This is a genomic window from Yokenella regensburgei (assembly GCF_051486985.1).
Classification (GTDB): Bacteria; Pseudomonadota; Gammaproteobacteria; order Enterobacterales; family Enterobacteriaceae; genus CBFFRJ01.
Genome location: NZ_JAHVDV010000001.1, coordinates 225,836 through 282,480 on the forward strand (window position 1 = coordinate 225,836; position 56,645 = coordinate 282,480).

57 protein-coding genes, 2 tRNA genes and 2 other RNA genes (2 of these 61 running past the window's edge) are annotated in these 56,645 nt (G+C 53.0%); 22 read left to right on the top strand and 39 right to left on the bottom strand.

Going from position 1 to position 56,645, the window contains the following annotated elements; all coding sequences use genetic code 11:
- A protein-coding gene (locus KXR87_RS01185; protein WP_437430437.1) for an MFS transporter crosses the window boundary here: on the top strand, window positions 1-975 show its 3' portion. 195 nt of this gene lie to the left of the window's left edge; the window shows 975 of its 1,170 coding nt (coding positions 196-1,170); its start codon lies beyond the left edge, outside the window; its stop codon occupies window positions 973-975.
- A 73-nt stretch (window positions 976-1,048) separates the two neighbouring features.
- Here the strand turns inward: KXR87_RS01185 and KXR87_RS01190 are convergent, their stop codons facing one another.
- Window positions 1,049-1,894 (bottom strand): NlpC/P60 family protein, encoded by an 846-nt coding sequence (locus KXR87_RS01190; protein WP_437430438.1) that lies wholly within the window; start codon window positions 1,892-1,894, stop codon window positions 1,049-1,051.
- Between the two features lie 335 nt (window positions 1,895-2,229).
- Here KXR87_RS01190 and grxD point away from each other — a divergent pair, with 335 nt between their 5' ends.
- Window positions 2,230-2,577: a monothiol glutaredoxin 4 gene (gene grxD, locus KXR87_RS01195; protein ID WP_437430439.1), complete on the top strand. Its 348-nt coding sequence runs from the start codon at window positions 2,230-2,232 to the stop codon at window positions 2,575-2,577.
- Window positions 2,578-2,618: 41 nt separating this feature from the next.
- On the opposite strand, the gene rnt is transcribed toward grxD, so the two are convergent.
- The 4 genes from rnt to KXR87_RS01215 all read right to left on the bottom strand — a co-directional run bounded on the left by rnt (window position 2,619) and on the right by KXR87_RS01215 (window position 5,596).
- On the bottom strand, window positions 2,619-3,269 hold the full coding sequence (gene rnt, locus KXR87_RS01200; RefSeq protein WP_437430440.1) for a ribonuclease T: 651 nt from the start codon (window positions 3,267-3,269) through the stop codon (window positions 2,619-2,621).
- 90 nt (window positions 3,270-3,359) lie between these two features.
- The gene (gene gloA / locus KXR87_RS01205) at window positions 3,360-3,767 is read right to left on the bottom strand and encodes a lactoylglutathione lyase (protein ID WP_437430441.1); all 408 of its coding nucleotides are present in this window, start codon (window positions 3,765-3,767) and stop codon (window positions 3,360-3,362) included.
- An 84-nt stretch (window positions 3,768-3,851) separates the two neighbouring features.
- Window positions 3,852-4,946 carry an alkene reductase gene (locus KXR87_RS01210; RefSeq protein ID WP_437430442.1) on the bottom strand — a complete coding sequence of 365 codons (1,095 nt, stop codon included), beginning with the start codon at window positions 4,944-4,946 and terminating at the stop codon, window positions 3,852-3,854.
- 53 nt (window positions 4,947-4,999) lie between these two features.
- On the bottom strand, window positions 5,000-5,596 hold the full coding sequence (locus KXR87_RS01215; protein ID WP_437430443.1) for a TetR/AcrR family transcriptional regulator: 597 nt from the start codon (window positions 5,594-5,596) through the stop codon (window positions 5,000-5,002).
- A gap of 118 nt (window positions 5,597-5,714) precedes the next feature.
- Here KXR87_RS01215 and KXR87_RS01220 point away from each other — a divergent pair, with 118 nt between their 5' ends.
- The 3 genes from KXR87_RS01220 (at window position 5,715) to sodC (ending at window position 7,503) form a co-directional block, all read left to right on the top strand.
- Window positions 5,715-5,957, top strand: a complete 243-nt coding sequence (locus tag KXR87_RS01220) for a DUF1289 domain-containing protein (protein WP_437430444.1) — start codon at window positions 5,715-5,717, stop codon at window positions 5,955-5,957.
- A gap of 48 nt (window positions 5,958-6,005) precedes the next feature.
- Complete coding sequence (locus KXR87_RS01225) at window positions 6,006-6,902, top strand: aldo/keto reductase (protein ID WP_437430445.1); 897 nt, start codon at window positions 6,006-6,008, stop codon at window positions 6,900-6,902.
- A gap of 79 nt (window positions 6,903-6,981) precedes the next feature.
- Entirely contained in the window at window positions 6,982-7,503 is a 522-nt protein-coding gene (sodC, locus tag KXR87_RS01230; RefSeq protein WP_437430446.1) for a superoxide dismutase [Cu-Zn] SodC, read from the top strand.
- Here the strand turns inward: sodC and KXR87_RS01235 are convergent.
- Genes KXR87_RS01235 through KXR87_RS01245 form a run of 3 tightly spaced genes read right to left on the bottom strand, consistent with a single transcriptional unit; the run spans window position 7,496 to window position 10,607 of the window.
- On the bottom strand, window positions 7,496-9,508 hold the full coding sequence (locus KXR87_RS01235; RefSeq protein WP_437430447.1) for an FUSC family protein: 2,013 nt from the start codon (window positions 9,506-9,508) through the stop codon (window positions 7,496-7,498). The two genes, sodC and KXR87_RS01235, sit on opposite strands and share 8 nt — an antisense overlap.
- A gap of 2 nt (window positions 9,509-9,510) precedes the next feature.
- Entirely contained in the window at window positions 9,511-10,368 is an 858-nt protein-coding gene (locus KXR87_RS01240) for an efflux RND transporter periplasmic adaptor subunit (protein WP_437430448.1), read from the bottom strand.
- A gap of 2 nt (window positions 10,369-10,370) precedes the next feature.
- Window positions 10,371-10,607, bottom strand: a complete 237-nt coding sequence (locus KXR87_RS01245) for a DUF1656 domain-containing protein (protein ID WP_437430449.1) — start codon at window positions 10,605-10,607, stop codon at window positions 10,371-10,373.
- Between the two features lie 174 nt (window positions 10,608-10,781).
- Here KXR87_RS01245 and slyA point away from each other — a divergent pair, with 174 nt between their 5' ends.
- A complete protein-coding gene (gene slyA / locus KXR87_RS01250; protein ID WP_437430450.1) occupies window positions 10,782-11,222 on the top strand; it encodes a transcriptional regulator SlyA in 441 nt (146 codons plus the stop codon).
- A gap of 75 nt (window positions 11,223-11,297) precedes the next feature.
- On the opposite strand, the gene slyB is transcribed toward slyA, so the two are convergent.
- The gene (slyB, locus tag KXR87_RS01255) at window positions 11,298-11,765 is read right to left on the bottom strand and encodes an outer membrane lipoprotein SlyB (RefSeq protein ID WP_437430451.1); all 468 of its coding nucleotides are present in this window, start codon (window positions 11,763-11,765) and stop codon (window positions 11,298-11,300) included.
- Between the two features lie 282 nt (window positions 11,766-12,047).
- Between slyB and anmK the strand changes: the two genes are divergently transcribed.
- The 4 genes from anmK (at window position 12,048) to tyrS (ending at window position 15,702) form a co-directional block, all read left to right on the top strand.
- A complete protein-coding gene (anmK, locus tag KXR87_RS01260; RefSeq protein WP_437430452.1) occupies window positions 12,048-13,172 on the top strand; it encodes an anhydro-N-acetylmuramic acid kinase in 1,125 nt (374 codons plus the stop codon).
- A 93-nt stretch (window positions 13,173-13,265) separates the two neighbouring features.
- Complete coding sequence (gene mliC, locus KXR87_RS01265) at window positions 13,266-13,589, top strand: C-type lysozyme inhibitor (RefSeq protein WP_437430453.1); 324 nt, start codon at window positions 13,266-13,268, stop codon at window positions 13,587-13,589.
- Between the two features lie 57 nt (window positions 13,590-13,646).
- Window positions 13,647-14,303, top strand: a complete 657-nt coding sequence (gene pdxH, locus KXR87_RS01270) for a pyridoxamine 5'-phosphate oxidase (RefSeq protein ID WP_437430555.1) — start codon at window positions 13,647-13,649, stop codon at window positions 14,301-14,303.
- A gap of 124 nt (window positions 14,304-14,427) precedes the next feature.
- Complete coding sequence (gene tyrS / locus KXR87_RS01275) at window positions 14,428-15,702, top strand: tyrosine--tRNA ligase (RefSeq protein ID WP_437430454.1); 1,275 nt, start codon at window positions 14,428-14,430, stop codon at window positions 15,700-15,702.
- 57 nt (window positions 15,703-15,759) lie between these two features.
- Here the strand turns inward: tyrS and gstA are convergent, their stop codons facing one another.
- Window positions 15,760-16,362 carry a glutathione transferase GstA gene (gene gstA / locus KXR87_RS01280; RefSeq protein WP_437430455.1) on the bottom strand — a complete coding sequence of 201 codons (603 nt, stop codon included), beginning with the start codon at window positions 16,360-16,362 and terminating at the stop codon, window positions 15,760-15,762.
- Between the two features lie 108 nt (window positions 16,363-16,470).
- Window positions 16,471-17,976, bottom strand: coding sequence for a dipeptide/tripeptide permease DtpA (gene dtpA / locus KXR87_RS01285; protein ID WP_437430456.1), 1,506 nt, complete (start codon window positions 17,974-17,976; stop codon window positions 16,471-16,473).
- 736 nt (window positions 17,977-18,712) lie between these two features.
- On the opposite strand from dtpA, the gene KXR87_RS01290 reads away from it, so the two are divergent.
- Window positions 18,713-19,144 (top strand): CopD family protein, encoded by a 432-nt coding sequence (locus KXR87_RS01290; protein ID WP_437430457.1) that lies wholly within the window; start codon window positions 18,713-18,715, stop codon window positions 19,142-19,144.
- 11 nt (window positions 19,145-19,155) lie between these two features.
- Here KXR87_RS01290 and nth read toward each other — a convergent pair whose 3' ends face one another.
- From nth to blr, 10 genes are all read right to left on the bottom strand, one after another.
- Window positions 19,156-19,791 (bottom strand): endonuclease III, encoded by a 636-nt coding sequence (nth, locus tag KXR87_RS01295; RefSeq protein WP_437430458.1) that lies wholly within the window; start codon window positions 19,789-19,791, stop codon window positions 19,156-19,158.
- Entirely contained in the window at window positions 19,791-20,483 is a 693-nt protein-coding gene (locus KXR87_RS01300; protein ID WP_437430459.1) for an electron transport complex subunit E, read from the bottom strand. The genes nth and KXR87_RS01300 overlap by 1 nt, the downstream gene beginning before the upstream one ends.
- 2 nt (window positions 20,484-20,485) lie before the next feature.
- A complete protein-coding gene (gene rsxG, locus KXR87_RS01305; protein WP_437430460.1) occupies window positions 20,486-21,106 on the bottom strand; it encodes an electron transport complex subunit RsxG in 621 nt (206 codons plus the stop codon).
- A 9-nt stretch (window positions 21,107-21,115) separates the two neighbouring features.
- Complete coding sequence (gene rsxD, locus KXR87_RS01310; protein ID WP_437430461.1) at window positions 21,116-22,168, bottom strand: electron transport complex subunit RsxD; 1,053 nt, start codon at window positions 22,166-22,168, stop codon at window positions 21,116-21,118.
- Window positions 22,169-24,232, bottom strand: a complete 2,064-nt coding sequence (rsxC, locus tag KXR87_RS01315; RefSeq protein WP_437430462.1) for an electron transport complex subunit RsxC — start codon at window positions 24,230-24,232, stop codon at window positions 22,169-22,171. It lies immediately after the preceding gene.
- Window positions 24,225-24,803, bottom strand: coding sequence for an electron transport complex subunit RsxB (gene rsxB, locus KXR87_RS01320; protein ID WP_437430463.1), 579 nt, complete (start codon window positions 24,801-24,803; stop codon window positions 24,225-24,227). Before rsxB ends, rsxC begins: the two co-directional genes overlap by 8 nt.
- Entirely contained in the window at window positions 24,803-25,384 is a 582-nt protein-coding gene (gene rsxA, locus KXR87_RS01325; RefSeq protein WP_437430464.1) for an electron transport complex subunit RsxA, read from the bottom strand. The genes rsxB and rsxA overlap by 1 nt, the downstream gene beginning before the upstream one ends.
- 77 nt (window positions 25,385-25,461) lie before the next feature.
- On the bottom strand, window positions 25,462-25,899 hold the full coding sequence (locus KXR87_RS01330; protein WP_437430465.1) for a DUF2569 family protein: 438 nt from the start codon (window positions 25,897-25,899) through the stop codon (window positions 25,462-25,464).
- A gap of 71 nt (window positions 25,900-25,970) precedes the next feature.
- Window positions 25,971-26,186: a transcription modulator YdgT gene (ydgT, locus tag KXR87_RS01335; protein WP_041851533.1), complete on the bottom strand. Its 216-nt coding sequence runs from the start codon at window positions 26,184-26,186 to the stop codon at window positions 25,971-25,973.
- Between the two features lie 240 nt (window positions 26,187-26,426).
- On the bottom strand, window positions 26,427-26,564 hold the full coding sequence (blr, locus tag KXR87_RS01340; RefSeq protein WP_437430466.1) for a division septum protein Blr: 138 nt from the start codon (window positions 26,562-26,564) through the stop codon (window positions 26,427-26,429).
- Between the two features lie 222 nt (window positions 26,565-26,786).
- Between blr and KXR87_RS01345 the strand changes: the two genes are divergently transcribed.
- On the top strand, window positions 26,787-27,827 hold the full coding sequence (locus tag KXR87_RS01345) for an oxidoreductase (protein ID WP_437430467.1): 1,041 nt from the start codon (window positions 26,787-26,789) through the stop codon (window positions 27,825-27,827).
- Between the two features lie 39 nt (window positions 27,828-27,866).
- Here the strand turns inward: KXR87_RS01345 and add are convergent, their stop codons facing one another.
- The 3 genes from add to malX form a co-directional block, all read right to left on the bottom strand.
- The gene (add, locus tag KXR87_RS01350) at window positions 27,867-28,871 is read right to left on the bottom strand and encodes an adenosine deaminase (protein ID WP_437430468.1); all 1,005 of its coding nucleotides are present in this window, start codon (window positions 28,869-28,871) and stop codon (window positions 27,867-27,869) included.
- 99 nt (window positions 28,872-28,970) lie between these two features.
- On the bottom strand, window positions 28,971-30,143 hold the full coding sequence (locus KXR87_RS01355; RefSeq protein WP_437430469.1) for a MalY/PatB family protein: 1,173 nt from the start codon (window positions 30,141-30,143) through the stop codon (window positions 28,971-28,973).
- A 48-nt stretch (window positions 30,144-30,191) separates the two neighbouring features.
- Window positions 30,192-31,784: a maltose/glucose-specific PTS transporter subunit IIBC gene (gene malX, locus KXR87_RS01360; protein WP_437430470.1), complete on the bottom strand. Its 1,593-nt coding sequence runs from the start codon at window positions 31,782-31,784 to the stop codon at window positions 30,192-30,194.
- 154 nt (window positions 31,785-31,938) lie between these two features.
- Between malX and malI the strand changes: the two genes are divergently transcribed.
- Window positions 31,939-32,967, top strand: a complete 1,029-nt coding sequence (gene malI / locus KXR87_RS01365) for a Mal regulon transcriptional regulator MalI (protein ID WP_437430471.1) — start codon at window positions 31,939-31,941, stop codon at window positions 32,965-32,967.
- Between the two features lie 27 nt (window positions 32,968-32,994).
- Here the strand turns inward: malI and KXR87_RS01370 are convergent, their stop codons facing one another.
- On the bottom strand, window positions 32,995-34,542 hold the full coding sequence (locus tag KXR87_RS01370) for a YdgA family protein (protein ID WP_437430472.1): 1,548 nt from the start codon (window positions 34,540-34,542) through the stop codon (window positions 32,995-32,997).
- Between the two features lie 99 nt (window positions 34,543-34,641).
- Window positions 34,642-35,820, bottom strand: coding sequence for a mannose-6-phosphate isomerase (gene manA, locus KXR87_RS01375; RefSeq protein WP_437430473.1), 1,179 nt, complete (start codon window positions 35,818-35,820; stop codon window positions 34,642-34,644).
- Between the two features lie 197 nt (window positions 35,821-36,017).
- Here manA and fumA point away from each other — a divergent pair, with 197 nt between their 5' ends.
- Window positions 36,018-37,664: a class I fumarate hydratase FumA gene (gene fumA, locus KXR87_RS01380; protein WP_437430474.1), complete on the top strand. Its 1,647-nt coding sequence runs from the start codon at window positions 36,018-36,020 to the stop codon at window positions 37,662-37,664.
- 144 nt (window positions 37,665-37,808) lie between these two features.
- Window positions 37,809-39,209 carry a class II fumarate hydratase gene (fumC, locus tag KXR87_RS01385; RefSeq protein WP_437430475.1) on the top strand — a complete coding sequence of 467 codons (1,401 nt, stop codon included), beginning with the start codon at window positions 37,809-37,811 and terminating at the stop codon, window positions 39,207-39,209.
- Here the strand turns inward: fumC and tus are convergent.
- From tus to rstA, 3 genes are all read right to left on the bottom strand, one after another.
- A complete protein-coding gene (tus, locus tag KXR87_RS01390; RefSeq protein WP_437430476.1) occupies window positions 39,206-40,135 on the bottom strand; it encodes a DNA replication terminus site-binding protein in 930 nt (309 codons plus the stop codon). The genes fumC and tus overlap by 4 nt on opposite strands.
- A gap of 76 nt (window positions 40,136-40,211) precedes the next feature.
- Window positions 40,212-41,501 carry a two-component system sensor histidine kinase RstB gene (gene rstB, locus KXR87_RS01395; protein ID WP_437430477.1) on the bottom strand — a complete coding sequence of 430 codons (1,290 nt, stop codon included), beginning with the start codon at window positions 41,499-41,501 and terminating at the stop codon, window positions 40,212-40,214.
- A gap of 26 nt (window positions 41,502-41,527) precedes the next feature.
- On the bottom strand, window positions 41,528-42,244 hold the full coding sequence (gene rstA / locus KXR87_RS01400; RefSeq protein WP_437430478.1) for a two-component system response regulator RstA: 717 nt from the start codon (window positions 42,242-42,244) through the stop codon (window positions 41,528-41,530).
- Window positions 42,245-42,371: 127 nt separating this feature from the next.
- Here rstA and KXR87_RS01405 point away from each other — a divergent pair, with 127 nt between their 5' ends.
- Complete coding sequence (locus KXR87_RS01405) at window positions 42,372-42,707, top strand: GlpM family protein (protein WP_437430479.1); 336 nt, start codon at window positions 42,372-42,374, stop codon at window positions 42,705-42,707.
- Here KXR87_RS01405 and folM read toward each other — a convergent pair.
- The 3 genes from folM to ydgH form a co-directional block, all read right to left on the bottom strand.
- Window positions 42,704-43,426 (bottom strand): dihydromonapterin reductase, encoded by a 723-nt coding sequence (folM, locus tag KXR87_RS01410; protein ID WP_437430480.1) that lies wholly within the window; start codon window positions 43,424-43,426, stop codon window positions 42,704-42,706. The two genes, KXR87_RS01405 and folM, sit on opposite strands and share 4 nt — an antisense overlap.
- 33 nt (window positions 43,427-43,459) lie before the next feature.
- Entirely contained in the window at window positions 43,460-44,842 is a 1,383-nt protein-coding gene (locus KXR87_RS01415) for an amino acid permease (protein WP_437430481.1), read from the bottom strand.
- Between the two features lie 178 nt (window positions 44,843-45,020).
- Window positions 45,021-45,965 (bottom strand): DUF1471 family protein YdgH, encoded by a 945-nt coding sequence (ydgH, locus tag KXR87_RS01420; RefSeq protein WP_437430482.1) that lies wholly within the window; start codon window positions 45,963-45,965, stop codon window positions 45,021-45,023.
- A gap of 521 nt (window positions 45,966-46,486) precedes the next feature.
- On the opposite strand from ydgH, the gene pntA reads away from it, so the two are divergent.
- Both pntA and pntB read left to right on the top strand, forming a co-directional pair.
- Entirely contained in the window at window positions 46,487-48,016 is a 1,530-nt protein-coding gene (pntA, locus tag KXR87_RS01425; protein ID WP_437430483.1) for a Re/Si-specific NAD(P)(+) transhydrogenase subunit alpha, read from the top strand.
- Between the two features lie 10 nt (window positions 48,017-48,026).
- Entirely contained in the window at window positions 48,027-49,415 is a 1,389-nt protein-coding gene (gene pntB / locus KXR87_RS01430) for a Re/Si-specific NAD(P)(+) transhydrogenase subunit beta (RefSeq protein ID WP_437430484.1), read from the top strand.
- Between the two features lie 161 nt (window positions 49,416-49,576).
- On the opposite strand, the gene KXR87_RS01435 is transcribed toward pntB, so the two are convergent.
- From KXR87_RS01435 to KXR87_RS01460, 6 genes are all read right to left on the bottom strand, one after another.
- A non-coding RNA gene (locus KXR87_RS01435) (RtT sRNA) lies at window positions 49,577-49,707 on the bottom strand.
- Between the two features lie 47 nt (window positions 49,708-49,754).
- Window positions 49,755-49,885, bottom strand: a non-coding RNA gene (locus KXR87_RS01440) — RtT sRNA.
- Between the two features lie 47 nt (window positions 49,886-49,932).
- A tRNA-Tyr gene (locus tag KXR87_RS01445) sits at window positions 49,933-50,017 on the bottom strand.
- 29 nt (window positions 50,018-50,046) lie between these two features.
- A tRNA-Tyr gene (locus KXR87_RS01450) sits at window positions 50,047-50,131 on the bottom strand.
- 161 nt (window positions 50,132-50,292) lie between these two features.
- On the bottom strand, window positions 50,293-51,135 hold the full coding sequence (gene purU / locus KXR87_RS01455; RefSeq protein ID WP_437430485.1) for a formyltetrahydrofolate deformylase: 843 nt from the start codon (window positions 51,133-51,135) through the stop codon (window positions 50,293-50,295).
- Window positions 51,136-51,184: 49 nt separating this feature from the next.
- Window positions 51,185-51,643, bottom strand: a complete 459-nt coding sequence (locus KXR87_RS01460) for a YchJ family protein (protein ID WP_437430486.1) — start codon at window positions 51,641-51,643, stop codon at window positions 51,185-51,187.
- 112 nt (window positions 51,644-51,755) lie between these two features.
- On the opposite strand from KXR87_RS01460, the gene rssA reads away from it, so the two are divergent.
- The 3 genes from rssA to galU all read left to right on the top strand — a co-directional run bounded on the left by rssA (window position 51,756) and on the right by galU (window position 54,890).
- Window positions 51,756-52,676, top strand: a complete 921-nt coding sequence (rssA, locus tag KXR87_RS01465) for a patatin-like phospholipase RssA (protein WP_437430487.1) — start codon at window positions 51,756-51,758, stop codon at window positions 52,674-52,676.
- A gap of 92 nt (window positions 52,677-52,768) precedes the next feature.
- Window positions 52,769-53,782 (top strand): two-component system response regulator RssB, encoded by a 1,014-nt coding sequence (rssB, locus tag KXR87_RS01470; RefSeq protein WP_437430556.1) that lies wholly within the window; start codon window positions 52,769-52,771, stop codon window positions 53,780-53,782.
- A 196-nt stretch (window positions 53,783-53,978) separates the two neighbouring features.
- Window positions 53,979-54,890, top strand: coding sequence for a UTP--glucose-1-phosphate uridylyltransferase GalU (gene galU, locus KXR87_RS01475; RefSeq protein WP_437430488.1), 912 nt, complete (start codon window positions 53,979-53,981; stop codon window positions 54,888-54,890).
- A 200-nt stretch (window positions 54,891-55,090) separates the two neighbouring features.
- Here galU and hns read toward each other — a convergent pair whose 3' ends face one another.
- Complete coding sequence (gene hns / locus KXR87_RS01480; RefSeq protein WP_437430489.1) at window positions 55,091-55,504, bottom strand: histone-like nucleoid-structuring protein H-NS; 414 nt, start codon at window positions 55,502-55,504, stop codon at window positions 55,091-55,093.
- Window positions 55,505-56,055: 551 nt separating this feature from the next.
- Here hns and tdk point away from each other — a divergent pair.
- Window positions 56,056-56,645, top strand: the 5' portion of a protein-coding gene (gene tdk, locus KXR87_RS01485; RefSeq protein ID WP_437430490.1) for a thymidine kinase. 25 nt of this gene lie beyond the right edge of the window; the window shows 590 of its 615 coding nt (coding positions 1-590); the start codon lies at window positions 56,056-56,058; the stop codon falls past the right edge of the window.

The following is a 56,645-nucleotide window of genomic DNA, read 5'->3' on the forward strand; positions in this document are numbered from 1 at the left end:
CATCGCGCGCGTCGTAATGCGTTAATCTTTCTGATGGCAATCTTCACGCTGGGCAATGTGTTATCCGCCATTGCGCCCGATTACACCACGTTGATGCTCTCGCGAATTATTACCAGCCTCAACCACGGCGCCTTTTTCGGGCTTGGGTCGGTGGTGGCGGCGAGCGTGGTGGCAAAGGAGAAGCAGGCCAGCGCGGTTGCCACCATGTTTATGGGACTGACCATTGCCAATATTGGCGGTGTCCCTGCGGCCACCTGGCTTGGTGAAACCATTGGCTGGCGTATGTCATTCCTCGCCACGGCGGGACTTGGCATTGTTGCCATGGTCAGTTTGTATTTCTCTTTGCCAAAAGGCACTGCCGGTGAGCGACCTGACGTGCGCAAAGAGCTGGCGGTTCTGATGCGCCCGCAGGTGGTATCGGCACTGCTTACGACCGTGCTTGGTGCGGGAGCAATGTTCACCCTCTATACCTACATCTCCCCGGTGCTTCACAGTATTGCTGGCGCCGGGCCCGCCTTCATTACCGCGATGCTGGTGCTGATTGGTATTGGCTTTTCGCTGGGCAACTATCTCGGCGGCAGGCTGGCTGACCGGTCGGTAACCGGTACGCTGAAAGGCTTCCTGATGCTGCTTATCGCCATTATGGTTGCCATTCCGTGGCTGGCACGCAGCGAAGTTGGTGCCGCTATCAGTATGGTCGTGTGGGGAGCGGCGACCTTTGCGATTGTGCCGCCGCTGCAAATGCGGGTGATGCGTGTCGCCCATGAGGCGCCGGGCCTTTCATCCTCGGTGAATATTGGTGCCTTCAATTTAGGTAACGCACTCGGTGCGGCCGCTGGCGGTGGGGTTATTTCAGCGGGCGCAGGTTATGCGTTTGTACCAGTGGCCGGCGCGGTGATTGCGGGTCTGGCCTTATTACTGGTGTGGTTATCAGGCAGGAATTCGCCGCGTCGCACCTGCGTTGCTGTGGAGTAATAAAAAAGCAGGCGGAGTGTCCGCCTGCTTTTTTTGTCATGGATGGAAAGACCTTTACCGCGCAGATGATGCGCTAGCGAATAGTCTTGGGTGTGACAACGCGGCGTGCGCCAACGTAATGGCGTTGCCAGTAATCCTCGCTGAGCGAGGTTATCTGGATGTCCTGACCGCTGCGTGGAGACTGGATGAACTTGCCGTTACCTACGTAAACACCAACATGATCGGCCGTACCACGGCCCTGGGTGCGGAAAAATACGAGGTCGCCACTTTCGAGTTCTGCAACGTTAACCGGTGAAGCATCGCGCAGGTGATACATTTCATTGGCAGTGCGAGGGATGCGGAACTTAACCAGATCTTTATAGGCGTAATAAACCAACCCGCTGCAATCAAATCCGGTCATCGGGGAGGTGCCGCCCCAGTGATAAGGCTTGCCAATCTGATTCATCAGTTTTGACATTGCTGTTTTCTGAACTTTCTGGACACGGACTTTATGTGCTTCTGAAAGGGTGAGAGGTTTACTGCCTTTGACTTTTACGCACTGCGCTTTGTGTCCTTTACGCTTCGTGCATTTTTCCGTCATAGCGACAACGGTGGCTGGAGCCTTGCTGGATTTACTATGGCGGGAAGTATTCTTGCTGGTCTTAGTGCTGACGTTCTTTTTGCCGGACGACGGTGTTTTCCTGGCTGTTGCTGATTTTTTGTTTTCGGCTTTTGCCGTTACCCTGGAAGTCGTGCCACTGCTTTTCTTTGTCGTCTTTTCTTTCGGGCTATTTTTCTTACGTTCGGATGCTTTCACCACGTGTGTTTTGTGTACAGCCGAGCCTCGGGTCTGCTCGGAAGCAGTGGCAAGCGGTGTAAACGTGAGCGTGGCGAACAACAAAGCACAGAGCGTGATTGAAGCTGTGTTAATTCGCGCCACTGAGCAATCCCCTGAAAAGTGCAGGCATGCAATCATGCTTGCGTGTGATTTAGAACCGCGTCGATTCTAATCTATAAAAAGCACAAAAGTTAATAGGGTTTTTGCATCTAAACTCTGTTTCGTTAGCAAGCGCAAAAAAAATCACCAGTTATGCTGCTATGTCGCTCAATTGTTAAACTGATGCAGCGCTAAAACAGGCGATAAATGCTCTTAACCCTGCATCTTTTACCATCAGACGATAAAATAATGACTGGTGAACAAAATGTTATTTTCTGTTGCTTGTCCGAACCGTTACAATGACAGTTATCTGCCGAGAAGTTGAAGGAAGCAAGACAATGAGCACTACCCTTGAAAAAATCCAGACCCAAATTGGTGAGAATCCCATTCTGTTGTACATGAAAGGTTCTCCGAAGCTGCCTAGCTGCGGTTTCTCCGCACAGGCTGTTCAGGCGCTTTCCGCCTGTGGTGAACGCTTTGCTTACGTGGATATCCTGCAGAATCCGGATATTCGTGCTGAACTGCCGAAATACGCTAACTGGCCGACATTCCCTCAGCTGTGGGTTGACGGTGAGCTGGTTGGTGGTTGCGACATCATCATCGAAATGTATCAACGCGGCGAGCTGCAGCAGTTGATCAAAGAAACGGCTGCGAAGTACAAATCTGAAGAGCCGGGCGCAGAGTAATTTCCGCGCACAAAAAAAAAGCGACCCGAGGGTCGCTTTTTTTATGCCGGTACGTCGACGGACGGAAGTGGCCAGCCGCCGAGTCGCTTCCAGCGATTCACTATTTCGCAAAAAAGCAGCGCGGTCTGTTCAGTGTCGTAGCGTGCCGAGTGGGCCTGAGCCGTATCAAAATCAAGACCGGCAGCACCACATGCCTTAGACAGTACGGTCTGTCCCAGTGCCAGCCCGCTGAGAGAGGCGGTATCAAAAGTCACAAAGGGGTGAAACGGGTTACGTTTAAGCGAGGCGCGCTCAGCGGCAGCCATCATAAAGCTATGATCAAAGGTAGCATTGTGCGCCACCATAATGGCACGGTTGCAGTGAGTCTCTTTTATCCCCTTACGCACCATTTTGAAAATGGCATGCAGCGCGTCGTACTCGCTTATCGCACCCCGCAATGGGTTGGCCGGGTCAATACCGTTAAAGGCCAGCGCTTCAGGCTGCAGATTGGCCCCTTCAAAAGGCTCAACGTGAAAGTGCAGGGTCTCGTCAGGCAGTAACCAACCTTCTGCATCCATTTTCAGGGTAATCGCCGCGACTTCCAGCAACGCATCCGTTCTGGCGTTAAACCCGGCGGTTTCAACATCGATAACTACAGGGTAAAAACCGCGAAAACGGTCGCACAGACCGGTGAGTTGAGCATTGTCGGACATCTGAGTCTCTTGGTGTGGAAAAATGGCAGCGCATTATGGCAAATTTTAGGAAGGGATGTAAAACAACGGGCGCCGTTGCGCCCGTTAAGATCAATGACCCAGACCGCGTCCGGTATCTTTGGCTTCGATCAGCTCTACCTTGTAGCCATCAGGATCTTCGATAAAGGCGATAACCGTGGTGCCACCTTTTACCGGTCCGGCTTCGCGGGTCACATTGCCGCCATTCTGACGAATACGCTCGCAGGCCTCGGCCGCATTATCGACCTCCAGCGCGATGTGACCATAGGCGGTACCCAGCTCATAGCTGTCGACGCCCCAGTTATAAGTCAGTTCCAGCACTGCGGTTTCCGATTCCGGGCCGTAACCCACAAAGGCCAGCGAGTATTTGTATTCCGGATTTTCACTGGTGCGCAGCAGGGACATGCCCATCACTTTGGTATAAAAATCAATGGAACGCTGCAGGTCGCTGACGCGAAGCATGGTATGGAGAAAGCGCATAATATCCTCTTTTGTGTAGGTGAATTCTCATTCGAAACAGAGTTTTAGTATAGCGGCGGATCCTCGCCGCTATCAATCGAGGGATTATAAAGAGGGGTAATCGGTATAACCTTCCGCGCCACCGCCATAAAAGGTTTCCGGGCGCTGCGGGTTAAGTTCAGCTTTATGTTTCAGTCGTTCAACCAGATCGGGGTTAGCGATATAGTCGCGTCCGAATGCCACGGCATCGATCAATCCTTTGCTAATCAGGTCCTCGGCTTTTTCCAGCGTATAGGCACCGGCACCGATAATGGGGCCCTTAAAACGCGCACGAACTTTCTCGCGGAAGGCGTCGCTGTAAGGCTGACCGCCAGCCCAGTCTGGCTCGGACATATGCAGATAGGCAATGCCGCGCTTACCTAACTCTTCAATCAGATAGAGCGCATCGGCTTCTTCATCAGGACCATTGTCCGTGTTCTGGAAGGTACCAATCGGCGAGACACGAATCCCGATACGATCGGCACTCCACGCTTTACTCACCGCATCCACTACTTCCAGCACCAGACGGGCACGATTTTCAACGCTGCCGCCATACTGATCGGTACGCTGGTTGGCCGACGGGGAGAGGAACTGGTGAAGCAGGTAGCCATGAGCAGAGTGCAGTTCGACGAGGTCGAAACCGGCTTCACGTGCATTAACGACGGCCTGACGGAAATCATCAACAATGCCTGGGATCTCGCGGGTCTCCAGCGCGCGTGGTACTGACGTCTCTTCGCGGGTCGGGTTGCCATTAGCATCGCGCAGAGAGGTACGAGTCCCTGCCGCGATGGCAGAAGGCGCAACGGGTGCCTGGCCACCAGGCTGAAGCGTGTGGTGGGAAATACGGCCAGTGTGCCAGAGCTGCACCGCGATACGGCCATTCTCAGCATGGACGCCGGCGGTGATTTTTTTCCATGCGGCGATCTGCTCCGGACTATGCAGACCAGGCGCACCCGCATACCCTTTCGCCTGGGCTGAAATCTGGGTCGCTTCGCTGATGATTAAGCCGGAGCTGGCGCGTTGACGATAGTATTCCGCCATGAGAGGAGTAGGAATATCGCCCGGCTCAATGCTGCGCAAGCGCGTCAGGGGCGCCATAAACACGCGGTTTGGCGTGGTAATAGCGCCAACTTTTAACGGGGTAAACACGTTACTGGACATATGTTCTCCTGAATAGACCGGTCGACTAGTAAAAGTTTAAATAAAAACGCCTGTCACACAGGCGCTGCAATAATGGTCTGCGCATGGTCCAGCGCGCTTTCCAGCGGCACTGCACTGCGCGAAATCTTGGCCTGTAAATTTGCGCCAAGCCACAGCGAATAGAGCACCTGCCCCTGGGTTTGCGCGTCGCCTGAAAACGCCAGGCATTTTTCCTCGCGCCCTTTCTCCAGTGCGCTTGCCAGCAGAGCGATAATCTGGCTTGCCCCTTTATCCATCGCCGAGCGCATGGTTTCGGAGAGATCGCACACCTCGGCGGACAGTTTTACAGTCAGGCAACCGCTGATAATGCCCTGCGAGCAGAACTGCACCAGCGTGTGACGATAATAGGCCAGAAGACGATCGCGATAATTCCCCTCACCGTGGGCAAAATGGTCTGCCAGTCGTTGATGGTAAGCCGCATAGTGACGTTCAAGCAACGCCACGCCAAACGCCTCTTTTGAGCGAAAATAGTGGTAGAAAGAGCCCTTAGGCACCTCCGCCGTTTTCAGTAATTCGCTCAACCCCATCCCGGTAAATCCCCGGTGCATACAAAGTTGCTCGCCGGTGGCAAGGAGGTGTTCGCGGGTATCATGTTCGCTGTTTCTGCTCATAGGAAGGCACTCTACTAGACCGATCGGTCTGGTGCAAGTAGCAATAGTTGCCCTTATGGCCTTGCAGGTTAGCAGCAGGGGGTCTTCAATAAGGGTAAGCGAGCAAAATGAGAGGTGAGTGGTGGCAGAGCAACTGGAGTTTTTCCCCGTTCAAAGCCCGTGCCGGGGAATATGCCAGTCGGACGAACGGGGATTTTGCCGTGGCTGTATGCGCAGCCGCGATGAGCGCTTTAACTGGCAAAGCATGAGTGACGCCCAAAAGCAGGAGGTTCTGCGGCTGTGTCGCCAACGTCTGCTGCGCAAATTGCGTGCGAACAAAACCCCACCTCCTGAAGATCCTGAGCAGCCTTCACTGTTTTAACCTCAGAAATGCGTATACTCAGCTGAAATTATTGTTGAGGAAGTGGTTATGGTTCAGCGAATTACCCTTGCACCCCAAGGTCCTACCTTCTCCCGTTTCGTGATGGGCTACTGGCGGTTGATGGACTGGAATATGTCAGCACGCCAGCTGGTGAGTTTTATTGAAGCGCATCTGGACACAGGCGTCACGACCGTCGATCATGCCGACATTTATGGCGGCTATCAGTGCGAAGCGGCCTTTGGCGAGGCGCTGAAACTCGCGCCACACCTGCGCAGCCGCATGGAGATTGTCACCAAATGCGGCATAGCAACGACCGCCCGTAAAGAAAATACCATCGGTCATTACATCACCGATCGTGACCACATTATTGCCAGCGCCGAGCAGTCCCTCACGCATCTGGCAACCGATAATCTGGATTTACTGCTTATTCATCGCCCGGATCCCCTGATGGATGCTGACGAGGTGGCGGAAGCGTTCCTTCATCTCCATCAGAGCGGCAAAGTGAGTCACTTCGGGGTATCAAACTTTACCCCGGCTCAGTTCGCGCTGTTGCAGTCACGGCTGCCGTTTACCCTGACCACTAATCAGGTAGAGATCTCGCCGGTGCATCAGCCACTGTTACTGGACGGCACCCTCGACCAGCTTCAACAATTACGTATTCGCCCTATGGCCTGGTCCTGCCTTGGCGGGGGCCGTTTGTTCAATGATGCACAATTCCAGCCGCTTCGGGATGAGCTGGCGCAGGTGGCGCAGGAGCTCAATGCAGGAAGCATTGAGCAGGTGGTGTACGCCTGGGTGATGCGCCTGCCGTCACAACCGCTGCCCATTATCGGCTCCGGCAAAATTGAACGTGTGCACGCCGCGCTGGTGGCAGAGAGCCTCAACATGACACGTCAGCAGTGGTTCCGCATTCGCAAAGCCGCGCTGGGTTATGATGTGCCTTAACTGCCGAACAGGCTAACGCTCCGGTGAATATTTTCTCTTGCGTTAAACTTACAGGGGAAAAGTGAAAACCGGAGGTTTTATGAAGCGTTTTAGTCTGGCAATGCTCACGCTGGTCGTTTGCGCAGGGGCGCAGGCGGCCAGTGAAAAAGTTGACATGCACCTTGTGACCGATAAGGGAACCGGCCAGTCCATCGGGACCGTCTCCATCGCTGAAACAGACAAAGGGCTGGAGTTCACGCCCGATCTTAACGGGCTTCCGCCTGGGGAACATGGCTTTCATGTTCATGCAAAGGGAAGCTGCGAGCCGGCCCTGAAGAATGGAAAGCCCTCTGCAGCTGAGGCGGCAGGCGGTCATCTGGATCCGGACGCTACCGGCAAACATGAGGGCCCGGAAGGTATGGGGCATCTCGGCGACCTGCCGGTACTCGTGGTGAATAACGACGGTAAAGCGACCGACGCCGTTGTTGCTCCGCGACTGAAAACACTCACCGAAGTGAAAGATAAAGCGCTGATGATCCACGTTGGCGGCGATAACATGTCCGACTCGCCAGAACCGCTGGGGGGAGGCGGTGAGCGTTACGCCTGCGGCGTCATCAGGTAGCCATACTCTCGATAGAACCCGCTGCCGGTGCCAGCTCCAGTTGTGAGAGAGAGCAGTGCAGTCGCCAGACGATGGCAGCGAGTTCATGGGCGGCAGGCTGAGGGTGCCGGGCAAGCGTATCGCATATCCGCTGCAGTTCAGCCAGCATAACGGTGAGTGGACGTTGCCGAACGCCTCGTTCACTCATCACATCGCGCAGCAGCCCCAGACAGCGATCGCGCACCTGGCGCAATGGATCCGATCGGGTCTCCCATTCCCTCAATTGCCAGACCACATGAGAGCAGTTAAGTAGCACCACGCCCCAGCGCAGCAGCCAGCGTCGGGCCTGAGCATCCTGGCTGTTACTCAGCAGACTGATATGGTGGTACACCACCGATTCGAACTCATGTTCATTACGCGATGGCATACGGCCAAGCTGATCGACAAACTCCCGACGCAGGGCACGGATTTGCCGACGGCTTTTACGTGCGTCTGACCCCGGTCGCAGTACGGCAAATGCCAGCCAGGACAGGGCCACGCCGAGAATTTTCGCCAGGTCATCATTAAGGAAATCTGCAAGATCATAGACCGGCGGGTTGGTCACCGAGATAAAAGATCCCATGAACACGATCAGTTGTCCCCACAGGCCGGCCTGACCGGGCATCTGCAATTTTAAAAGTTGCATGGTTGCCAGCAGAGGAAACAGGAAAAGCAGAAAGACCGCCAGTTCACTGATTTGCACCATCAGACCAAACTTCACTATAAAGCTGAACAGCGTCAGTAACATCAGCGTTCGCAATAACAGCGTTAACGAGCGGAAGGGGGCCGGTGAGACAGAATAGAGTACGCAGCTGATGGCGGCTAAGGTTAGTGCAGCCGACCCGGACTCCCACTGGCTGGTAATGGTCCACGCCCCCACCAGGCTCAGGGCACAGAAGCTTCGTAGTCCGCTCCACAGCGCTTCGATGTCGTCGGTATAACGGGTGAGACTGGCGCGGTGAGGTAAAACGTATTCCGTCACCGGCGTGGCATTCTCCACGCGCGCCAGCCAGCGGCTACTGTTAAGGTAAAGGCGACAGAAATAGCGTAATCGCTGCCAGAATGCCTGGTGTCGGTAGTCGTTATCGTCCGTCGGGGCAAGCGGGGCAATAAGGCGTGCTACGGTATAGTAATCCGTGCGGGGCTTTGCCAGTTCGGCAACCAGCGACGCGATAACCGCACTGGTGTTTGACGGGGCATCAGGCCAGTTGACCCGCAGCCTTCGCAGGCTGGAGATGACGCTGGTCAGGCGTAACTGCTGATGGAGTAAATAGTTGAGTAAGGCATTCTGACGACGAAAACGGTAGTGGCTCCAGAAAGCCTGAATGCGCAGGAGGTTCATTGTCAGGATCTGACCAATAACGCTTTCATGTGCGCTCCGAATGGCATCCGAGGCGTCCGGTTGCCATAGCAAACTCGCATGTTCCAGCAGGCGCACATGCATTTTCTTCAACGCAGACAGCAGCGTGGTGCCATCGGACGTGCTGGGCAGGATCATCATCATCATGCCACCACATAAAATCCCCAGCATGACTTCACAGACGCGCGCCTGGGCGATATCCCAGAGTTCCGTTGGATCGATAATGTTGATGACCGGGAAAGCGATAATTGCGGCCGTGTAACCAGCAAGCTGAAAAGCATAGGCCACATTGTTACTGAACTGCGCACATGCCCAGGTACACAGACCAGTCCATCCGGCCATCGCAAAAAGGAACAGCCAGGGGTCGTTGAGCGTGTGCCCGGCAATGAGCAGCGCCGCACAGGCCCCCAGCAGGCTGCCCGCAACGCGTCCGAGACTTTTACTGATGACGCCGCCGACGGTTGGAAAACTTACCACTGCCGCAGAGGTCATTGCCCAGTAGGGTTCATCAAGGTTGAGGTAGTAAGCAATCGCCAGTGCAAGGCACATAGCCACACTGTTGCGTATGGCATACCGCCACTGACCAGCGCTGGCGGTGGCCCAGGGGAAGGGGACAGGCCCTTTCACAATTAATGGCCCACTGACACGGTGCAGGTGGTGCCGGATATTAACGTGACCCCCGACGGAACAGCATCAAAATGAATGCGCACCGGGACACGTTGTGCGAGGCGAACCCACGGTACATTAGGTTTGATATCCGGCAGCAGGCCACTGTCGGTCTCAACGCTCTGATCGTAGATGGCTCGGCCAATACTGGAAACGTGACCCTGTAACGTAACGTTGCCGCTGTATAATACAATGCTTGCCGCATCTCCTTCATGAATATGCCGAAGCTTCGTCTCTTCAAAATAGCCCACCACGTAAAAAGAATGGCTGTCCACCAGGGCAAATACGGGCTGGCCGGCAGTGGCATAATTACCAGTGCGGGTCGAGAGGTTGGCAACCCAGCCATCAACGGGGGCTTTCACCGTGGTTTGCTCCCGTTGCCACTGGGCCTGCTCCAGCTGCGCCTGGGCTACCGCAACGCTTGCCTGCATCGCTTTGACATTGATATTGGCGGTATCCAGATCTTCAGCAGAAATATAGCCTTGTGAGAGATGACGGCGGCGATTGGCTTCGTTACTGGCTTTAGAAAGGTCCGCCTGTGCGCGTGCAAGCTGAGCCCGTGCATTTAATATTGCAATGTCGTAAGGCGTCTCATCGATGCGGAATAAGACCTCACCCGCGCTGACAAACTGATTATCTTTGACATACAGCGCCTTGATACTCCCTGACACCTGGGGCGTGATACTGACCTGTTCAGCACGCACTTTTCCATCCCGCGTCCAGGGCGACTGCATATAAAAAGTCCATAACCACCACCCGGCAATAACAGCAACCGCCAGGACCAGCAACGTTGAGAAATACTTAAAAGATTTCAGATGCATAATCAAAACGCCATTAACAGAGCAAGCGACAGGCCGATGGCAATCACAAACAGGGAAAGGTCCATGAGAATGGGGTGCCAGATATCCCCTGCATACATCCAGTCACGCAGGAGTCGGTGAACGACCAGCCAGAGTAAAAAACCCAGCGCGACGGCTTTGAAGAGGGGAGGGAAGTAAAGCGATGCCCCAAAGATCACGTCTTGTAAAGGAAGCGCAGGGGTATGAAGGGGTAACGTCACGAGTTTCATCCTTATAACGCGCCGCAGAGTCGTTTTCAAAGCATAGATTCATTGCGCGAATGAGAAAAGGGAGCGGTACCGGTGCGGACGGCGCAATGCATTTGTTTTAGAAATATAAATGCTGCACACTAGTCTAAAATCAGTATAATAACTTAGCAAGCTAATTATAAGGAGATGAAATTGGAATCGCCATTAGGTTCTGATCTGGCACGCTTAGTGCGCATCTGGCGTGCATTAATTGACCATCGCCTGAAACCTCTGGAATTGACGCAAACGCATTGGGTAACGCTGCATAACATTCATCAGCTGCCTCCCGATCAGTCGCAAATTCAACTGGCAAAAGCGATCGGCATTGAGCAGCCTTCGCTGGTGCGCACTTTGGACCAACTGGAAGAGAAAGGTCTCATCTCTCGCCAGACGTGTGCCAACGATCGCCGTGCAAAACGGATCAAATTGACAGCAAAAGCCGATCCCATCATTGAAGAGATGGAAACGGTCATCAAGCAAACCCGTGGGGAGATTCTGTCAGGGATCTCTGCGCAGGAGCTGGAACTGTTGATTGCTCTGATTTCGCGGCTGGAACAAAATATCATTGAACTGCAGTCGAAAGACTAAATAACAAAAAGCCTTGTGGATACAAGGCTTTTTTTATGCATGAGGCAGTGTCCGTTAATGGTCGAAACGCGCCTGTTAACGCGGAGAGACGGTAACCTGACGGCCATTGGTTGCCAGTGCAACGCGCTGGCCAGCGGCGAAGCGAGAATTGCCCTGTTTCTGCACGACCATGATGCTGCTGCCATCATCTTTACGAATTTCGAGTTCTACACCCTGGGATTTATTCATCGCTCCCTGCACACCCTGACCAGCCACACCGCCTGCGACAGCGCCTGCTGCTGTGGCGAGTGAACGCCCGGTACCGCCACCCACGGTGTTACCCAGGAAACCACCCAGTACAGCACCACCCAACGCACCAATCACATTGCTATCATCGCCGCCCTGAATCTGTACCGGACGAACATTGACAATGGTACCGTAAGTGACATTTTGCACCTGTTTGGCTTCTGAGGCGGTGTAAACGTCACCGGAAAGGGAGTTGTCGTTAACACAGCCAGCCAGAGTAAAACCAACCAGCGTAACTGCCAGTGCACGTAACATCATTTATGAATCTCCTGTTCACCAAAACGCGCTCGGATGAGCATCCGTCATGAGTAAATTATATGGCATCTCGTCATTCATGGTCATGTCTTCTGCCAAAACATGGCAAAAATATTACCTGTAGCGGATTTAACCATCTTTAAACGAGCCGATTATAGGTCAGAGTGAGCCATTTGCATCGGGACAACCCCTAAGTCGATTGTTAAAAAGTATTTGTAATCGATAGTCATGCGCATCGTTTTATGTTGGAGTGATATCCCTCAGTTTCGCAACGAAGGAAAGCGTATGAAATCGGGTCGCTACATTGGCGTGATGTCGGGGACGAGTCTGGATGGCGTAGACGTCGTGTTAGCCGCCATTGATGACAGAATGGTTGCGCAGCAGGCCAGCTTAACGTGGCCAATGCCTGTTTCGCTAAAGGAGGCGATTCTGAGCGTATGTCAGGGGCAACCTGTCACGCTGTCGCAGCTTGGTCGTCTGGACAGCCAACTGGGCAAACTTTTTGCCGACGCGGTGCAGGCGTTACTCTCGCAGGAACGCCTCCTGGCCAAAGATATCGTGGCGATAGGCTGTCATGGGCAGACGGTCTGGCATGAACCTGTTGGCGACGAACCGCATACGCTGCAAATCGGTGACAATAACCAGATAGCTGCCCGCACCGGCATTACCGTCGTCGGGGATTTTCGCCGTCGGGACATCGCGCTCGGTGGGCAGGGCGCCCCCCTGGTTCCCGCGTTTCACCATGCGCTGCTCGCGCACCCAACCGAGCGCCGGATGGTGTTAAATATTGGCGGTATTGCCAATGTCTCGGTCCTTTTTCCCGACTCGCCGGTAAAAGGGCATGACACCGGGCCTGGCAATATGTTGATGGATGCCTGGATCTGGCGGCAGCTTGGTAAACCCTATGATAAAGACGGGCAGTGGGCGAGCGGGGGCAAAGTGATTCTTCCCCTCCTGCAGCGCATGCTGAGCGATCCCTATTTTGCTGCGGCCGCGCCGAAAAGCACGGGTCGGGAGTATTTCAACTACAGCTGGCTTGAGCGGCAGCTTGCGGGCTTCCCGGCGCAGGCACCACAGGATGTGGAAAGAACGCTGGTTGAGCTGACAGCGGTGACGATCTCCGAACAGGTGCTGCTCGCTGGTGGCTGCGATCGATTGTTGGTTTGCGGCGGCGGCAGTCGTAATCCGTTGGTCATGGCGCGGTTATCATCGCTCCTCCCAGGCACTGAAGTGACCACCACCGATGAGGCGGGGATCAGTGGGGATGATATGGAAGCACTGGCCTTTGCATGGCTTGCCTGGCGTACGCTGGCAGGTTTGCCGGGAAATCTTCCCTCCGTTACCGGTGCCGCTTACCCTACGGTTCTTGGGGCCATTTATCCGGCTAATCCACGCCAGAATCAGAGTTAACTGACTTTCTCGCCGCCAGCGTACCGTTAGACTCCGGGTTTTGGGAGCGTGCAGTCAGCACTCTCCAGGACCCGGACCGTCGTGGAAGCACTCATGAAAAAAATCCTCATCGTCTGCTTACCCGCCCTTCTGGCGGGATGTAGCTATTACAACCAGTTCGTTGAAAAGATGAATACCGATACGCTGGAGTACCAGTGCGAAGAGAAACCCCTTAGCGTAAAGTTAAATAAAACCCGTCAGGAGGCGCGTTTCGTCTATGACGACAAACACCTTAGCCTGGCACAGGGGCTGTCTGCCTCGGGTGCACGTTACACCGATGGCGTCTACGTCTTCTGGTCTAAAGGAGACACCGCAACTGTCTACAAGCGTGACCGCATCGTACTGAACAACTGCCAGCTACAGCATCCGCAGCGTTGAGATTTTTGCAGGGGGGGCGCACAATAGCCCCACCTAATGACTCATTTCGCTAACGCCATGTCTGATAACGATCAATTGCAGCAAATCGCGCATCTGCGCCGTGAATATACCAGGGGCGGGCTACGCCGCAACGACCTGCCCGCCGAACCTTTACCGCTGTTTGAACGCTGGTTGGGCCAGGCCTGCGATGCCAGGCTTGCCGATCCTACAGCGATGGTGGTCGCGACTGTAGATGAAAGCGGCCAGCCTTATCAGCGAATCGTGCTGCTTAAGCACTATGACGAGCGCGGACTGGTGTTTTACACCAACCTCGGCAGCCGCAAAGCGCAGCAAATTGAAAAGAACCCGGCCATTAGTTTGCTCTTTCCCTGGCACATGCTTGAACGTCAGGTCATGGTCATCGGTAAGGCGGAGCGCCTCTCTACACTGGATGTGGTGAAGTATTTTCATAGTCGGCCGCGCGACAGCCAGATTGGCGCCTGGGTTTCTCAGCAATCCAGCCGAATCTCCGCCCGCGGCATTCTGGAAAGTAAGTTCCTCGAACTCAAGCAAAAATTCCAGCAGGGCGAGGTACCCTTACCCAGTTTCTGGGGCGGATTCCGCGTCAGTATTGAGCAAATGGAATTCTGGCAGGGCGGTGCCAACCGTCTGCACGATCGTTTTTTGTATCAACGCGAAAACGACGCCTGGAAAATTGACCGCCTCGCACCCTAATCCCTAAAAAATGTTGTGCTAAGCGCTGGTGCTACTGCATCCGGCGCTTTATTCTATGTAGCTTTCGTAACTGGCGAAAAGTCGTGTACCGACAGAGGTGCAGTCGTTTTAAATGGAGAATTTGATGGCAAGCAGTAACTTGATTAAACAATTGCAAGAGCGCGGGCTGGTAGCCCAGGTGACGGACGAGGAAGCGTTAGCAGAGCGACTGGCGCAAGGCCCGATCGCGCTCTATTGCGGCTTCGATCCCACCGCCGACAGCTTGCATTTGGGGCATCTTGTTCCTTTGTTATGCCTGAAACGCTTCCAGCAGGCAGGTCATAAACCTGTTGCCCTGGTCGGCGGCGCAACGGGTCTGATTGGTGACCCGAGTTTTAAAGCCGCAGAGCGTAAACTTAACACCGAAGACACCGTGCAGGAGTGGGTAGACAAAATCCGTAAACAGGTGGCTCCGTTCCTCGACTTTGATTGTGGTGAAAACTCAGCGATTGCGGCCAATAACTATGACTGGTTTGGCGGCATGAATGTGCTTACCTTCCTGCGTGACATCGGTAAGCACTTCTCGGTTAACCAGATGATAAATAAAGAAGCGGTGAAACAGCGTCTGAACCGTGACGATCAAGGGATCTCGTTTACCGAGTTTTCCTACAACCTGCTGCAGGGCTATGACTTCGCCTGTCTGAATAATCTGCACGGCGTTTCACTGCAAATTGGTGGTTCCGATCAGTGGGGTAACATCACATCCGGTATCGATCTGACCCGTCGCCTGCATCAGAATCAGGTCTTCGGTCTGACCGTTCCGCTGATTACGAAAGCCGATGGCACCAAATTTGGTAAAACTGAGGGTGGCGCGGTCTGGCTGGATCCGAAGAAAACCAGTCCATACAAGTTCTACCAGTTCTGGATCAACACGGCCGATGCTGACGTTTACCGCTTCCTGAAATTCTTCACCTTTATGGACATTGAAGAGATCAATGCGCTGGAAGAAGAGGATAAAAACAGCGGTAAAGCGCCGCGTGCTCAGTACGTTCTGGCCGAGCTGGTAACGAAACTGGTGCATGGTGAAGAGGGGCTGGCGGCGGCAAAACGCATCACGGAAAGTCTCTTTAACGGTACCTTAAGCGATTTGAGCGAAGCGGATTTTGCACAGCTTGCCCAGGATGGCGTGCCGATGATCGAAATGGAGAAAGGGGCGGACCTGATGCAGGCGCTGGTGGATTCCGATCTGCAGCCCTCACGCGGTCAGGCACGTAAAACCATCGCCTCTAACGCTGTTACCATTAACGGCGCGAAACAGGCCGATCCGGAATACTTTTTCGCGGACAGCGACCGCCTGTTTGGCCGCTACACGCTGCTGCGTCGTGGTAAAAAGAACTACTGCCTGATCTGCTGGAAATAAGCGGGCGGGAGTGAAATAAAAGGGAGTGAGCTATCACTCCCTTTTTTTATGTGGTGGTTAAATCCCTTCTGCCGCCATCGCCGCGGCTACTGCCGGTCGTGCTGCCACGCGCTGCATGTAAGCCGCGATATTTCCCGCTGCTGGCATGGCAAGTTTCACCGCGACGGCCCAGCGCAGCACCGTGAACAGATAGCCATCGGCAATGGAGAAGTGCTGCCCATTGATCCACTCACGATCGGCCAGGGTGTCATCAACATACTGCAGTTTCTTCTCAAGCAGAGCACGGGCTGTAGGTTTGAAATCCTCCGGGGTATCCGGGCGGAAAAGGGGGGTAAAACCTTTATGCAGTTCAGTGGCGATGAAATTCAGCCATTCCAGCGTCTTATAACGCTCCAGGTCGCCGACGGGGGCCAGTAAATGATTTTGCGGAGCTGTATCAGCAACGTATTGCATGATGGCCACACCCTCAGTTAACAGGGTACCGGCATCTGTCTGAAGTGCGGGAACCTGTCCTTTCGGGTTAATAGCAAAAAAATCATCCCCATTTTCCAGGCGTTTTTTCATTAAATCCACACCTGCCAGTTCAACCTCTTTTCCCGCTTCACGCAGGGCGATATGGGAAGCCAGTGAGCAGGCACCTGGTTTGTAAAACAGTTTCATTCGTCACTCCTTTTAGCTGAATTCCGACTTAGATTATTCCCCTCAGGCATAAAAAAAAAGCCGTTAACGTAAAGTTAACGGCTCTGTTCACACTCGGTTACGCAAAAGTCATACTTTCGCCGTTTCCGCTTTCGCTATATCGTCGGCGTCATTGAGCGTCATACGATTGAGTTTCGGCGCGGCAATCACCATCAGGGCGGCGATCACTGCGGTTACAATACCGATTTGCAGGAAGACGTGACCGTAGACATTCAGCGACATCAGCGGGTCAGTTACGTTCTCAGGAATAGCCATCTGATTAGCAACATAACCGGCAATGATGTTTGCCCCAGCGGTGGTCAGGAACCAGCTGCCCATAATGAAGCCCATCAGGCGCTGAGGTACAAGCTGTGCGACCATCGCCAGACCCAGACCGGAGATCATCAGTTCACCGATGCTCTGCAGGCCATAGCTTGCAACCAGCCAGCTCACGGAGACGATACCGGCTTCAGAGGCAAATTTAGTGCCGAGCGGCAGCACCAGGAACGCGCCGGAGCACAGCACCATACCAATGGCGAATTTGTGCGGCATCGGCAGGGTATCGCCCATCTTATTGTAGATAGCGGCCAGGATCGGGCTGCCAACAATAATCCAGAACGGGTTCAATGCCTGGAACTGTTCCGGCTCGAAGGTCAGGCCCAGCAGGGTATGCTCTACGTTACGGATAGCAAAGAAGTTCAGGGAGGTCGGCATCTGGCTGTAGAGTACGAAGAAAACGATAGCCTGCAGCATCAGAATAAAGGCAACAATCATCTTACGACGTGCAGCACCCTGCAGAGCAAAGGTCTCTTTAGCAAAGATGCAAATGATACACAGCGCAACTACGCCCAGCACCATGCGCGCAATACCCTGATTGTGTAGCAGCCAGGTGGCAACAGTCACCAGTACCACAACCCCGACAATAGTCGCCAGCAGGTAGCCGACACGCAATGGCTCAAAGTCAGGACGGGAGCCATAGTCTTTGACCCAACGTTTGCAGAAAGCAAAGTTAACAATGGTGATCACCAGACCGACAACGCTCAGTGCGAAGGCAACGCTCCAGCCAAATTGCGCAGCCAGCCACGGCGTGGCGAGCATCGAGAAGAAGGAGCCAACGTTAACGGCCATGTAGTACATGGTAAATGCGCCGTCCAGACGAGGATCGTCCTTTGCATAGCAGGTAGACAGCAACGAAGAGGGGTTAGCCTTGAAGAGCCCGTTACCTACGGCAATGGCTGCCATTCCCATGTAGACGATACCGGCATCGTGACCCGACCACGCGACTAACGCGTAGCCAATCGCCAGCACAATAGCGCCAAGCATAATAACGCGTTTGGTTCCCAGGACTTTATCGCCCAGCCAGCCACCGATGGCGACTAACCCATACACCAGGGCGCTAAAAGAAGAGAACAGGGTGATTGAATCGGCTTCTGACATACCCAGCTGCTTAACCAGGTAGACTGCCATAATACCCTGCAGGCCATAAAAGCCGAACCGCTCCCATAACTCGATTGAGAAGATGAGATAAAACGCTTTCGGTTGATTGAAAGCGTTAAGACTTACGCTTTCGGTTGATTTGTTGTTTGCTGTTGACACAAAGACCTCTTTTTTTACATCCCATATTAACGGGGCGACTCGGCACACGATGCCCAGTTTTCATCGTGTTTATAATAATTGCGGGAAGGAAAACGGCGGGTAATGTTCCTTATCCTGGCACGAGAGGCAAGAGCTTTGTAATGAACTGTTACATTTAACCTGAGCGATATTATAAACCGCAGAGATAAATGTTATTTAGCGTTAAATTTTGCCGCCAGAATAATGGCAGTTTTTTCCACTACCAGAGAGGGGTGATAACCCGCGTGCGGGTATATCTTCTGCTATTTAGCGCGCCATGCAGTTAATCGGGCTGGAAGTGCGCATTTTACTGGTCTTATATGTTGATTATTGATTTTTTCGCAGGTTGTGCATAGCAAACGTTATCGTCAAAACGATCCAGGAATTAACCATCTCGTAGCAAAGTTGCAATAATCACCTCAGGGTAGAATTTTTTTGGCATAAAAAAACTTTTCATCAACAGAAAAGCTAATAAGCAATATATAAAAGGATGAAAATGGCTTGTTGCAGAACAATTGACGCAAAGCTAACAAGTTTGAACAGGGCACGCTGTTTACGACCGGTTCATCACAACCCTTGAAAACTCTCGCGTGGTGATATGGATATAGGCGCAGATCAATGTTTTCAGGTTTTTTTCAGGGAATTACGCCCCAGGGAATGACAGGGCGCTGACACACTGTCAGACTTAGCCCTTCGCATATAATTCGGAGTTTACCCCATGAATTTTCACCCATGGCTTAATGCTGTGCACATCATTGCGGCCATCATCTGGCTTGGCGGCATGCTGGTAATGGCGGTTGTGGTTGGCTGGTCAGGTTATCAGATAAGACAACAAGGGGCTGTGCCTGCCTCGCTGCTGGAATTCGTACGGACCTGGAGTCGTAAAATCACCTCGCCTGCGATGATATTGTTGTGGGTAGTGGGAATAGCGATGATTGTGCTGCACGGCAGGATGCCGCACCTTTGGTTAGTACTTAAGATAGTCATCATCATTGGGCTCTCCGGCATTCACGGCGTGCTCACCGGCACTTTACGCCGCCTGGCCGCAGGTAGCGCTACCCGTGTCCCTGGCATCGTTTTTCAGGCCACGCCGATTATCCTTGTGGCCGTTGCGCTGGTTATTCTGCTTGCCGTGTTCAGGCCGTTTTAACGCAAGCGGTTTCAGCTATCGGTTTTGTTCTCGAACTCACACAGGTCTTCGATGATACAAGAGCCGCAGCGGGGTTTACGGGCGATACAGGTATAGCGTCCATGCAGGATAAACCAGTGGTGGCAATCAACTTTAAATTCCGTCGGTACGACGCTTAGTAGTTTCTCTTCAACCTGTTCGACGTTCTTGCCCGGTGCGAAGTGGGTGCGATTGCAGACCCGGAATATATGGGTGTCCACCGCGATGGTAGGCCAGCCAAACGCGGTATTAAGCACCACATTCGCTGTTTTTCGGCCCACGCCGGGAAGCGCTTCCAGCGCGGCCCGGTCTTCCGGAACTTCCCCTGCATGACGTTCCAGCAGAATGCGACAGGTCTTAATCACGTTCTCAGCTTTGGTATTAAAGAGCCCGATGGTTTTAATATAGCTTTTCAGCCCTTCGACGCCGAGCTCGAGTATCGCCTGCGGGGTATTCGCAACAGGGTAGAGCAGGGCGGTGGCTTTGTTGACACTGACATCGGTAGCCTGTGCGGAGAGCAGAACGGCGATAAGCAGCTCAAAAGGAGAGGTAAAGTTCAGCTCCGTGGTCGGATGCGGATTGTTGTCGCGCAGGCGGGTGAGAATTTCCCGCCTTTTCAGTTTATTCATTACGCCTTCCCGGGCACTGAATGAGAGGGTTCACTCGCCGGCACAGCGGCACGACGCTTTTTCGAACGCTCATCGATGAGATATTTAATGGCCAGCAGCATTCCCAGGCCAATAAAGGCACCGGGCGGCAGCATAGCCAGCAGAAAAGAGGAGTCGGTATGGAACACCTCGATCCGCAGTACTTTCGCCCAACTGCCTAACAGACTGTCTGCACCGTCAAACAGCGTACCGTTACCGAGTATCTCGCGAAGAGAACCCAGCGTAAACATGGTACAGGTTGCCCCCATGCCAATGGAGAAGCCATCGAGAGCTGACAACCCGGGCCCCTTTTTAGCGGCGAAGGCCTCAGCACGGCCAACCACGATACAGTTAGTCACGATAAGCGGGATAAAAATCCCCAGCGACTGATACAGCCCGTAAGCATAGGCATTGATCAGCATCTGCACGATGCTCACCACGGAGGCGATAATCATCACGTAAATCGGAATGCGGATTTCGGATGGCGTCCAGCGGCGCACCAGCGAGATAGTAAAGTTTGTCAGGGTCAGCACCAGCGTCGTCGCCAGCCCAAGGCCGAGGGCATTGGTTGCAGTCGACGTGACGGCCAGAAGCGGACACATCCCCAACAGCTGCACTAATGCCGAGTTATTTTTCCACAATCCCTGGACAATAATTTCTTTAATTTCACTCATGATTACTCTCCACAGGTCTGTAAGCCAGAAAGTTGGCCGGGCAGCGTCTGCGCATAGAGTCCAGCCCGCCTGACGGCATTCACGACGGCACGCGGGGTGATGGTCGCACCGGTAAACTGATCAAAATCGCCGCCGTCTTTCTTCACGGCCCAGTGTGTGTCGTTCGCACCTTCGATTTTCTTACCGGCAAAACCGGTGATCCAGTCTGAAATACGCAGCTCTATTTTGTCGCCAAGGCCCGGCGTTTCATGATGTTCAGTGACGCGTGTGCCAAGCACGGTGCCGTTGAAATCCGTGCCCACAAGCAGTTGAATGGCGCCGGAATAGCCGTCAGGCGCGGTCGCTTCAATCACCGCCCCGACCGGAGTATTATCCTGGCGTGCGATATATACCTTATGTCTGCCTTTTCCAAGCTCAGGCGCATCCACCAGATAACAGCTGGACTGCAGCGCATTATTATAGCTGTCAGAGGGTAAAACCTGACTGAACAACGCTTTTTGCTGCATCACGGCCTGATCGGCAATGGTGGATTTTGTCAGTTGGTTAATCGCTGCGGTCATGCCGGTTGAAGCCGCCGCGAACAGCGTCAACGTCATGCCGTACTTACGCATGGTATCTAGCATGGCGACTCCTTAACGATGGCCGTAAACGCGCGGACGCGTGAAATAATCAATCAGCGGCACGGTGATGTTAGCCAGTAACACCGCAAAGGCCACCCCGTCCGGATAGCCACCAAAGCTTCGGATAAGCCAAACCAGCAACCCTGCCAGAGCACCAAAAATCAGGCGGCCCTTGTTGGTGGTTGAGGCAGTAACCGGATCGGTCAGAATGAAAAAGGCCCCAAGCATGGTGGCGCCGGATAACAGATGCACCTGCGGCGAGGCCAGACTTTGCGGTGAAAAAAGCCAGCCCAGCGTCGAACAGACCGTAAGAGAGAGCAGGAAACTAACGGGAATATGCCAACGGATGGTCTTTTTCCCTAACAGGAAAAGGCCGCCTGCCAGATAACCCGCGTTCACCCACTGCCAGCCGGCGCCCGCCAGCATGCCGCTAAAGAGAGGATAATTGAGAATTTCAGTGACGCTATGACCGGCGTGCAACGACGTTTTGAAGGTATCAAGGGGTGTTGCCTGACTGATACCATCTACGCCCATACGCAAACTCTCCATGCTGTGCCCGGTCGCGGCATGGCCGGTAAAGATAATCTGTAGCGCGTCCGTGAAGCCCGGGACGGTTTTCGCCATCTCATACGGGGGCAGCCAGCTGGTCATCTGCACCGGAAAAGAGATGAGCAGCACCACGTAACCAATCATCGCCGGATTAAAAGGATTGTGACCTAAGCCGCCGTAGAGCTGCTTGGCGATAATCACCGCGAAGAGAGTGCCTAAGACCACCATCCACCAGGGGGCAAAAGGGGGAATACTGATTGCCAGCAGCAGCCCGGTGAGCAGGGCCGCGTTATCGGCCAGTATCCCTTTCACATTTTGCTTACGCAACTGGAGAACCAGCGCCTCCGCAGCAAGGGCGGTCGCGACGGCAATAACGATTTGGATGAGGGTACCCCAGCCAAAGAACCACCATTGTGCCGCGATGCCTGGCAGCGTCGCGAGCACAACCAGCATCATAATGCGAGATGTCTGGCGCTGATTATGGGTATAAGGGGAACTTGCAATTCGGAATACCATTTAATCCTCGTTTACAGCATGCTGTGCGGCTTTTTTTGCCTGAACCCGGGCGATAGCAGCGGCAACGGCGGCTTTTCGGGGATCGTCATTGGCTGCCTCGGTCGTGGCCGTTTGTTGTTGTAATTTTTTCGCTTTGGCGCGTGCGATGGCGGCTTCCACCGCCGCTTTGCGCGGGTCAACCGGTTCGCTGACCGGCGCAGGCGGTTGCGCGCCAGCAGGTTCWGCRGCCTGTTTRCGGGCTTTGGCGCGCGCGATGGCGGCTTCGACCGCCGCTTTGCGCGGGTCAACCGGTTCGCTGACCGGCGCAGGCGGTTGCGCGCCAGCAGGTTCTGCGGCCTGTTTACGGGCTTTGGCGCGCGCGATGGCGGCTTCGACCGCCGCTTTGCGCGGATCTGTCTCTGCGTCTGGCGCTGGTGGAGATGCGTCGCGATGCAATGCTTTCTTAGCCTGACGCGCGCGCGCCTGCGCTTTTCTGGCCTCACGCGCGGCAATCACTTCGCTGTTATCCGGTGTGCTGCCCGCCTGAACAACAACAGGTTCGATGGCAGCGCTCTGTTTCTCACGAACCCTGGCCAGCGCGGCGTCAATAGCCTGCTGATCGTTAGCAGTCGGTTGCACGGCGGCCTGTTTATGACGCTGTGCACGCGCGGCTTTTTCACGCTCAAGGCGTGCCTGTCGAGCTTCAAAGCGCGCTTTAGCTTCGGCGTTGCGTTTTTCTTCCTGAGCGATGGCGTAAATTTCCGCTTTTTCCTGACGGAAATACTGCACCAGTGGGATGCTGCTTGGGCAGACCCAGGCACAGGCGCCACACTCAATGCAGTCCGAGAGATGATGGGCGGTGGCTTTATCGTGCTGCTGACCTTTACTGAACCAGTACAGCTGTTGGGGGAGTAAATCTGCCGGGCAGGCATCGGCGCAGGCGCTGCAGCGAATGCAACCTTGCTCTTCCGGCTGCTCACCCATTTCACTGGCGGAAGGGGCAAGCAGGCAGTTGGTAATTTTTACCACCGGTACGTCAAGCCAGGGCAGCGTGAAGCCCATCAGCGGCCCGCCCATGATAACCATCTGGTCACTGGAAGGGCAGAATCCGGCATGTTCAAGCAGATGGCGAACCGGGGTGCCCAGCCGCGCCCAGACGTTACCTGGTCGGGTGACGCTCTCGCCTGTCAGCGTTACCACGCGCTCGGTCAGGGGTTCGCCATCAACGATGGCGCGTTTCACCGCATACGCCGTCCCCACGTTTTGCATCAGAACGCCAATGTCAGAAGAGCGGCCGCCATGCGGAACCTGTTTACCTGTCAGGATCTGAGTGAGCTGTTTTGCGCCACCGGAGGGGTATTTGGTCGGCACGACACGCAACTGGATATCATGCGAACCGGCCAGTACCGCACGCAGCATCGAAATTGCCTGAGGTTTATTATCCTCAATGCCGATGAGAACCTTACGCGGCTGCAGGATGTGCATCAGAATGCGCACGCCTTCAATGATCTGTGCGGCGCAATCCTGCATCAGACGATCGTCGGCGGTGATGTAAGGTTCGCATTCGGCGGCATTGATAATCAGCGTATCAATAAGATCGCCGCCGCCCTTGAGTTTGGCTCCGGTCGGGAAACCTGCACCACCTAACCCTGCGACCCCAAACTGATGGATTCGCTCGATCAATGCTGCCCGCTCATGGGCGCGGTAGTCACTCCAGCCGTCACGCTCAATCCATTTGTCTTCGCCATCGGCATCAATAATGACGCTCAGTTCCGGCAGGGCGGAAGGGTGTGCAGTGGAGTGAGGCGCGATGGCGGTAATGGTGCCCGACGTTGGCGCATGTACCGGCAGCATTCGCCCGCGCCCACGGGTGAGTGGCTGACCGCGCAGAACATGATCGCCCACGCTGACACAGAGCTCACCTTCTGCGCCAATGTGCTGTTTCAGAGGCATCACAAACCGTGTCGCCAGCGGTAGCTGACGCAGAGGTGTGCCGGATGACTGGGTTTTCATTTCCGGTGGATGGATGCCACCGTGAAAATCCCAGAGTTTATCTTTACGAAAAGCAGAGAATAACTTAAGCATGTTGTTCCACGGGAATTGTACGCACGGGGATAGTGTGCAGGTCCCATTTCCAGCTGGCGGGGGTCGTTTCAACCGGACGCAGTTCAATACATTTCGTCGGGCACGGATCCACGCAGAGATTACAACCCGTACACAGATCGCTCATGACCGTGTGCATCGCGCGGGTTGCGCCAACAATGGCATCGACGGGACAAGCCTGAATACATTTGGTGCAGCCGATGCAGTTAGCCTCATCAATGATGGCAAGCATGCGCACGGGCTCAGACGGTATCTCATCACCGTCAATCGGCTGCGGCTCCACGTTCAACGTTTCGGCAATTTTTAACATTACCGCTTCGCCACCCGGCGCACAGCGGTTGATTTTTTCACCCTGCAGGCCCACCGCCTCGGCATAAGGTCGGCAACCAGGGTAACCGCACTGACCGCACTGGCTTTGTGGCAGCAGGTCATCAATTTTTTCGACGACCGGATCGTCCTCAACGGCGAAACGGCGCGAGGCATAGCCAAGAATGACGCCAAACAGCAGCCCGAGTACGCTCAGAACGACAATGGCAATCCAGATTGCATTCATTACAGCTTCACCAGACCACTAAAGCCCATAAAGGCCAGAGACATCAGACCCGCGGTAATAAGAGCAATAGCGTTACCGCGAAACGGTGCAGGCACATCAGCGACGACCAGGCGTTCGCGAATGGCGGCAAAGAGCACCATAACCAGAGAGAATCCGACGGCGGCTGAAAAGCCATATAACGCGGATTGCAGGAAATTGTGCCCAAGGTTGATATTAAGCAACGGCACGCCGAGCACGGCACAGTTGGTGGTGATAAGCGGCAGAAAAATCCCCAGTAAACGATAGAGCGCCGGGCTGGTCTTACGCACTACCATTTCGGTGAACTGCACCACCACGGCGATAACAAGGATAAACGCCAGCGTGCGCAGGTAGACCAAATCCAGCGGGATCAGTAACCAGGTGTCAATTATCCATGCGCAAATGGAAGCCAGCGTGATAACAAAGGTGGTGGCAAGCCCCATCCCCATAGCGGCTTCAAGCTTTTTGGACACACCCATAAACGGGCATAAGCCAAGAAACTTCACGAGCACGAAATTATTGACCAGAACGGTTCCGATAAAAAGCAGCAGATAGTCTGTCATTAGATGGCCTAGAATAAAAAAAGCCGCCTATTATCCGTCAAACGACAGCAGGCGACAACTGAATAACTGTAAGGTTATTACGGATTCACGAAAGTGTTTTTCACACGTTCAGCGCGCTTGAGATAAGGCACAATGAGTGCAGTGGCGGCCAGCGCAAAGAGCAGATCCCGTACGGCTATCTCATCGGATACGGGTAAAAAAGCAAAAGACTTCAGGGCCAATAGCAGGGTGATCAGCAGCCAGATAATCATCTGCTTTGGTACGCTGCGGCGGCGTTTAAAGAAAGCAATCACCAGCCACAACGTGTAAAACCAGATGCCAGAGGCAAAGGCGAATGAGAGAGACCAGATGACCAGATTCACCGCTGGCACATTTCCAACAGCAGCAATAACCTGAGGAAATTGCAATCGGATGGTATACGCCAGACTGAGTGTCTGGCCAGATATTGAGACCAGCAACCAGGCCAGAGGCGCGAGAAGCCAGCCGCCGATTCGCTCTGCATGTTGTGTTGTCATACTCTTTCCTCGTAGGCCATTCTCATTACCGGCCAGGAGTATAAAGCATTATTCACTGAATTCCACAAAGGCTACTGAACATAATGCCAGACAGACTTTGGCACGCGGCCAATGTCAAACAGCCGACCGCCAGAGACCAGTTCAGCACGGCGATGATCGGCGGCACGGTACATGTTAATGATTTCTTCGTTGTCGGTCAGGGTGTAGTTGAGGTGATCAAAAAGTTTTTCCAGACTTTCAAGAGAACTGATTTTGCGAAATTTTAATAAATAGTCCTGAACGGTCATGACAAGCGTTATCCCTATTTTAGAAAGACAATAAAACATTCGCGGATAATTCGGCCGAATAATAAACGGGCTTCTCAGGACGTCATTGTCACCGAGTGCACAGCCCGCACTAATTTAGACTTTTCTTTAAAGGTTAAAGCAGACACCAGAACAGTGTCTGGTGGTGAAGATTAGCGCTCTTCGTCACGCCTGGCAATATGCAACTGTATATCAGTATTAGGGGGACGTTTACGTTGTGCGTTATTTTTTCTGCGCGACAGCGCTCGGCTCAGGTGGCTGGTAATTATCAATATGACTGGCAAAAACTAAAAGTATGGTTGATACGCCAAGCACAACCCAGCCCATTAATTCAATGATGCGGTTAAACATTGAAAACATCTTTTACTGCTCCCTGATGCCACTCCCTGATTCGATTTTTCGGATGTTACCGGGGTGTAGCAACAACAACAAGACAGGGTCGATATTTTTAAGGAAATTCTGTATTTAAACCCCTTTTCTTACAGGGGTAATAGACGACGCAGGTACTGAAGATCGCAGTGGCGGTGGTGACACAAAGCCAGATAGTATGAAACAGCGATTCCAACGAAAAGAGGCCGCTATATGAATGAGAATATCCGTGTCGGACTAATAGGCTATGGTTATGCCAGCAAAACCTTCCATGCGCCGCTTATCGCGGGCACGCCAGGGCTTGAACTGGCGGCCATTTCCAGTAGTAATGCTGCAAAAGTCAAAGCTGACTGGCCTAACGTGCCGGTAGTGTCCGAACCGAAACACCTCTTTAACGATCCCAAAATTGACCTGATAGTGATTCCTACCCCGAATGATACCCACTTCCCTCTGGCGCGAGCGGCGCTGGAAGCGGGAAAACATGTGGTGGTGGATAAACCTTTCACCGTTACTCTGTCGCAGGCGAGGGAACTGGAGGCGCTGGCAAAAAATCTCGGTCGCGTGTTGTCGGTCTTCCATAACCGGCGCTGGGACAGTGATTTCTTAACCCTGAAAGGTATCCTGGCAGACGGCGCACTGGGCGAAGTGACTTACTTTGAGTCACATTTTGATCGTTATCGCCCTGAGATCCGCAATCGCTGGCGTGAACAGGCAGGCCCAGGCAGCGGTATCTGGTACGATCTGGCTCCGCACCTTCTCGATCAGGCGGTGAATCTTTTTGGCTTACCGGTTTCTATGACGGTGGATCTCGCGCAGCTGCGTCCGGGCTCCCAGGCCACCGATTATTTCCACGCGGTCCTCTCCTATCCGCAGCGCAGAGTGGTTTTACATGGCACGATGCTGGCAGCAGCAGAATCCGCACGTTATATCGTGCACGGCACGCGCGGAAGCTTTGTGAAATTCGGTCTCGACCCGCAGGAGGAGCGGCTGAAAAGTGGTGCGCGACTTCCGCAGGAGGACTGGGGCTACGACATGCGCGATGGCGTACTGACGCGGGTGGAAGGGGAAGAGCGCGTGGAGGAAACCTGGCTGACCGTACCGGGTAACTATCCGGCGTATTACGCGGGCATTCGTGATGCACTTAATGGTGTCGGTGAAAACCCGGTCCCCGCCAGTCAGGCCATTAAAATTATGGAACTGATTGAGCTTGGCATTGAGTCGGCAAAACACCGCGCCACCCTCAGTCTGACCTGATAAGACGCCGCTCACGTGAGCGGCGTGCTGCTTTCGCTATCAGACGCGCTGCTGCACTTTCATTCTGAGCGCCTGCTTTTCACTGTCACTGAGGAAAGCCATTTCCAGGCCGTTAATTTGAGCCTGGCGGATCTGGTCGCGGGTCAGTCCGGCCGCCGGTGCGGCAGTCTCATATTCATGTCCGATATCGATGCCCTGAACGGCAGGATCATCCGTGTTAATAGAAGCCAGCACGCCTGCTTCGAGGAAGGTTTTCAAAGGGTGGCGTGCCAGCGCGGCGACGGTACTGGTCTGAATGTTCGAGGTCAGGCAGGATTCAATGCCAATCCGCTGTCCGGCAAGGAACGCCATCAGCGCCGGATCCTCTATGGCTTTCACCCCATGTCCAATACGCTCTGCCCCCAGCTCGCGAATCGCCTGCCAGATGCTTTCCGGGCCTGCAGCCTCGCCTGCGTGGACGGTAATATGCCAGCCGGCATCACGGGCGCGGTTGAAGTGAGGCAGGAAAAGACTACCGGGGAAGCCCAGCTCATCCCCTGCAAGATCGAGGGCGGTAATGCTTTCACGATAAGCCAACAGTGCTTCCAGCTCCTGAAGGCAGGCAGACTCGCCGAAGGTGCGACTCATAATACCAATCAGACGTACTTCCACGCCAAAATCTCTGCTGCCTTCGCGTACACCGGCAATCACGGCTTCGACAACACCTGCTACCGGCAGGTTATGCGTCATCGCCATATAACCTGGGGAGAAGCGCAGCTCAACGTAATGCAGGCCGTTTCGGGCCGCATCTTCCATGTTCTCAAAGGCTACACGGCGGCAGGCATCGAGCGAGGCCAGCACTTTTACTCCCCAATCCAGTTTCGACAGAAAGCTGACCAGATCCGGTTCATTGGTCGAGACCTGAACGTGGGGAAGGAGAGTATCGAGCGTGTCTGCGGGAAGGGGCAGGTTAAACTCCCGGCCAAGATCGAGAATGGTTTGTGCCCGAATATTGCCGTCCAGGTGGCGATGAACATCGGTTAAAGGCAGGTTAGTATCAATCATGGTCGCACTCTTAATTCAGGTAAAGTGCGATCCATTATAAAAAGAATCAACGCAAAAAAGCCATGTTGCGCAAAAACAATGTTATTTGCGCAATATGAATCAACGTAGCGCGCGAAGCCCGGCGATGAGTTTAGCCACCCCTTGTTCAAGTTTTGCGCGAGGGCAACCCGCGTTCAGGCGAACAAAGTGTTGATAATCGGCACCGTAAGTTGACCCCGGCATGATAGCCACCTTCTGCCGGGTGATGAGTTCCTGTTGTAAGGCGATATCGCTGATGCCCAACGCTGAGAGATCGATCCAGGCAAGGTAAGTCGCTTCCGGGACCTGCCAGGTGAGCTGGGGAAAGGCGCGCCGGAGCTCGTCAGCAATAAAGTGCAGATTGGCTTGCAAATAACCCCGTAGCGCATCAAGCCAGGGTGCTCCTTCTGTGTAAGCTGCAATATGGGCAACCAGGGCGAGTACCGCCGGAGAAGAGAGACCGTCCCTGTTTTTGAGCGCAGAAAGCCAGGCCGTACGTGCAGATTCATCAGCAATAAAACCGTAAGCACCCGTCAGCGCAGGAATATTGAAACTCTTGGAGGCGGAGGTAAAAAGTGCCCAGTTGCCGCGAGCCACCTGATACCAGGGCGTGTGCCGGGTATCGCCCCAGACCATATCCATATGAATTTCGTCGCTAATGACGCAGACGTTATGGCGTTCGCTTAGCTCAGCCATCATGCGCAGCTCATGAAGTGACCAGACTTTCCCGGTGGGATTGTGGGGACTGCACAGCAGCAAAATTTTATTTTCCGGCCTCGAAAGCGCAGCCTCAAGACGCTGCATATCGCAGTGCCACTTGCCTTCGTCATGCTCCAGTGCAACGGGAACCAGCTTGCGCTGATTGGCAGCGATGGTTTTATAGAAGGCGTCATAAGCCGGCGTATGCACCACCACGCCATCGCCCGGCTGCGACCACTGACGAATCATCTCCGCAATCATATAGATGACCGAGGGGCCATACACCAGCGTACCCGGGTCGGTTACCGTATTGAAACGATGGGTAAACCAGTGCTGTATGGCCTGAGTAAACGCCTCGTTTTGCCAGCGACTGTAACCCAGCACGCCGTGCGCAAGCCGTTGCTGTAGCGCAGAAAGCACGCAGGGGGCGGTAGCGAAGTCCATATCGGAAATGGTGAAGGGGAGCAGATCCGCTTCGCCAAAACGGTCGGCAACATAATCCCACTGGGTACACCAGGTACCGTGCCGATCGATCGTCTTTGAAAAATCAAACATATAACGTCCTTCTTGCCTGATGCCCTCACCGGGGTGAGGGCGGCTGGGTTAGGCGTGCACGGAATTCATCAAGGCAGTCATTTCATCTTTTACCGACTGCACCTGCGGTCCGATAACTACCTGCAGGTTATGCTGATTGAGCTGGATTACGCCGATTGCCCGGTTAGCTTTGAGGGCCTCGCTGTTGACAAGGGACATGTCTTTGACGGAAAGACGCAGGCGGGTAATACAATTATCCAGCGTGCTGATGTTGTCACTGCCACCCAGCGCGGCGAGGATAGCGGGTACGTTATAGCCGGATTTGCCGGTCGCGCCACTGACCCCTTTCTCGGTGTAACTGGCTGTTTCTGACTCACGCCCCGGCGTTTTAATGTTGAATCGCAGGATGGCAAAACGGAAGAGAAGGTAGTAGGTCATAAACCAGACTGCCGCAACAACAGGAACCATATACCATTTGGTTGCCAGCCCGTGCAGAATGCCGAACACCACAAAGTCAATTACGTTGCCGTCAGTATTGCCGATAGTGACCCCCAGTACGGCCATCACGGTAAAGCCCAGTCCGGTTAACAGGGCATGAATGGCATAGAGCGCTGGCGCAACAAAAAGGAAGAGGAACTCCAGCGGTTCGGTTGTACCACCCACTACGCAGGCGATGACCCCTGAAATCAACAGCCCCTTAATTTTGTGGCGGTTTTCCGGTCTGGCGCAATGGTACATCGCCAGTGCAGCGCCGGGTAAACCCCCGAGGAAGGCAGGCATTTTCCCCTGAGACAGGAAGCGGGTAGCACTCTCGGAAAAGCCCTGCGTAGAAGGGCAGCTCAACTGGGCCTGGAAAATGGTCAGCGCACCGCTGACGCTATGACCACACACCTCCATCGTTCCGCCTGCTTCCGTAAAGCGAATGATTGCCACCAGAATATGTTGCAGACCAAAGGGGAGCAGGAGACGTTCGCCGGTGCCAAAAATCATCGGACCAAAATTTCCGGCGCCATTGATCATTTGACCGAGACCTGCGATGCCCATTGCGAAATAGGGCCATACCAGCGGGATAACCAGCCCGACAAGCCCCATCACCATACTGGTTACGATCGGTACAAAGCGGGTGCCGCCAAAAAAGGCCAGCGCATCGGGAAGCCGGATGGTGTTAAAGCGCTCATGCAAATTCCAGATGATAATCCCCGCGATCACCGCCCCCAGAATGCCGGTATCAATGGACTGGATCCCCAGTACGTTCTGGATATTGCTAGCTTTAAGCACCGCCGCATCGCTGGTGGGGAGTATGCCTTTCGCCGTAAGCCAGAAATTCACCGCCAGGTTCATCACGGCATAACCGACAAAACCGGCAAACGCCGCCACGCCTTTATTTTCCCGCGCCAGTCCGAGCGGGATGGCAATACAAAACATGACGGGCAGGAAACTAAAGGCAAAAGAGCCGACTTTCCCCATCCAGATAAAAACGGCCTGCAGTACCGGATGACCCAGGGCCGGGAGTAACGTGATGACGCTCTGGCTACTCAGTGAACTGCCGATCCCCAGCATGATCCCGCAGAACGAGAGCAGGGCGACCGGCAACATAAAGGTTTTACCTAATTGCTGAAAAAACTCCCAAAGCGAAACTTTCTGTCTTTTTCTGCCAGACATACGTGCTCCTGATATGAAGGGTGAGGGTAGCTGCAGCAAAAAGATAAAACGTTTTACCTAATTTTAGTGCGAAAGAAATCACATAATCTGCTCATCCTATAGTTTATAACTGTCATCATTGATAAATCGTTTTATCTCATCGACGTTATATGCAATGTCTATCGTAAAAAAAATCACTATTCATGATGTGGCGCTGGCAGCAGGTGTGTCAGTTACGACGGTGTCGCTGGTGCTCAGTGGCAAAGGACGGATATCCGCCCGAACCGGGCAGCGCGTACATGACGCCATTGAGGAGTTAGGGTTTGTACGTAACCGCCAGGCTTCTGCCCTCCGGGGAGGTCAAACGGGTGTGATTGGCCTGATCGTCTGCGATCTGGCCCTGACGTTTTATGCCGAGGCCACGTCAGGTCTGAGCGAAGCGCTTGAAAGTGAAGGCCGTATGGTTTTCCTGCTGCACGGCGGACGTGACGGCGAGCATCTCCTGGCCCGACTGAATACCCTGCTTACCCAGGGGGTCGACGGGGTCATTGTGGCAGGGATTCCCGGCGAGCAGGGCGCTGCGATGCGCGCATGCGCTCAGGAGGCGGGGGTGCCGCTCATCTTCGCCTCACGTTCTAACTACCCTGATGATGCCGATACCGTTCGTCCCGATAATACGCTCGCCGCGCAACGGGTTACCGAGCACCTTATCCAGCAAGGGCATCAGCGTATCGCCTGGCTGGGTGGAGAAAGCGCATCCCTGATCCGGGCTGAGCGTGTGGGGGGATATTGCGCGACGCTGCTGAAATATGGTTTGCCGTTTAACAGCGACTGGGTGGTAGAGTGCGACGCCAGCCAGAAACAGGCGGCGGAAGCCGTACAGCAATTACTGAGCCGTAACCCCACTCTGGATGCCATCGTCTGTTACAACGGCCCAACGGCAATGGGCGCCTGGTTTGGTCTGCTGCGTGCAGGCTGGCAGGCGGGTTCGGGGCTTGACCGATATTTTGAGCAACAGGTCTCGCTGGCGGCATTTGCTGACGCGTGGGAGCAGGGGCAGTATGACATCCCGGTCGCCTGGGCGACGCTTTCTGGAAGAGAGATGGGTTACCTGCTGGCAGAGCGGATACTGCAACGCATTGACGAGCCTGAGCGCACCTTACACCAGGCGGTGCTCACTCCCGGGCTCGTGGTGAACAGATAAAACCCCCTCCGCAGAGGGGGAGTGCAGTTACTTCTGCGGCACAACCGGAAGTGCCGGGGTGGCCGGTGCCGGTGACTGCGGTGCGCCCAGACCCGGTTGCCCCAGCGCAGGCATACCAAACATGCCAACAAACTCATCGAGAGACATTTTCTCACCGTTCAGCGTGACCTGACCATTGGCATACTGGAGGCTGGCACCGATAGTGTTGTTCTCAAGCGTGGTAATACGGAACATCTGCCCCATAGCAGCCAGCCCTTTCACCTGTTGGTTAGCCAGTTTTTCGGCTTCTGCCTGCTGATATCCCTCAAGTTTCGCTATCTGAGTCATAAACTCCACTGCCATATCCATAGGAATGGTCAGTTTGCTCTCCAGCGACTTAACGTTGCGATCGACCTCTTCCGTCAGCGTCCGGGCAGGTGTCGTGGCTTTTGAAGGATCTTTCAGGAAAAGGGAGAGATTAAACGCCGTTTCGCCTTTGGCGTTTTTCCAGCTCAGAGGCGCGATGGTAATGACGGGTTCGCCTTTAAGCAAAAGCGGTACGGCGTTGAGGAACGCTTCGGTGGCTTTTTGCTGATACAGCACAGGATCCTTCATCACCTCAGGCTGCGCCATCAGTGCCTGCGACTGGGCATTGTATTGCTGACTGAACTGATGCCAGGATTCGCCGTCAATCTGACCCACTTTCAGCGTCAGCTTGCCGCTGCCCATATCCTGACCCTGAATTTTCAGGCTACCAATGGTGTACTCGACCTGACTGTCGATATTTTTTTTGTCGGTAGACACGTCGGATTTAGCATTCAGGTTCATGCCTTCCAGCACGGCCATCTCTTTATTTTCAACGGCGATAGCCAGCTTATCGAGGGTAAGTTTTTGATTACCGATACGTTCATTAAAGCTGGACAGCTGGGTCGTGCCTTCCGTTTTCAGGTTATTAAAGGAGAGCTGAACGCGCTGGTTATACTCATTTACTGCATCAACCAGTGCGCTTTGTGCCTGACCGCTTAAGGCAACAACATTGCCGTCTTTGTCGGCACTGAGACGGAATTCCCCGCCGCTAAAGGCGACTTTTTCACCCTCTTTTTCGGAACTAAGCGGACGCAAAGAGATGTCGCTGCGCGAGTCGCCGCCATAACCAATACGGGTTTCGACCACAAAGGGTGATTCGCCTTTGGCGATATCGAACAGGGGTTTAGTCACCTCATTATTCACAAGCGTTGAGTGAACGGAGGCCATTGAGGGGATCAGATTAAACGATTTCAGCTGGGCCAGCGGGAATGGTCCATGATCCACATTCTCATGCAGCACAATGCTTTGACCCGGTTTGAGCCACGGATTCTCTTTACCCTCAACCGGTTGTACCACCAGCTCCAGCTGACTGCTGAACAGACCACGCTGATAATGTTGCGTGGAGAGCACCACGCTGGCTTCAGGGGCAACACGGGCAATCTGACTATTCGCTTCAGTGACCATCTGCGCAAGACGGCCTTCAAGTTGTTTTCCTGTGTACCAGGCTCCCCCGGTCCAGACTACGCCAAGAGCAATAATAACGCCTGCAGCAACCAGCGATTTTTTCATTTGGTTTATCCCTAAAAATGAAATCAGGCGGAACAGGCCGCCTGGATAGATGAAAAGGCTGAGTAAATCTTAGCAACGCTTGCTAAAAAGTTCAGTAACTTAGTTCAGCTTATTATAAACCCGCGCCACACGACCAACGCCGCTTACGCTGACCGGGGAGTCACTGGCGCTGATAAAGGCGGACTCGCCCGGTTTGAGTACCAGCCGTTCGTCATCTTTGCTTAATACGGCTTCACCTTCTACGCAGAACACAATGGCTGCGCTCTGCTGCGCCAGCGTATCGGGGCGAACGCCGATGTCATGCAGTGAAAAAGCGAAGTCATCAACAGGGATGGGGAATTCGAGCGTTGCCCCGCGCTGCTCAGGCAGGGTTAGCAAGGTATCCGCCGGTTTTGGGGTGAAGGCGACGTTCGCCACCAGCTCAGGAATATCAATGTATTTAGGCGTTAACCCCGCGCGTAGCACGTTGTCAGAGTTCGCCATCACCTCAAGAGCAACCCCTTTAAGGTAGGCATGCGGGGTCTCCGCGAACAGGAACATCGCTTCGCCTGGCTCCAGTTTCACGACATTGAGCATCAGGGGGGAGAATAGACCACTGTCGTCCGGGTAAAACTCAGCGATGAAGCGGATGGTCTCCCAGGGTTCGCCCTGCTGGCTGTTAAGCGCCGCTTTCAATACCGCCAGAGCGCGGGATTTTTCCTCGCCCTGCATATTGAGCAGGGCGGCAAAGAGTTGACTGAGCCGTTCACCGTCAGGCGCCTCAAGAAAATGGGCGATGGCCGTGTGCGCTCCCGCGACGGGTTGAAGCAGCGAGACGATTTCCATAAAAGGACGAAATGCATTCATTGCCAGAAAGGGGGTCAGCGCAAAAACCAGCTCAGGTTTGTGGTTAGGGTCTTTGTAATTGCGCTCGGCGGCATCGAGAGGAATACCCGCCGCATTCTCTTTCGCAAAGCCAGCCTCAGAATTCTGTTTGTTCGGATGGACCTGAATGGACAACGGCTGGTCGGCGCAGAGAACCTTAAACAGGAAGGGCAGCTCACCAAAACGGTCGGCAACCGCTGTGCCCAGTAGCGTGGATTTGTCCTGTTCAATCACCTGACGCAAGGAGTGCGGATGACCCGCTGCATCCTGCACTTTTGAGCTGCTTTTCGGGTGCGCGCCCATCCACAATTCTGCCATCGGTTTACCGTCAGGATTGTCGATGCCATAGAGTTCCGTTAACGCAGTTTTGCTTCCCCAGGCATAGTTTTGCACTGAGTTGATGAGTTTTTGCATGCTCCTGCCCTTAATGATGTTCAACATAAGTGCGGGTATTAAAGCAATAAACCCGCCTGAAGTAATCAGCACATGTAAAAAGTCGTACTAGTCTCAGTTTTTGTTAAATAATTGTGTAGGATAGGCGGACTCGCTTTTTTGTGGCAGATGGATGTCCTGCCGAATAATAACCAGATCGTGCAGTAAGTGAGAGAACAATGTCGACAAAACCCTTTACTTATCAAGATCCTTTTCCGTTGAAAAAGGACGATACCGAATATTATCTGCTCAGCAGCGACTATGTTTCCGTGGCGGAGTTTGAAGGCCAGGAGATCCTCAAGGTTGACCCTAAAGCCCTGACGCTTCTCGCCCAGCATGCGTTTCATGATGCCTCCTTCCTTCTGCGCCCCGCGCATCAGCAGCAGGTGGCGGATATTCTGAGCGACCCTGAAGCCAGCGAAAATGACAAATATGTCGCGCTGCAGTTTCTGCGAAATTCCGACATCGCCGCCAAAGGCATTCTGCCTACCTGCCAGGATACCGGCACGGCGATCATTATGGGCAAAAAAGGCCAACGCGTCTGGACCGGTGGCGGCGATGCAGCCGCACTGTCGCAGGGCGTCTATAACACTTACATCGAAGATAATCTGCGTTACTCCCAAAACGCTGCATTAGATATGTACAACGAGGTGAATACCGGCACCAATTTGCCAGCGCAGATTGATTTGTACAGCGTGGACGGGGATGAGTATAAATTTCTGTGCATTGCCAAGGGCGGTGGTTCAGCAAATAAAACCTATCTCTACCAGGAGACTAAAGCTCTGCTCAGTCCCGGTAAGCTGAAAAGTTATCTGGTCGATAAAATGCGCACTCTGGGTACGGCGGCCTGTCCGCCGTACCATATCGCTTTCGTAATAGGTGGAACCAGTGCGGAAGCGACGTTGAAAACCGTGAAGCTTGCCTCGACTAAATACTACGATGGTCTGCCAACAGAGGGGAATGAGCACGGTCAGGCCTTCCGCGATGTACAACTTGAGAACGAATTGCTAATTGAAGCCCAGCAGCTTGGCCTCGGTGCGCAGTTTGGTGGCAAATATTTCGCCCACGATATTCGCGTCGTGCGTTTACCGCGTCATGGCGCATCCTGCCCGGTTGGGATGGGCGTCTCCTGCTCTGCGGACCGCAACATCAAAGGGAAAATTAACCGTGAAGGCATCTGGCTGGAAAAGCTGGAGCAGAATCCGGGTAAATATATTCCTGAAACTTTGCGTGCAGCGGGCGAGGGGGAAGCCATTAAGGTTGATCTTAATCGTTCGATGGAAGAGATCCTCGGTCAGCTTAAGCAGTATCCGGTGTCCACGCGGCTCTCACTGACCGGCACGATTATCGTGGCGCGCGACATAGCCCATGCCAAACTGAAAGAGTTAATGGACGAAGGCAAACCGCTGCCTCAGTACGTGAAAGATCACCCCATCTATTATGCTGGCCCGGCAAAGACTCCGGAAGGTTATGCCTCCGGTTCGCTGGGGCCGACCACCGCAGGACGCATGGATTCCTATGTCGATCAGCTCCAGTCGCAGGGGGGGAGCATGGTCATGCTGGCTAAAGGGAACCGCAGTCAACAGGTGACGGATGCCTGCCATAAGCATGGTGGTTTTTATCTGGGCAGCATTGGCGGTCCGGCGGCGATACTTGCGCAAAACAGTATTAAAAGCCTTGAATGCGTGGCCTACCCGGAGCTGGGCATGGAGGCTATCTGGAAAATTGAGGTTGAAGATTTCCCCGCCTTTATTCTTGTAGATGATAAAGGAAATGACTTCTTCCAGCAGATTCAGGCGGGCCAGTGCGGACGCTGCGTGAAATAAGACCTGCCGCCCTTCGGGGCGGTTTTTTTACGCCTGAAAGCGCACGAAGCAATAAACATTCTTATAACTAGCATCAATACTTAAGCTTTGTTTGCAGGTGAGCAATGTCGGTACCCAACATCACTTTGTAACAGGGAGAAAGTAATGACTATGCATCGTAGTGAAAAAGACTCGATGGGCGCAATTGACGTCCCGGCAGACAAACTGTGGGGCGCACAGACCCAGCGATCCCTCGAACATTTCCGCATTTCGACAGAGAAAATGCCGGTCTCGCTTATTAACGCGCTGGCGCTGACCAAACGGGCGGCGGCGAAAGTTAACCATGATCTGGGGCTACTGGCGCAAGAAAAGGCGAACGCCATTATTGATGCCGCCGATGAAGTGCTTGCCGGTAAGCACGCTGATGAGTTTCCACTGGCAATCTGGCAAACCGGATCGGGTACCCAGAGCAACATGAACATGAATGAAGTGCTGGCGAACCGCGCCAGTGAGCTTCTGGGTGGCGAACGCGGGATGGCGCGCAAGGTCCATCCCAACGATGACGTCAATAAAAGCCAGAGTTCTAATGACGTTTTCCCGACGGCCATGCACGTCGCGGCCATCATCGCCCTGCGCGAACATTTGATCCCTGAGCTGCACGTCCTCAAAAAAACGCTCAATGAGAAAGCCATTGCTTTTGCGCATATTGTCAAAATCGGACGTACCCATTTGCAGGATGCGACCCCGCTTACGCTGGGCCAGGAGATCTCCGGTTGGGTGGCCATGCTTGAACATAATCTCAGGCATATTGAGCTGAGTCTGCCGCATCTGAGTGAACTGGCGCTCGGTGGAACGGCGGTGGGCACCGGGCTTAATACCCATCCTGAATATGCCAGACGGGTTGCTGACGAACTGGCATCCTTTACTCAGCAGCCATTTATTACCGCACCCAATAAGTTCGAGGCGCTGGCCACTTGCGATGCGCTGGTGCATGCGCACGGTGCGCTAAAAGGGCTGGCTGCCTCGCTGATGAAGATTGCTAACGATGTGCGCTGGCTTGCTTCTGGGCCGCGCTGCGGCATTGGCGAAATTTCGCTTCCGGAAAACGAACCAGGCAGCTCTATCATGCCGGGTAAAGTTAACCCGACGCAGTGTGAAGCGATGACCATGCTCTGCTGTCAGGTGCTCGGCAATGACGTGGCGGTCAACATGGGCGGCGCTTCGGGTAACTTTGAGCTGAATGTTTTTCGTCCGATGGTAATTCATAACTTCCTGCAGTCGGTGCGTCTGCTGGCGGATGGCATGGAAAGCTTTAACGAACACTGTGCTACTGGAATTGAACCGAACCGTGAGCGTATCGACCAGCTTCTTAATGAGTCCCTGATGCTGGTTACTGCCCTTAATACGCATATTGGCTATGACAAAGCCGCGGAGATTGCCAAAAAGGCGCATAAAGAAGGCCTGACCCTGAAAGCCTCTGCGCTGGCACTCGGCTACCTGACGGAGGCCGAGTTTGACAGCTGGGTGCGTCCAGAGTCGATGGTGGGCAGTATGAAGCCCGTTTAACCCGCAACATAGAGGTGCAGCCGGGGAATGATGAGCGTCAACGGCTGCGCTTGTGGCTTGTAACGATGCTGAACGCTGTCTGCCTGATAATTTAGCAAGCCGCCTATATCCGGTACTTTTCCACCGTGTTCTTCTGAAACCAGCGCAATCAAGGGGGTCGGGCAGGCATACTGCACCTGTTTTTGCGATCCCGAATACCAGACCCGTGCAATCGGCTGCACTTTTACCGGTCGTTTAATTTTGAGGCGCGCCTTCTGAGGCAGGGCGGCAATATCCTGATACTCCTGCTCCAGTCGCGCCTGCCACTGTTCCCGGGTCCAGGGCGCAACGGCGCGAGGGGATTTCCGGCTCTTATCGAGCATTGCGAGCACCTCGTCGCGGGTGAAATTCTTGATGATGTGCTTGTTTGCCCAACCAAAGCGCAGGGTGGCAGGGTCATGAATCAGGGTGAGGGTGCGGTAGGCGTTTAGCGTAATTAAGCCAGGCAGGTGGCGATGCACCCATTCAAAACGGGCGGTCGAGGGGAGGCCCGATTCCACGGTGACGATCCGCTCGAAGGTCATTTTCAGCGAATTTATGCTGTTGACCGCAGCGTCAAGTCGGTGCCGTTTGACGGCATCTGCCTGATAACAAATAACGCCCGGCAAACGCACGGCGGCTTTGCTGCTGCGCTTTTCCGATTGTTGCTGAATAAAAAGATGCCTGTAGTGTGTAAGGGCACGTTCGGCTGCGTCTTTACCCACATGCTGCTGCACCTCAATCGCTGGCAGGGGATCGTGCTCCGCCCCTTTTTCGATATCTGGCAGTGAAAATACCCGGCCCGCCAGCAGCCGGCACGCTTCCAGTTCGGTGTTAAACGCTGCCAGTTCCTGTTCAAGCTGGCGAAAGGTGCTGTTCAACCGTTCAATAAGATCGTAGCTTGCCATCCTGCCACTCCTTTAGTTACAACATGCTTTTTTATAGCACGCGGGTAGCCGCCTGACCAGCATGGCCAGCGGCTTTTCAGGGCAATTCAATCAAATGATAAACAGGCCAGCGAAAACTGAACTGCGCACCGCCGGACGATCCCTCGCCGCAGGTCACTTCACCGCCCATCGCCTGTGCGATGGAATGTACGATGGCAAGGCCCAGACCGCAGCCACCGGTTGCGCGATCCCGGCTGGGGTCAAGGCGAACAAAAGGTTCAAATACCCGCTCACGATCGTCGGTAGCAATGCCCGGCCCATCATCTTCGACGCTCAATATTGCATCGGTCCCGTCGCGGGTCAGATTTATGGTTACGGTACTTTCACAGTAGCGCAGGGCGTTATTTACCAGGTTATCGAGCACCCGCTCCATTAAACGCATATCCAGGGCGCCATAATCCGCCGCATCGTGGTGGAGCAGCAGCTGATGACCCGGATTCACTATCCGCAGGTCATCCATGTAGTTTGTCATCCACGCGGTAAAGTCCGGTGTGGTCAGTTTGAGCTCATTTTGCGGTCGATCAAGGCGGGCGTAGGTGAGCAGCTCTTCTATCAGGGATTCCAGTTGACCAATATCGCGATTCAGGGCGGCGCGTTCACCGTCGCTAAGATTATCGCTCATTTCAAGGCGGTAACGGAGCCTGACCAGAGGGGTACGTAACTCATGAGCGATGCCATCAATCAGCTGTTTTTTACTCGCGATCAGGGCATTAATGTTATCCGCCATTTGGTTAAAGGCGATCCCGAGGCGCTCAAAGCTTGAAGTGCTATCAAAATGGATACGTTCTTCAAGATGGCCTTCGCCAAAACGCAGAGCCGCTGACTCCAGCCTTAGCATCTCCTGCCAGTGGGGACGCATCCATATAAAAACCGGAAAAGCGAGTGAGATGGCGATAAACACCATCAGTGTGATATCCAGAATGCGCATTTCGTGCATATAGAATAAATAGGGCACGGGGCCTACGGCCAGGACATAGTGGCTACGCGGAATGCGCTGGATAAAGGTATATTCTGAATCCAGGGCCACAATGTCCCCCTCGCGCATCCGCTGTGCGGATGGGGGATCCAGGGTGTACTTACTCATCGGCTCAATACGCAGATTGAACGACAGATTTAAATCCAGATCTTTTAGCGTTTTGTTCCACTGATGAGGCGGTATCTCACGCAGTTCACTGCGCATGAGATACAACGAGCTTTTCATTAAATCATCCAGCGACTGTCGGCCTGCACGCTCGGCGGTAAATTTATAAACTAACCCTACCAGCATGGTCATAACCAGAAAGCAGACAAACAGCAGCAGATAAAACTGTACAAAAAGCTTTTTCATAAAGGCACCTGCGAATGAAACCGGACTCAGCTTTCCCAGGCGTGTGGGGCAAAAAGGTAGCCTTTATTGCGCACGGTTTTAATGCGATAGGGCTCGGTGGCGCTATCGAGTAGCTTTTTACGCAAGCGAGAGATGGCGACATCCACACTACGGTCCATTCCATCGTAGGTGACACCCCGCAGATTTTTAAGTAGCGCATCGCGATCCATTATCTGACCCGCGTGGGTCGCAAGCTCCCACAACAGATCGAAATCTGCTGTCGACAGTACAACCTGTTCGCCGCTGAGGGTGACCTGACGGTTGACGGGATCAATGGATAAGCTGCCAAAGCACAGTGCCTTATGCTGCCTGAGAGCAGGAGCAGGCTCCTGTTGGTTCACCTCCGCACGCTGGCGCAAATGCAGGCGCAGACGGGCAAGAAGCACGGCAGGGGGAGTGGTTTTAAGAATGTAATCGTTCGCCCCCATCTCAAGGGACAGAATATGGTTCATGTCGCTATCGAGCGAGGTGAGAAGGACGATAGGTCCACTCCACTGCTTACGCAAATCACGGCACAAGGTCATGCCATCCTTTCCGGGCAGCATGATATCAAGCAGTACCAGCTCAGGCTTCTCGCGCGTAATAACGTCTTCAGCACGGTCGCCACGCGGTTCAACAATGACATCCATATCGTGTTTTCCCAGATAAGCGGCAATCAACGCGCCCACTTCCGGGTCATCTTCCACAAAAACGATCTTATTCATATGTCATCGTGATGAGTCGAAAAGGCAAACATACACTGCCTCGTCTGAACCTTCCATTAATCTTTTCTAAACGAAGGGGGTTCCGTTATGCTGTAGGTTGTTGTTGTTAATGAAGTACAGGAAAAATATGGGATTAGTAATTAAAGCGGCGCTGGGTGCGCTGGTGGTACTGCTGATTGGCGTGCTGGCAAAAACAAAAAATTATTATATCGCTGGCTTAATACCCCTGTTTCCGACCTTTGCCCTCATTGCTCACTATATAGTGGCTAGCGAACGGGGAGTTGAAGCGCTGCGAACAACCATCGTGTTTGGCATGTGGTCGATTATTCCGTACTTTCTCTATCTTCTCTCACTCTGGTATTTCACCGGCTTTATGCGGGTGGGTCCTGCGCTGGGCGGTGCGGTGCTCTGCTGGTGCCTCAGCGCCTGGTTTCTCATTTTTTGCTGGAGCCGCATGCATTAACGAAGCGGCCGACCACCATCAACAGCAAAGCTGCGCCCCGTGACATAACAACTTGTCAGCAGATAATCTACAAGATCGATTATCTCTTTCTCGCCTGGCGCGATTTTCATGAGCGATTTACTTAGCGCCTGCTGGCGGTAAAGGGCATCATCGTTTTCGTTAAACAAAATTAATGACGGCGCAATAGCGTTGACCTTGACCTCAGGGGACAGCTTTTTCGCAAAAGAACGGGTCATATTATCCAGCGCGGCTTTACTCGCTGCGTAGGCAATGTGTTTATCACTTCCTCGTTCAACGACATAGTCAGTGAAATGAATGATATCGCTGGCTGCATGACCATAACCTCGCAAAGCGCCTTCCAGCAGGTGGTTCAGCAGGTAGGGGGCGTGGACATGGACCTGCAGCATACTCCTGAGGACATCACTAAGCGAGGTGTCACGCGTTTCCGCTTTCCAGTCGCTTGCGTTGTGAATCATTGCCCGCAATCCTGAGGTGTTCTCATTGACTGTCCGGGCAAAGGCCTGAATGCCTTCATCGGTACTGAAGTCAGCCTGAATGCACAGCGCGCCCTGGCTTTCCAGTTGATCGATAGCCGCATAACGCGTGCGATAGCTGACGATGACGGCATGACTCTGGTTAAGAAAATGGTGGGCAAGGGCGAGGCCAATGCGCCGGCCTCCTCCTGTAATTAAAATCGGTCGCTCATCTGGTCTTCCCATCAGCTCTCTCCTGTAATGACGGGGAAGACGCGCTTACCCCAATAACTTCCACGTGGCCGGAATGGCTGCCATCAGCAGTAAACCAATCAGCACTTTTTCCCGGCCTTTAAGGGGGCTACTGATTTCATGTGTGCGTCGGGCATACATAAATACCAGTAATCCTGGCGCATAAAGTACTACCGATAACAGTAAATGCAGGGGGCCAGAAGCATAAAGCAGCCACAGTCCGTAGAGACAAGCCCCCACAGAGACGGCCCTGTGCAGTGGACGACGTGCAATCCTGAACAGAAAGGCACCTACCAGAAAATAAGGAACCAGAATCATCTCTGAGGCAATAGTCAGCAGCGTGTTGTAATCAGAACCTGTGAGCCAGATCAGCACTAAACAGATCTGGACGCTGATATTAGTGAGCCAGAGCGACGCCGCCGGAGCGCTATTTTTATTTTGCCTGGTAAAGATACGAGGAAACGCTTGATGAGTGGCAGCCAGTAACGGCACCTCTGCGGCCATGATAGTCCAGCTCAAATAGGCGCCACATACGGAAATAATCAGCCCGGCGGCAATGACCACATCGCCCCAGGAGCCCATTAATTTGACCATCAGACCCGCCATTGACGGATTGCGCATTTCAGCCAGTTCCGGTCTGGAAATCACGCCTACAGAGAGCAGGGTGACCAGCAAATAGACCGAAAGGGCAGCCAGAACCGCCATTAACGTCGCTCGGCCAACGTCTTGCTTATTACGGGCTCGGGCTGAGACAACAACTGCCCCTTCAACGCCAATGAAGACCCAGAGCGTGATGAGCATCGTATTTTTCACCTGCTCCCAAACGGGAACCCCCAGCGCGACACCGGAAAAATCCAGGCGGAAGGTGTCCGCGTGGAAGGCAATGGCGGCCAGAACGATAAACAGGCCCAGCGGCACCAGTTTTGCCAGGGTCGCGGCAAGATTGATGCTGGCAGCCGTCTGCACGCCGCGCAAAATAAGCGCATGCACGACCCAAAGCAACACGGAGGCGCCCACAATGGATTGCCACGTATTGCCGTCACCAAACAGACGCCATTGCGGGGTATCAGTAAAGAAACTTAACGCTGAAAAAACGATAACCAGGTAAGAAACGTTGGCTATCACGGCGCATAACCAGTATCCCCAGGCAGAGCAAAAACCGATAAGCTCACCGAACCCCTCGCGGGCATAGGTAAAAATGCCACCATCCAGATCGGGGCGGATGCGGGTTAAAATCAGCATTGCAAACGCCAGCAACAGGATCCCGACTCCGGTAATACCCCAACCGATAAGCAACGCGGCGGGACTGGCAACATCCGCCATATTTTGTGGCAGGCTGAATACACCTGCGCCAAGCATTGAGCTAAGAACCAGCGCAGTTAAAGCGCTCAGGCCAAGTTTCTTTTCCATGGGTATCCTGTCAAGAATGGACTCAATCCAGAATAATTATTTTGCATGAGCGCATAAAAATGGTGGATCTCACTAAGGCGCGGGATTTTACGGAGTGTCGGAAAGGCATGCAATGCGAGTCTGCATAAATTTGCAGAAAAAATGAAAAAAGGCGACGTCGGCCGCCTTTAAGAAAGGATTATTTATAGAGGTCTGCGCTGATAGTGATGTTGCTACCGCTCTCCTGCCACTGGCGGGTGATATGGTAGTATTTGGCCCCTTTCTTCGCCGCACGTTTCGCAACCTGATAAGAAATTTCAGTCATATTGCCGTAGTTGCCGGTGAACTGAATGCTGTCGAAAGGAATCATCTGCGCGGCGGTAATTTTATTCACTTCTTCAATTTTGGTGCCATCCGGCAGATTAACCGTATAACGACCCGCTTTTGACGTCTGCGTTTCAAAGAAACGACCCACTTCGTAGCTTGGTGTGGCACTGGTGGCTACGCCTGGAATTTCTACCTTTTTAGCTTCTTCGCCGCCTTTAGCAAGGGCAGCACGACCCGCTTCAGAGTCACGAGGAATGGCATCCGGGCTTTGCAGAACACGTTTCTTAGCGTCCGCTTTATAGAGATACGCTGTAATAAGCTGGTTTCCACCCTGGTTAGCATCAACCTGACGCACAATATAGAAGGAAGCTGCACCTTTCTCTTTCGCCGCCTTAGTCACCGCATCGTTAACATCGGGCTGAGTACGGTAAAAACCCTGTACCGTGACGGTATCAAATGGTTCCAGCTCAATGGCTTTATCTTTAGGCAGTTCGGTAACGCCGTTAATAACACGGTATTTAATCGCATCGGCTTTTGGGGCATCTGCTTTGTAAAGGTCAGCGCTGACACGCTGGTTCCCGCTGTTACCAAAGTCGGACATATCCACAACGTAGAAAGAGGCTGCACCTTCTTTATCCGCACGGCTGGAAACAGCGTTCACGGCATCGCCAATGGAGTTATAACGACCATTTATCACAATGCGATCGTAGGGTTTTAACGCTGCTGCTTGCTCCGGGGTTAACTCTGTCGCGGCCTGGGCAGACAGGGTCGTTACAGACAGAAATGCTGACGCCAGGAGGGTAAACTTATGCTTCATAAAAATAATCCTTCGCCTTGCGCAAACCAGATACTGGTGTAGTTGTAGTCAAAAAACGTGGGTGATTATGGCATTTATTCGGCACGACTGTCTGCGTCATTTTTCACTGAGTGTGCTACCCGCCAGGCCATTGATAATAAGGATTAATGATATGTTGAAAAAACACGCGCTTGACCGGTAAAACAAATAAAGCCTACCCCTTTTCCAGGTTAATGTATTGTTAAAATCATGTTTCCTGCTGGAGATAAATTGTGTTTTGCCCGGCCTCATGAGCGGAATATCAGCCCTTTCTGACGATATAAAGGGAGATTCCCCTGTTTGCGCCGTTAACCGCCTCGTTTTCACAGATTAAAAAAGAATTTCTGGATCCCTGCGCTAGATCACAAGCGTAATTTTCAGTAGGTTATAGAAAGTTTGTTACGTTTTTAATTAGCGGGGCGCCGTTTGTCGCTATAAAAGGTGAGGGTGCTCCCCGGACATCACTGACAAACCATCATCTCAACTCGATGGAAGGGAAAACTATGCGTATTGGTGTACCAAAAGAACGGTTGGCCAATGAGACTCGTGTAGCGGCAACACCGAAAACGGTCGAGCAACTGCTTAAACTGGGTTTCACCGTCGCGATTGAAAGCGGCGCTGGTAAGCTGGCAAGTTTCGATGATCATGCGTTTACCCATGCAGGGGCAAGCGTTGTTGACAGCAATGAGGTCTGGCATTCAGATATCATTCTTAAGGTGAATGCGCCTGACGAGGATGAAATCGCGCTGCTTAATCCTGGTACGACATTAGTCAGTTTTATCTGGCCTGCACAAAATGCTGAACTGATGGAAAAACTGGCCGCGCGTAACGTAACCGTAATGGCAATGGATTCGGTGCCGCGTATTTCCCGCGCTCAGTCCCTGGACGCCCTGAGCTCCATGGCGAATATCGCGGGTTATCGTGCCATCGTTGAAGCAGCACATGAATTTGGCCGTTTCTTTACCGGACAAATTACCGCTGCCGGTAAAGTGCCGCCAGCTAAAGTGATGGTGATAGGTGCGGGCGTGGCAGGACTTGCCGCCATCGGGGCTGCAAACAGTCTCGGTGCGATTGTCCGCGCGTTTGATACGCGTCCGGAAGTGAAGGAACAGGTCCAGAGTATGGGCGCTGAATTTCTTGAACTGGACTTCAAAGAAGAAGCCGGTAGCGGCGACGGTTATGCGAAGGTCATGTCTGAGGCTTTCATTAAAGCTGAAATGGCGCTATTTGCCGCTCAGGCAAAAGATGTCGATATCATCGTTACTACCGCGCTTATCCCAGGTAAACCTGCGCCAACGTTAATCACCCGCGAAATGGTTGATTCCATGAAACCCGGAAGCGTAGTGGTTGATCTGGCTGCGCAAAACGGCGGTAACTGTGAATACACGGTGGCGAATGAGGTGGTAACCACCGCAAACGGCGTAAAAATCATTGGTTATACCGACCTGCCGGGCCGTCTGGCCGCTCAGTCTTCCCAGTTGTACGGTACCAACCTCGTGAACCTGCTGAAACTTCTCTGTAAAGAGAAGGACGGCAATGTGGTTATTGATTTTGACGATGTTGTAGTGCGTGGCGTCACGGTAATTCGTGATGGTGAAGTCACCTGGCCGGCGCCCCCCATTCAGGTTTCAGCACAGCCAAAAGCGGCGGCAAAAGCAGCTCCGGCTGAAAAGCCTGAGGCCCAACCCACCTCTCCCTGGTTTAAATATGGTGTGATGGCGCTGGTCATTGTGCTGTTTGGCTGGCTTGCTGATGTTGCGCCAAAAGAGTTCCTCGGTCACTTTACCGTCTTCGCGTTAGCCTGCGTCGTGGGTTACTACGTAGTATGGAACGTTTCCCATGCACTGCACACGCCGTTGATGTCAGTCACCAATGCTATCTCTGGCATTATTGTGGTCGGCGCACTCTTGCAGATTGGTCATGGTGGATGGGTCAGCTTCCTGAGCTTCATCGCTGTCCTCATCGCCAGCATTAATATTTTCGGTGGTTTCACCGTCACTCAGCGCATGCTGAAAATGTTCCGGAAGAACTAAGGGGTAGCACATGTCTGGAGGATTAGTTACTGCTGCATACATTGTTGCCGCGATCCTGTTTATTTTCAGTCTGGCCGGGCTTTCGAAACATGAGACCTCCCAGCAAGGGAACCGTTTCGGTGTGGCAGGGATGGCGATTGCGCTCATTGCCACCATTTTTGGCCCTGACACCGGAAACGTGGCATGGATCCTGGTGGCGATGATCATTGGTGGTGCGATTGGTATTCGTCTTGCCCGTAAAGTTGAAATGACCGAAATGCCTGAGCTGGTTGCCATCCTGCACAGCTTTGTCGGTCTTGCGGCTGTACTGGTGGGCTTTAACAGCTACCTGTATCACGAGCCAGGTCTGGAACCGATTCTGGTGAACATTCACCTGACCGAAGTTTTCCTCGGTATTTTTATTGGTGCCGTTACCTTTACCGGGTCGGTGGTTGCGTTTGGAAAATTGTGCGGCAAAATTTCATCGAAGCCTCTGATGTTGCCTCATCGACACAAGCTGAATCTGGCCGCGCTGGTGGTCTCTTTCCTGTTGCTGATGGCTTTTGTGCGCACCGAGAGCGTGGCGGTTCAGGTTCTGGCGCTGCTACTGATGACCGCGATTGCACTGGTCTTCGGCTGGCATCTGGTGGCTTCAATTGGTGGTGCGGATATGCCGGTTGTCGTCTCAATGCTCAACTCCTATTCCGGTTGGGCCGCGGCCGCTGCCGGCTTTATGTTGAGCAATGACCTGCTGATCGTTACCGGCGCGCTGGTGGGTTCCTCCGGGGCCATTCTCTCCTACATCATGTGCAAAGCCATGAACCGATCGTTCATCAGCGTTATTGCAGGTGGTTTTGGAACCGATGGTTCGTCTACCGGGGCATCTGAAGAAGTTGGCGAACACCGTGAGATCAACGCGGAAGAGACAGCAGAAATGCTGAAAAACTCTCACTCCGTTATCATCACTCCGGGCTATGGTATGGCCGTAGCACAGGCGCAGTACCCGGTAGCCGAGATCACGGAGAAACTGCGTGCCCGCGGGATTAAGGTTCGCTTTGGTATTCATCCGGTTGCAGGTCGCCTGCCCGGGCACATGAACGTACTTCTTGCCGAAGCCAAAGTGCCTTACGATATCGTGCTGGAAATGGATGAGATTAACGATGATTTCGCCGATACCGATACCGTACTGGTAATCGGTGCCAACGACACCGTTAACCCTGCGGCGCAGGATGATCCTGGCAGTCCTATTGCAGGCATGCCGGTACTTGAAGTCTGGAAAGCGCAGAATGTCATTGTGTTTAAGCGCTCAATGAACACCGGGTACGCTGGTGTGCAGAACCCGCTTTTCTTCAAAGAGAATACCCAAATGCTGTTTGGCGATGCGAAAGCCACGGTTGATGCCATTCTGAAAGCGTTGTAGTGCCCTGAACGATGACAGCCGCCCGTGTTTCGCGGGCGGCTTTTTTATGCCCACAATCCGGCATTGCAGCGCATCGCTTTTACTTAAACCCCGCCGACATTTAACAAAGTGTGGGGGGATTGATGCGTGTTTATTGATGTTGGGGGATTACTTAAGAGAGACAGCGCTGGGGGAAGGATGACTCATCGCATAGCGACTCGCCCTTCGGGTCGCTGCCTGCGGCAACGCTTTCTCGCGTCGCTCGAATTGAACCTTAATCAAAGCTTCTCATCCTTCCCCGCMCGGGCAGAATATGAGGTAGAGAAAWTTKATTTTTGCTGAGGTGCTGCAGGRAAGTGATGGTGGTGGGGGAAGGATGACTCGTCGCATAGCGACTCGCCCTTCGGGTCGTTGCCTGCGGCAACGCTTTCTCGCGTCGCTCGAATCGAACCTTAATCAAAGCTTCTCATCCTTCCCCGCCCGGGCAGAATATGAGGTAGAGAAAWTTKATTTTTGCTGAGGTGCTGCAGGAAAGTGATGGTGGTGGGGGAAGGATTCGAACCTTCGAAGTCGATGACGGCAGATTTACAGTCTGCTCCCTTTGGCCGCTCGGGAACCCCACCAGGGGTAATTGATATTGCATGAAGTGAGATGGTGGTGGGGGAAGGATTCGAACCTTCGAAGTCGATGACGGCAGATTTACAGTCTGCTCCCTTTGGCCGCTCGGGAACCCCACCACGGGGTAATGCATAATACTACTGGCCTGCTTCCTTATCGGGAAGCGGGGCGCATCATATCAAATGACGCGCCGCTGTAAAGCTTTCCTTTGGCGGAAATGAACCGTTTGCGTACTTTTCATCCGTAACGCAGTAAACCTAATCAATTCATTTCATTAGCATCAAAGAATGATCGTTCTGTTGCCGTATACGAAAACACGCTGGGCGAGAACCTGGTAGAGGGCGCGGCTAAGCACGTTTTTCTCGACGTCGCGTCCTGCACGCATCATATCTTCCGCAGTGTAGGTGTGATCAACATGGATGACGTCCTGCATAATAATCGGACCCTCATCAAGATTATCATTAACATAATGCGCGGTAGCGCCAATAATCTTCACGCCACGCTCATAAGCCTGATGGTACGGTCGGGCACCGATAAAGGCCGGAAGGAAGGAGTGGTGAATATTAATAATTTTGTTCGGGAAGCGAGAGACGAAACCAGGCGTCAGAACGCGCATATATTTTGCCAGAACAACATAGTCGGGCTGATGCGCTTCGATGGCTTCCGCCATTTTGTTGTCATGCTCTTCGCGGGTCAGACCCTCGTGGCTCACCAGTTCAAAGGGAATATCGAAACGTTCGACCAGCGTGCGCAGCGTTTCATGATTACCAATCACCGCAGCGATATCAATATCCAGCCCACCGTAGTTGGCTTTCATTAACAGATCGCCCAGGCAATGCGCCTCTTTTGTCACCAGAATTACAACGCGACGCTGACCTGCCGGGTTTAATTCCCTCACGGATCCTTCGGGCAACGCGCTATCGAGATCGGCCAGCAGCGTGGCATCATTAAAGATGCCTTCAAGTTCGGTACGCATAAAGAAGCGCCCGGTTCGGTGATCGACAAACTCATTGTTTTGCACAATGTTCAGTTCGTGTTTGTAGCAGATGTTAGTAATTCGCGCGATAAGGCCTTTCTGGTCAGGGCAGATAGTGCGCAGTATTTTACGTTGTAGTGAATGCATTGCCGGGTAAATCCTGTTGATGATGTTTGCTATGGGGGTGACGCTGAGCTTATTGCCCGCAGCACTTCTTGAATTTCTTCTGTGAACCACAAGGACAAGGGTCATTGCGGCCTATGAGCGGTCGCTTGCCATCGATATAGTACCATCGACCGTTCTCTTTTAAGAATCGGGAGCGTTCAATTATGGCGCCAGGTCTATCATCCTCAATATAGCGAGCAACGAAGCTGACATAACCTTCGTTCTCATTTGTGCCGGGCGCAGTCTCAAATATCGTCAGCCCCAGCCATTGCGTACGGGCAAAACCTGATTCAATATCCTCGCGCAAAGCAGCGGCCTGACAAACCGGATGCCAGGTATTGATAAGATAATCCGCTTGCCTGAGCACAAATGCGGTATAGCGGGAGCGCATAAGTTGTGATGGATTCGGCGCAACCTGCGTACCAGACAGATAACGCTGGCAACATAGGCTATACTCCACTGCGCTACCGCAGGGACAACGTTGAGACACAATGAACTTCCTGAACAGATAGAATGGCATTGTAAGCCAGGGTAGTGGATATGTTAACTGAGCTGTGGCGTTGTGGCTATGCCAGTCGTTCCGGGGGAAAGACATCCAGGTAATGAGAAGCGTAAAAATTGGGCTGGCGTTGGGCTCTGGTTCTGCCAGAGGATGGTCGCATATTGGTGTGATCAATGCATTACAGCGAGCAGGAATACACATTGATGTTGTGGCAGGGTGCTCCATCGGTTCGCTGGTAGGTGCAGCCTTCGCGTGTGGTAAATTGCCTGAACTTGAAACCTGGGTGCGTGCCTTCAGCTACTGGGATGTCCTGAAGTTAATGGATGTCTCCTGGCGGCGTGGTGGATTCTTAAGGGGAGAGCGTGTATTCAAGCATTACCGGCAGATCCTTCCACAAACCTCTTTTGCTGAGAGCCAGCTAAAATTTGGCACGGTAGCAACCAACCTGAGTACAGGTCGTGAAATATGGTTTACAGAGGGCGACCTCCATCAGGCAGTGCGGGCCTCTTGCAGTATACCTGGCTTAATGGCACCCGTGTCCCACAATGGCTACTGGCTGGTGGATGGCGCGGTGGTCAATCCGGTGCCGGTCTCGCTAACGCGTGCATTAGGTGCGGATATCGTGATCGCGGTTGATTTGCAACATGATGCACATCTCATGCAACAGGATCTGTTTTCCGTTAATCTTGCAGCCCCTGAAGAGGCAGAGGGGGAGGGCGTCGCTGTTGCAACCCCGCGTTGGCATGAACGTTTGCGTGAGCGTTTAGGCACTATGACGGCGCGTCGAACGGTAATTGCGCCTACTGCAATGGAAATCATGACGACGTCCATTCAGGTCCTTGAGAACCGGCTTAAGCGCAATCGTATGGCCGGCGATCCTCCGGATATACTTATCCAGCCGTTGTGTCCTCAAATTTCAACGCTTGATTTCCATCGCGCTGAGGCAGCTATTCATGCTGGTCAGTTGGCGGTGGAAAAAAAGATAGATGAACTATTACCACTGGCGAGGACATCGTTATGAACCTCGTTTTTTTATGTGACTTAATCAAAATCTGACAGGCGATTGCTGATAAACATGCCACTATTTATTTATCGTAGGTCAGGGGAGAAATGATGACGCAGCCGTTAGCAGGAAAACAGATAATGATCGTTGAAGACGAGCCCGTCTTCCGCTCTCTGCTGGATTCCTGGCTCTCGTCTCTGGGCGCGGAAACCTTGCTGGCAGAAGATGGTCTCGTTGCGCTTGAGATTCTGGAAAGCGTGTCGCCAGATCTGATGATTTGTGATATTGCGATGCCACGAATGAACGGCCTGAAGCTGGTCGAGCAACTTCGTAATCAAGGGCAACAACTGCCCATCCTTGTCATTTCAGCAACGGATAACATGGCAGATATTGCTAAAGCGCTGAGGCTGGGTGTGCAGGATGTTCTGCTCAAACCGGTTAAAGACTTTAATCGCCTCAAGGAAACCGTTTTTGCCTGTATATACCCGAACATGTTTAATTCGCGGGTAGAAGAAGAAGAGCAATTGTTCCAGGACTGGGATGCCCTGGTGGAGAATCCGCAGGCGGCGGCAAAACTGTTGCAGGAGTTACAGCCGCCGGTTCAACAACAGATGTCAGGCTGTAGGGTCAATTACCGACAGCTTGTTTCAGCCGATAAACCTGGGCTCGTTCTGGATATTGCCCCCATTTCATCAAACGACATTGCATTTTATTGCCTGGACGTAACCCGTGCAGGAAATAACGGGGTACTGGCCGCGTTATTACTACGTGCACTGTTCAATGGGCTACTCCAGGAGCAGTTGTCGCACCAGCATCAACGGCTACCAGAAATGGGCAGTTTACTAAAACAGGTGAACCAACTGCTTCGGCAGGCAAATTTGCCGGGGCAATTTCCACTGTTGGTTGGTTATTACCATAGCGACTTAAAAAATCTTATTTTAGTTTCGGCAGGTCTTAATGCCACACTCAATACAGGTCAACACCAGGTTCAGATCAGTAGTGGAGTACCATTAGGTACATTAGGTAATACTTATCTGAACCAATTTAGTCAGCGTTGTGATGCATGGGAGTGCCAGGTCTGGGGCGCAGGCGGCCGTTTACGTTTAATGCTGTCTGCGGAATGAGCAATCGCAACGCAAATTGCAGATTGCTTTACCTGCGCGTTTCAACGAGTGCTACTATCGCCACAGTTTTGCGTATTAGTCCTAATTAAACGTTACCGCGCCCTTTTCAGACCAGTGTGATCCGGTGGTACTGATATACTCAGTCGCGTGTAATTACATGAACATGCTCAACGCGTGAACAGATCAGGAGATTTTAATGGCTGCCATAAATTCAAAAGTAACAAAAGCAGTTATCCCCGTCGCGGGATTGGGAACCAGGATGCTTCCAGCAACAAAGGCGATTCCTAAAGAGATGTTGCCGCTGGTGGATAAGCCATTAATTCAGTACGTCGTAAATGAGTGTATTGCTGCGGGTATTACTGAAATTGTTCTGGTTACGCATTCATCTAAAAACTCAATCGAAAACCACTTCGATACCAGTTTTGAACTTGAAGCCATGCTGGAAAAGCGCGTAAAACGCCAGCTGCTCGAAGAAGTTCAGTCTATTTGCCCACCGCACGTCACTATTATGCAGGTACGTCAGGGACTGGCTAAAGGCCTTGGTCACGCCGTGCTTTGTGCTCACCCTGTTGTAGGGAATGAACCTGTTGCCGTTATTCTGCCAGACGTCATTCTGGATGAGTTTGAGTCGGACCTCTCGCAGGATAACCTCGCAGAAATGATTAAACGCTTTGATGAGACCGGTGCCAGTCAAATCATGGTTGAACCGGTCGCAGATGTCACTGCTTATGGCGTTGTCGATTGCAAAGGCGCGGCCCTCAACCCAGGTGATAGCGTCCCGATGGTGGGTGTCGTTGAAAAGCCTAAGGCTGACGTTGCCCCTTCAAATCTGGCTGTAGTAGGTCGCTATGTCCTGAGCGAGCATATCTGGCCGTTGCTGGCGAAGACCCCTCCAGGCGCAGGTGATGAAATTCAGCTGACCGATGCCATCGATATGCTCATTGAGAAAGAAACCGTTGAAGCCTACCACATGAAAGGCAAAAGCCATGACTGCGGTAATAAACTGGGCTATATGCAGGCCTTCGTTGAATACGGGATTCGTCACAATACATTAGGTGAAGAATTTAAAGCATGGCTGGAAAGCCAATTAGGCGTCACCAAAGCCTGATCTGCGCTGTTTTAGCCTGAAAGCCGGGAATGCCTCCCGGCTTTTTTATTGCCTGTACGCATGACCAGAATAGCCTCTCATACATACAGGCATGATTAAAAAGCGCCATGCATGCACAGGAATCTTCAGCAGGTTTATATTTTGAACAATTATGGGCAAAAAAAATCCCGCCATTAGCGGGATTTTCGAAAAGGGGGTTATTACTCTTTAATCAGGAAGTCGTCCAGTTGCTTGCCTTGTTCATCCATGGCTTTTTTGATTACCGCTGGTGTACGGCCCTGGCCGGTCCAGGTTTTGGTTTCGCCATTTTCATCAACATAGCTATATTTAGCAGGGCGCGCAGCACGTTTAGCTTTAGTACCGGTTTTCGCAGTAACCATGCTATTCAGCAGTTCATTAGGATCAATACCGTCCGCAATCAGCATTTCGCGATACTGTTGCAGTTTACGAGTACGCTCTTCGATCTCAGCTGCTGCAGCGCTTTCTTCTTCACGACGTTCATTAACGACAACTTCTAATTTTTCCAGCATTTCTTCCAGGGTTTCGAGGGTGCATTCTCTTGCCTGTGCACGAAGAGTACGGATGTTGTTCAGAATTTTAAGTGCTTCGCTCATCTTTGTAATCTCAAACTTATATTGGGGTGGTTTGTTGGGCTAATAATAGAGCGTTAATTTCTCAGGTGCAATAGGTGAGAATGTAAGGAATTCAAATTTCCTCTTTATTTAGTTCATTTCTTAAATCCGTTAACTTAAATTTTTAGCGGTTAAAAGCACGAAAGGTGCATATAGAAAGAAAGATAAGCAGCAGGGCAACACTCATTTTTATCCGGGATAATCACGGTTTATCTCATGCACTGCAGGGGGTGTTATGGATAAATATCAACCTTTTTAATTGTTGTTGATAACGGGACCGTCTGCGATAAAACATTAATAGTTTCCGAAGCCTGGCGTTAATTTCCGGGCCTTAGAATAGGCCGTAAGCATGCGCCCGATTTATTGTATGTTTCTTTGGCAGCAACAGGGTTGTGAGCAAATAAGTAAAGCCTTAACCGTTATCGAAGGCTAATTCAGATGCTTTCCGCCGGGTAGGGGAGGCGAGGCATAACGTTAAAATATGATACAATCCTGCGCCGGGATATCACATTTTCACTGAGGTTTTGCGGGCAATGGCGCAACTTTATTTCTATTACTCTGCGATGAATGCCGGAAAGTCTACGGCCTTACTGCAGTCTTCCTATAACTATCAGGAGCGTGGTATGCGCACGCTCGTTTATACCGCAGAAATCGATGACAGATTTGGCGCAGGTAAAGTGAGTTCACGTATCGGGTTATCGTCCCCGGCCAGACTGTTTAATCAAACCAGCCAGCTCAGACAGGAAATCGGCGCTGAACATACCCGTGAGCCAATCCACTGTGTGCTTATTGATGAAAGCCAGTTCTTAACGCGTCAGCAAGTGTATGAGCTTTCTGATGTGGTCGACGATCTGGATATACCGGTACTCTGCTATGGGCTGAGAACCGATTTCAGAGGCGAGCTTTTCACTGGTAGCCAGTATTTACTTGCCTTGTCAGATAAGCTCGTGGAGCTTAAAACCATCTGTTTCTGTGGTCGTAAAGCAAGCATGGTCCTGAGACTTGACCATCAGGGTCGCCCTTATAACGAGGGTGAACAGGTGGTTATTGGTGGTAACGAGCGATATGTATCTGTTTGCCGTAAACACTATAAAGAGGCGCTTGCAGAGGGTTCTCTGCCTGC

Excerpts from the sequence above, each read along its gene's own strand:
- grxD (WP_437430439.1), top strand. The coding sequence starts at position 2,230 with ATGAGCACTACCCTTGAAAAAATCCAGACCCAAATTGGTGAGAATCCC.
- rnt (WP_437430440.1), bottom strand. The coding sequence starts at position 3,269 with ATGTCCGACAATGCTCAACTCACCGGTCTGTGCGACCGTTTTCGCGGT.
- gloA (WP_437430441.1), bottom strand. The coding sequence starts at position 3,767 with ATGCGCTTTCTCCATACCATGCTTCGCGTCAGCGACCTGCAGCGTTCC.
- KXR87_RS01210 (WP_437430442.1), bottom strand. The coding sequence starts at position 4,946 with ATGTCCAGTAACGTGTTTACCCCGTTAAAAGTTGGCGCTATTACCACG.
- KXR87_RS01215 (WP_437430443.1), bottom strand. The coding sequence starts at position 5,596 with ATGAGCAGAAACAGCGAACATGATACCCGCGAACACCTCCTTGCCACC.
- KXR87_RS01225 (WP_437430445.1), top strand. The coding sequence starts at position 6,006 with ATGGTTCAGCGAATTACCCTTGCACCCCAAGGTCCTACCTTCTCCCGT.
- sodC (WP_437430446.1), top strand. The coding sequence starts at position 6,982 with ATGAAGCGTTTTAGTCTGGCAATGCTCACGCTGGTCGTTTGCGCAGGG.
- KXR87_RS01240 (WP_437430448.1), bottom strand. The coding sequence starts at position 10,368 with ATGCATCTGAAATCTTTTAAGTATTTCTCAACGTTGCTGGTCCTGGCG.
- slyA (WP_437430450.1), top strand. The coding sequence starts at position 10,782 with ATGAAATTGGAATCGCCATTAGGTTCTGATCTGGCACGCTTAGTGCGC.
- slyB (WP_437430451.1), bottom strand. The coding sequence starts at position 11,765 with ATGATGTTACGTGCACTGGCAGTTACGCTGGTTGGTTTTACTCTGGCT.
- anmK (WP_437430452.1), top strand. The coding sequence starts at position 12,048 with ATGAAATCGGGTCGCTACATTGGCGTGATGTCGGGGACGAGTCTGGAT.
- mliC (WP_437430453.1), top strand. The coding sequence starts at position 13,266 with ATGAAAAAAATCCTCATCGTCTGCTTACCCGCCCTTCTGGCGGGATGT.
- pdxH (WP_437430555.1), top strand. The coding sequence starts at position 13,647 with ATGTCTGATAACGATCAATTGCAGCAAATCGCGCATCTGCGCCGTGAA.
- tyrS (WP_437430454.1), top strand. The coding sequence starts at position 14,428 with ATGGCAAGCAGTAACTTGATTAAACAATTGCAAGAGCGCGGGCTGGTA.
- gstA (WP_437430455.1), bottom strand. The coding sequence starts at position 16,362 with ATGAAACTGTTTTACAAACCAGGTGCCTGCTCACTGGCTTCCCATATC.
- KXR87_RS01290 (WP_437430457.1), top strand. The coding sequence starts at position 18,713 with ATGAATTTTCACCCATGGCTTAATGCTGTGCACATCATTGCGGCCATC.
- nth (WP_437430458.1), bottom strand. The coding sequence starts at position 19,791 with ATGAATAAACTGAAAAGGCGGGAAATTCTCACCCGCCTGCGCGACAAC.
- KXR87_RS01300 (WP_437430459.1), bottom strand. The coding sequence starts at position 20,483 with ATGAGTGAAATTAAAGAAATTATTGTCCAGGGATTGTGGAAAAATAAC.
- rsxG (WP_437430460.1), bottom strand. The coding sequence starts at position 21,106 with ATGCTAGATACCATGCGTAAGTACGGCATGACGTTGACGCTGTTCGCG.
- rsxD (WP_437430461.1), bottom strand. The coding sequence starts at position 22,168 with ATGGTATTCCGAATTGCAAGTTCCCCTTATACCCATAATCAGCGCCAG.
- rsxB (WP_437430463.1), bottom strand. The coding sequence starts at position 24,803 with ATGAATGCAATCTGGATTGCCATTGTCGTTCTGAGCGTACTCGGGCTG.
- rsxA (WP_437430464.1), bottom strand. The coding sequence starts at position 25,384 with ATGACAGACTATCTGCTGCTTTTTATCGGAACCGTTCTGGTCAATAAT.
- KXR87_RS01330 (WP_437430465.1), bottom strand. The coding sequence starts at position 25,899 with ATGACAACACAACATGCAGAGCGAATCGGCGGCTGGCTTCTCGCGCCT.
- ydgT (WP_041851533.1), bottom strand. The coding sequence starts at position 26,186 with ATGACCGTTCAGGACTATTTATTAAAATTTCGCAAAATCAGTTCTCTT.
- blr (WP_437430466.1), bottom strand. The coding sequence starts at position 26,564 with ATGTTTTCAATGTTTAACCGCATCATTGAATTAATGGGCTGGGTTGTG.
- KXR87_RS01345 (WP_437430467.1), top strand. The coding sequence starts at position 26,787 with ATGAATGAGAATATCCGTGTCGGACTAATAGGCTATGGTTATGCCAGC.
- add (WP_437430468.1), bottom strand. The coding sequence starts at position 28,871 with ATGATTGATACTAACCTGCCTTTAACCGATGTTCATCGCCACCTGGAC.
- KXR87_RS01355 (WP_437430469.1), bottom strand. The coding sequence starts at position 30,143 with ATGTTTGATTTTTCAAAGACGATCGATCGGCACGGTACCTGGTGTACC.
- malX (WP_437430470.1), bottom strand. The coding sequence starts at position 31,784 with ATGTCTGGCAGAAAAAGACAGAAAGTTTCGCTTTGGGAGTTTTTTCAG.
- malI (WP_437430471.1), top strand. The coding sequence starts at position 31,939 with ATGTCTATCGTAAAAAAAATCACTATTCATGATGTGGCGCTGGCAGCA.
- KXR87_RS01370 (WP_437430472.1), bottom strand. The coding sequence starts at position 34,542 with ATGAAAAAATCGCTGGTTGCTGCAGGCGTTATTATTGCTCTTGGCGTA.
- manA (WP_437430473.1), bottom strand. The coding sequence starts at position 35,820 with ATGCAAAAACTCATCAACTCAGTGCAAAACTATGCCTGGGGAAGCAAA.
- fumA (WP_437430474.1), top strand. The coding sequence starts at position 36,018 with ATGTCGACAAAACCCTTTACTTATCAAGATCCTTTTCCGTTGAAAAAG.
- fumC (WP_437430475.1), top strand. The coding sequence starts at position 37,809 with ATGACTATGCATCGTAGTGAAAAAGACTCGATGGGCGCAATTGACGTC.
- tus (WP_437430476.1), bottom strand. The coding sequence starts at position 40,135 with ATGGCAAGCTACGATCTTATTGAACGGTTGAACAGCACCTTTCGCCAG.
- rstB (WP_437430477.1), bottom strand. The coding sequence starts at position 41,501 with ATGAAAAAGCTTTTTGTACAGTTTTATCTGCTGCTGTTTGTCTGCTTT.
- rstA (WP_437430478.1), bottom strand. The coding sequence starts at position 42,244 with ATGAATAAGATCGTTTTTGTGGAAGATGACCCGGAAGTGGGCGCGTTG.
- KXR87_RS01405 (WP_437430479.1), top strand. The coding sequence starts at position 42,372 with ATGGGATTAGTAATTAAAGCGGCGCTGGGTGCGCTGGTGGTACTGCTG.
- folM (WP_437430480.1), bottom strand. The coding sequence starts at position 43,426 with ATGGGAAGACCAGATGAGCGACCGATTTTAATTACAGGAGGAGGCCGG.
- KXR87_RS01415 (WP_437430481.1), bottom strand. The coding sequence starts at position 44,842 with ATGGAAAAGAAACTTGGCCTGAGCGCTTTAACTGCGCTGGTTCTTAGC.
- ydgH (WP_437430482.1), bottom strand. The coding sequence starts at position 45,965 with ATGAAGCATAAGTTTACCCTCCTGGCGTCAGCATTTCTGTCTGTAACG.
- pntA (WP_437430483.1), top strand. The coding sequence starts at position 46,487 with ATGCGTATTGGTGTACCAAAAGAACGGTTGGCCAATGAGACTCGTGTA.
- pntB (WP_437430484.1), top strand. The coding sequence starts at position 48,027 with ATGTCTGGAGGATTAGTTACTGCTGCATACATTGTTGCCGCGATCCTG.
- purU (WP_437430485.1), bottom strand. The coding sequence starts at position 51,135 with ATGCATTCACTACAACGTAAAATACTGCGCACTATCTGCCCTGACCAG.
- rssA (WP_437430487.1), top strand. The coding sequence starts at position 51,756 with ATGAGAAGCGTAAAAATTGGGCTGGCGTTGGGCTCTGGTTCTGCCAGA.
- rssB (WP_437430556.1), top strand. The coding sequence starts at position 52,769 with ATGACGCAGCCGTTAGCAGGAAAACAGATAATGATCGTTGAAGACGAG.
- galU (WP_437430488.1), top strand. The coding sequence starts at position 53,979 with ATGGCTGCCATAAATTCAAAAGTAACAAAAGCAGTTATCCCCGTCGCG.
- hns (WP_437430489.1), bottom strand. The coding sequence starts at position 55,504 with ATGAGCGAAGCACTTAAAATTCTGAACAACATCCGTACTCTTCGTGCA.